53 protein-coding genes and 1 other RNA gene (2 of these 54 running past the window's edge) are annotated in these 57,351 nt (G+C 55.9%); 37 read left to right on the top strand and 17 right to left on the bottom strand.

Translation table 11 applies throughout. The features are described from left to right. On the bottom strand, window positions 1-1,008 hold the 5' portion of the coding sequence (gene metK, locus GVJ63_RS12775; RefSeq protein ID WP_159226969.1) for a methionine adenosyltransferase. 144 nt of this gene lie to the left of the window's left edge; 1,008 of the gene's 1,152 nt are visible here — the first part of the coding sequence; the start codon lies at window positions 1,006-1,008; the stop codon falls past the left edge of the window. An 843-nt stretch (window positions 1,009-1,851) separates the two neighbouring features. Between metK and speA the strand changes: the two genes are divergently transcribed. The 3 genes from speA to GVJ63_RS12760 all read left to right on the top strand — a co-directional run bounded on the left by speA (window position 1,852) and on the right by GVJ63_RS12760 (window position 5,526). Further along, window positions 1,852-3,828: a biosynthetic arginine decarboxylase gene (gene speA / locus GVJ63_RS12770; protein WP_159226968.1), complete on the top strand. Its 1,977-nt coding sequence runs from the start codon at window positions 1,852-1,854 to the stop codon at window positions 3,826-3,828. Window positions 3,829-3,997: 169 nt separating this feature from the next. Further along, window positions 3,998-4,918 carry an agmatinase gene (gene speB, locus GVJ63_RS12765; RefSeq protein ID WP_033769902.1) on the top strand — a complete coding sequence of 307 codons (921 nt, stop codon included), beginning with the start codon at window positions 3,998-4,000 and terminating at the stop codon, window positions 4,916-4,918. 197 nt (window positions 4,919-5,115) lie between these two features. Beyond that, complete coding sequence (locus GVJ63_RS12760; protein WP_010248845.1) at window positions 5,116-5,526, top strand: YidB family protein; 411 nt, start codon at window positions 5,116-5,118, stop codon at window positions 5,524-5,526. A 55-nt stretch (window positions 5,527-5,581) separates the two neighbouring features. Here GVJ63_RS12760 and GVJ63_RS12755 read toward each other — a convergent pair whose 3' ends face one another. Next, the gene (locus tag GVJ63_RS12755; protein ID WP_010671064.1) at window positions 5,582-6,337 is read right to left on the bottom strand and encodes a M48 family metallopeptidase; all 756 of its coding nucleotides are present in this window, start codon (window positions 6,335-6,337) and stop codon (window positions 5,582-5,584) included. Between the two features lie 271 nt (window positions 6,338-6,608). Here GVJ63_RS12755 and tkt point away from each other — a divergent pair, with 271 nt between their 5' ends. From tkt to GVJ63_RS12720, 7 genes are all read left to right on the top strand, one after another. After that, window positions 6,609-8,603 (top strand): transketolase, encoded by a 1,995-nt coding sequence (gene tkt / locus GVJ63_RS12750; RefSeq protein WP_031592557.1) that lies wholly within the window; start codon window positions 6,609-6,611, stop codon window positions 8,601-8,603. Between the two features lie 314 nt (window positions 8,604-8,917). Beyond that, window positions 8,918-9,937, top strand: a complete 1,020-nt coding sequence (gene epd, locus GVJ63_RS12745) for an erythrose-4-phosphate dehydrogenase (protein WP_033758731.1) — start codon at window positions 8,918-8,920, stop codon at window positions 9,935-9,937. Between the two features lie 51 nt (window positions 9,938-9,988). Beyond that, window positions 9,989-11,152, top strand: coding sequence for a phosphoglycerate kinase (gene pgk, locus GVJ63_RS12740; protein WP_010248837.1), 1,164 nt, complete (start codon window positions 9,989-9,991; stop codon window positions 11,150-11,152). A 105-nt stretch (window positions 11,153-11,257) separates the two neighbouring features. Continuing rightward, on the top strand, window positions 11,258-12,337 hold the full coding sequence (gene fbaA, locus GVJ63_RS12735; RefSeq protein ID WP_010248835.1) for a class II fructose-bisphosphate aldolase: 1,080 nt from the start codon (window positions 11,258-11,260) through the stop codon (window positions 12,335-12,337). A gap of 190 nt (window positions 12,338-12,527) precedes the next feature. After that, window positions 12,528-13,409, top strand: coding sequence for a small-conductance mechanosensitive channel MscS (gene mscS, locus GVJ63_RS12730; RefSeq protein WP_010248833.1), 882 nt, complete (start codon window positions 12,528-12,530; stop codon window positions 13,407-13,409). A 124-nt stretch (window positions 13,410-13,533) separates the two neighbouring features. After that, window positions 13,534-14,157 carry an arginine exporter ArgO gene (argO, locus tag GVJ63_RS12725; RefSeq protein ID WP_010671062.1) on the top strand — a complete coding sequence of 208 codons (624 nt, stop codon included), beginning with the start codon at window positions 13,534-13,536 and terminating at the stop codon, window positions 14,155-14,157. A gap of 143 nt (window positions 14,158-14,300) precedes the next feature. After that, a complete protein-coding gene (locus tag GVJ63_RS12720; protein WP_010248826.1) occupies window positions 14,301-15,023 on the top strand; it encodes an oxidative stress defense protein in 723 nt (240 codons plus the stop codon). A 256-nt stretch (window positions 15,024-15,279) separates the two neighbouring features. Here the strand turns inward: GVJ63_RS12720 and GVJ63_RS12715 are convergent, their stop codons facing one another. Further along, window positions 15,280-16,185 (bottom strand): LysR family transcriptional regulator ArgP, encoded by a 906-nt coding sequence (locus GVJ63_RS12715; RefSeq protein ID WP_010248822.1) that lies wholly within the window; start codon window positions 16,183-16,185, stop codon window positions 15,280-15,282. 182 nt (window positions 16,186-16,367) lie between these two features. On the opposite strand from GVJ63_RS12715, the gene rpiA reads away from it, so the two are divergent. Together rpiA and serA are read left to right on the top strand one after the other, a co-directional pair. Beyond that, entirely contained in the window at window positions 16,368-17,027 is a 660-nt protein-coding gene (gene rpiA / locus GVJ63_RS12710; RefSeq protein WP_010248819.1) for a ribose-5-phosphate isomerase RpiA, read from the top strand. A 279-nt stretch (window positions 17,028-17,306) separates the two neighbouring features. Further along, the gene (gene serA, locus GVJ63_RS12705; RefSeq protein WP_010248817.1) at window positions 17,307-18,545 is read left to right on the top strand and encodes a phosphoglycerate dehydrogenase; all 1,239 of its coding nucleotides are present in this window, start codon (window positions 17,307-17,309) and stop codon (window positions 18,543-18,545) included. Window positions 18,546-18,889: 344 nt separating this feature from the next. Here serA and GVJ63_RS12700 read toward each other — a convergent pair whose 3' ends face one another. The 3 genes from GVJ63_RS12700 to zapA all read right to left on the bottom strand — a co-directional run bounded on the left by GVJ63_RS12700 (window position 18,890) and on the right by zapA (window position 20,127). Then, window positions 18,890-19,483 (bottom strand): 5-formyltetrahydrofolate cyclo-ligase, encoded by a 594-nt coding sequence (locus tag GVJ63_RS12700; protein WP_010671060.1) that lies wholly within the window; start codon window positions 19,481-19,483, stop codon window positions 18,890-18,892. A gap of 92 nt (window positions 19,484-19,575) precedes the next feature. Then, window positions 19,576-19,758, bottom strand: a non-coding RNA gene (ssrS, locus tag GVJ63_RS12695) — 6S RNA. Between the two features lie 39 nt (window positions 19,759-19,797). After that, the gene (gene zapA, locus GVJ63_RS12690; RefSeq protein ID WP_008925677.1) at window positions 19,798-20,127 is read right to left on the bottom strand and encodes a cell division protein ZapA; all 330 of its coding nucleotides are present in this window, start codon (window positions 20,125-20,127) and stop codon (window positions 19,798-19,800) included. Window positions 20,128-20,297: 170 nt separating this feature from the next. Here zapA and GVJ63_RS12685 point away from each other — a divergent pair, with 170 nt between their 5' ends. The 8 genes from GVJ63_RS12685 to GVJ63_RS12650 all read left to right on the top strand — a co-directional run bounded on the left by GVJ63_RS12685 (window position 20,298) and on the right by GVJ63_RS12650 (window position 30,340). Next, window positions 20,298-20,876 carry a YecA family protein gene (locus GVJ63_RS12685; protein ID WP_022623836.1) on the top strand — a complete coding sequence of 193 codons (579 nt, stop codon included), beginning with the start codon at window positions 20,298-20,300 and terminating at the stop codon, window positions 20,874-20,876. A 46-nt stretch (window positions 20,877-20,922) separates the two neighbouring features. Further along, complete coding sequence (gene pepP / locus GVJ63_RS12680) at window positions 20,923-22,245, top strand: Xaa-Pro aminopeptidase (protein ID WP_159226967.1); 1,323 nt, start codon at window positions 20,923-20,925, stop codon at window positions 22,243-22,245. Further along, the gene (ubiH, locus tag GVJ63_RS12675) at window positions 22,242-23,420 is read left to right on the top strand and encodes a 2-octaprenyl-6-methoxyphenyl hydroxylase (RefSeq protein WP_061703080.1); all 1,179 of its coding nucleotides are present in this window, start codon (window positions 22,242-22,244) and stop codon (window positions 23,418-23,420) included. Before pepP ends, ubiH begins: the two co-directional genes overlap by 4 nt. A 13-nt stretch (window positions 23,421-23,433) precedes the next feature. Continuing rightward, window positions 23,434-24,636, top strand: coding sequence for an FAD-dependent 2-octaprenylphenol hydroxylase (gene ubiI / locus GVJ63_RS12670; protein WP_010671056.1), 1,203 nt, complete (start codon window positions 23,434-23,436; stop codon window positions 24,634-24,636). A 432-nt stretch (window positions 24,637-25,068) separates the two neighbouring features. Next, window positions 25,069-26,166 carry a glycine cleavage system aminomethyltransferase GcvT gene (gene gcvT / locus GVJ63_RS12665; RefSeq protein WP_010248804.1) on the top strand — a complete coding sequence of 366 codons (1,098 nt, stop codon included), beginning with the start codon at window positions 25,069-25,071 and terminating at the stop codon, window positions 26,164-26,166. 23 nt (window positions 26,167-26,189) lie between these two features. Beyond that, window positions 26,190-26,576: a glycine cleavage system protein GcvH gene (gene gcvH, locus GVJ63_RS12660; protein WP_010248802.1), complete on the top strand. Its 387-nt coding sequence runs from the start codon at window positions 26,190-26,192 to the stop codon at window positions 26,574-26,576. 80 nt (window positions 26,577-26,656) lie between these two features. Next, window positions 26,657-29,530, top strand: a complete 2,874-nt coding sequence (gcvP, locus tag GVJ63_RS12655; protein ID WP_159226966.1) for an aminomethyl-transferring glycine dehydrogenase — start codon at window positions 26,657-26,659, stop codon at window positions 29,528-29,530. 66 nt (window positions 29,531-29,596) lie between these two features. After that, the gene (locus GVJ63_RS12650; protein ID WP_010248798.1) at window positions 29,597-30,340 is read left to right on the top strand and encodes an SDR family oxidoreductase; all 744 of its coding nucleotides are present in this window, start codon (window positions 29,597-29,599) and stop codon (window positions 30,338-30,340) included. Between the two features lie 30 nt (window positions 30,341-30,370). Here GVJ63_RS12650 and GVJ63_RS12645 read toward each other — a convergent pair whose 3' ends face one another. Beyond that, complete coding sequence (locus GVJ63_RS12645; RefSeq protein ID WP_064690350.1) at window positions 30,371-31,810, bottom strand: 6-phospho-beta-glucosidase; 1,440 nt, start codon at window positions 31,808-31,810, stop codon at window positions 30,371-30,373. 115 nt (window positions 31,811-31,925) lie between these two features. Next, window positions 31,926-32,645 (bottom strand): MurR/RpiR family transcriptional regulator, encoded by a 720-nt coding sequence (locus tag GVJ63_RS12640; RefSeq protein WP_122889646.1) that lies wholly within the window; start codon window positions 32,643-32,645, stop codon window positions 31,926-31,928. A gap of 169 nt (window positions 32,646-32,814) precedes the next feature. Between GVJ63_RS12640 and GVJ63_RS12635 the strand changes: the two genes are divergently transcribed. Beyond that, window positions 32,815-33,480, top strand: a complete 666-nt coding sequence (locus GVJ63_RS12635; RefSeq protein WP_132499420.1) for a hemolysin III family protein — start codon at window positions 32,815-32,817, stop codon at window positions 33,478-33,480. A 58-nt stretch (window positions 33,481-33,538) separates the two neighbouring features. On the opposite strand, the gene ygfZ is transcribed toward GVJ63_RS12635, so the two are convergent. Further along, window positions 33,539-34,525 (bottom strand): tRNA-modifying protein YgfZ, encoded by a 987-nt coding sequence (gene ygfZ / locus GVJ63_RS12630; RefSeq protein ID WP_159226965.1) that lies wholly within the window; start codon window positions 34,523-34,525, stop codon window positions 33,539-33,541. Window positions 34,526-34,751: 226 nt separating this feature from the next. On the opposite strand from ygfZ, the gene sdhE reads away from it, so the two are divergent. Together sdhE and GVJ63_RS12620 are read left to right on the top strand one after the other, a co-directional pair. Then, on the top strand, window positions 34,752-35,018 hold the full coding sequence (sdhE, locus tag GVJ63_RS12625) for an FAD assembly factor SdhE (RefSeq protein ID WP_159226964.1): 267 nt from the start codon (window positions 34,752-34,754) through the stop codon (window positions 35,016-35,018). Then, the gene (locus GVJ63_RS12620) at window positions 34,993-35,403 is read left to right on the top strand and encodes a protein YgfX (protein WP_159226963.1); all 411 of its coding nucleotides are present in this window, start codon (window positions 34,993-34,995) and stop codon (window positions 35,401-35,403) included. The genes sdhE and GVJ63_RS12620 overlap by 26 nt, the downstream gene beginning before the upstream one ends. 128 nt (window positions 35,404-35,531) lie before the next feature. Here the strand turns inward: GVJ63_RS12620 and fldB are convergent, their stop codons facing one another. Further along, entirely contained in the window at window positions 35,532-36,050 is a 519-nt protein-coding gene (gene fldB / locus GVJ63_RS12615) for a flavodoxin FldB (protein ID WP_010248777.1), read from the bottom strand. A gap of 102 nt (window positions 36,051-36,152) precedes the next feature. On the opposite strand from fldB, the gene xerD reads away from it, so the two are divergent. The 5 genes from xerD to lysS all read left to right on the top strand — a co-directional run bounded on the left by xerD (window position 36,153) and on the right by lysS (window position 42,378). Then, window positions 36,153-37,046: a site-specific tyrosine recombinase XerD gene (xerD, locus tag GVJ63_RS12610; RefSeq protein ID WP_010248689.1), complete on the top strand. Its 894-nt coding sequence runs from the start codon at window positions 36,153-36,155 to the stop codon at window positions 37,044-37,046. A gap of 21 nt (window positions 37,047-37,067) precedes the next feature. Further along, window positions 37,068-37,781, top strand: a complete 714-nt coding sequence (gene dsbC, locus GVJ63_RS12605) for a bifunctional protein-disulfide isomerase/oxidoreductase DsbC (protein ID WP_010671049.1) — start codon at window positions 37,068-37,070, stop codon at window positions 37,779-37,781. A gap of 3 nt (window positions 37,782-37,784) precedes the next feature. Further along, window positions 37,785-39,518: a single-stranded-DNA-specific exonuclease RecJ gene (gene recJ, locus GVJ63_RS12600; RefSeq protein ID WP_033769918.1), complete on the top strand. Its 1,734-nt coding sequence runs from the start codon at window positions 37,785-37,787 to the stop codon at window positions 39,516-39,518. A 231-nt stretch (window positions 39,519-39,749) separates the two neighbouring features. Continuing rightward, window positions 39,750-40,848, top strand: a protein-coding gene (gene prfB / locus GVJ63_RS12595) for a peptide chain release factor 2 (protein ID WP_159226962.1) whose coding sequence is annotated in 2 segments (ribosomal slippage) — window positions 39,750-39,824 and window positions 39,826-40,848 — 1,098 coding nt in all. Because the reading frame shifts where the segments join, the coding sequence is not laid out codon by codon here. 9 nt (window positions 40,849-40,857) lie between these two features. After that, a complete protein-coding gene (lysS, locus tag GVJ63_RS12590; protein ID WP_010248682.1) occupies window positions 40,858-42,378 on the top strand; it encodes a lysine--tRNA ligase in 1,521 nt (506 codons plus the stop codon). A 300-nt stretch (window positions 42,379-42,678) separates the two neighbouring features. Here lysS and GVJ63_RS12585 read toward each other — a convergent pair whose 3' ends face one another. After that, window positions 42,679-43,305 (bottom strand): serine protease, encoded by a 627-nt coding sequence (locus GVJ63_RS12585; RefSeq protein ID WP_031592530.1) that lies wholly within the window; start codon window positions 43,303-43,305, stop codon window positions 42,679-42,681. Window positions 43,306-43,666: 361 nt separating this feature from the next. Between GVJ63_RS12585 and GVJ63_RS12580 the strand changes: the two genes are divergently transcribed. After that, on the top strand, window positions 43,667-44,830 hold the full coding sequence (locus GVJ63_RS12580; RefSeq protein WP_010248677.1) for an MFS transporter: 1,164 nt from the start codon (window positions 43,667-43,669) through the stop codon (window positions 44,828-44,830). Here the strand turns inward: GVJ63_RS12580 and GVJ63_RS12575 are convergent. Continuing rightward, window positions 44,827-45,747: a LysR family transcriptional regulator gene (locus GVJ63_RS12575; RefSeq protein WP_159226961.1), complete on the bottom strand. Its 921-nt coding sequence runs from the start codon at window positions 45,745-45,747 to the stop codon at window positions 44,827-44,829. The two genes, GVJ63_RS12580 and GVJ63_RS12575, sit on opposite strands and share 4 nt — an antisense overlap. A gap of 102 nt (window positions 45,748-45,849) precedes the next feature. Between GVJ63_RS12575 and lysA the strand changes: the two genes are divergently transcribed. Next, window positions 45,850-47,106 (top strand): diaminopimelate decarboxylase, encoded by a 1,257-nt coding sequence (gene lysA, locus GVJ63_RS12570; RefSeq protein WP_122457761.1) that lies wholly within the window; start codon window positions 45,850-45,852, stop codon window positions 47,104-47,106. 32 nt (window positions 47,107-47,138) lie between these two features. Here lysA and GVJ63_RS12565 read toward each other — a convergent pair whose 3' ends face one another. Beyond that, the gene (locus GVJ63_RS12565; RefSeq protein WP_010671044.1) at window positions 47,139-47,447 is read right to left on the bottom strand and encodes a PTS lactose/cellobiose transporter subunit IIA; all 309 of its coding nucleotides are present in this window, start codon (window positions 47,445-47,447) and stop codon (window positions 47,139-47,141) included. Window positions 47,448-47,625: 178 nt separating this feature from the next. Between GVJ63_RS12565 and GVJ63_RS12560 the strand changes: the two genes are divergently transcribed. From GVJ63_RS12560 to GVJ63_RS12540, 5 genes are all read left to right on the top strand, one after another. Further along, entirely contained in the window at window positions 47,626-48,984 is a 1,359-nt protein-coding gene (locus tag GVJ63_RS12560) for a PTS sugar transporter subunit IIC (protein WP_010248669.1), read from the top strand. Then, a complete protein-coding gene (locus tag GVJ63_RS12555) occupies window positions 48,981-50,408 on the top strand; it encodes a glycoside hydrolase family 1 protein (RefSeq protein ID WP_159226960.1) in 1,428 nt (475 codons plus the stop codon). The genes GVJ63_RS12560 and GVJ63_RS12555 overlap by 4 nt, the downstream gene beginning before the upstream one ends. Before the next feature lie 15 nt (window positions 50,409-50,423). Next, a complete protein-coding gene (locus tag GVJ63_RS12550; RefSeq protein WP_010248665.1) occupies window positions 50,424-50,741 on the top strand; it encodes a PTS sugar transporter subunit IIB in 318 nt (105 codons plus the stop codon). Between the two features lie 96 nt (window positions 50,742-50,837). Beyond that, window positions 50,838-51,611 (top strand): FCD domain-containing protein, encoded by a 774-nt coding sequence (locus tag GVJ63_RS12545; protein ID WP_159226959.1) that lies wholly within the window; start codon window positions 50,838-50,840, stop codon window positions 51,609-51,611. Then, the gene (locus GVJ63_RS12540) at window positions 51,608-52,060 is read left to right on the top strand and encodes a GNAT family N-acetyltransferase (protein WP_159226958.1); all 453 of its coding nucleotides are present in this window, start codon (window positions 51,608-51,610) and stop codon (window positions 52,058-52,060) included. The genes GVJ63_RS12545 and GVJ63_RS12540 overlap by 4 nt, the downstream gene beginning before the upstream one ends. A 40-nt stretch (window positions 52,061-52,100) precedes the next feature. Here GVJ63_RS12540 and GVJ63_RS12535 read toward each other — a convergent pair whose 3' ends face one another. From GVJ63_RS12535 to mutH, 4 genes are all read right to left on the bottom strand, one after another. Beyond that, a complete protein-coding gene (locus GVJ63_RS12535; protein WP_010248659.1) occupies window positions 52,101-53,141 on the bottom strand; it encodes an NADP(H)-dependent aldo-keto reductase in 1,041 nt (346 codons plus the stop codon). Window positions 53,142-53,281: 140 nt separating this feature from the next. Continuing rightward, the gene (locus GVJ63_RS12530) at window positions 53,282-53,500 is read right to left on the bottom strand and encodes a YgdI/YgdR family lipoprotein (RefSeq protein ID WP_003853956.1); all 219 of its coding nucleotides are present in this window, start codon (window positions 53,498-53,500) and stop codon (window positions 53,282-53,284) included. Window positions 53,501-53,618: 118 nt separating this feature from the next. Further along, window positions 53,619-54,329, bottom strand: a complete 711-nt coding sequence (locus tag GVJ63_RS12525; RefSeq protein ID WP_010248654.1) for a TerC family protein — start codon at window positions 54,327-54,329, stop codon at window positions 53,619-53,621. 99 nt (window positions 54,330-54,428) lie between these two features. Next, window positions 54,429-55,106: a DNA mismatch repair endonuclease MutH gene (mutH, locus tag GVJ63_RS12520; protein WP_159226957.1), complete on the bottom strand. Its 678-nt coding sequence runs from the start codon at window positions 55,104-55,106 to the stop codon at window positions 54,429-54,431. Between the two features lie 684 nt (window positions 55,107-55,790). On the opposite strand from mutH, the gene rppH reads away from it, so the two are divergent. Both rppH and ptsP read left to right on the top strand, forming a co-directional pair. Beyond that, window positions 55,791-56,318, top strand: a complete 528-nt coding sequence (gene rppH, locus GVJ63_RS12515; RefSeq protein WP_009087042.1) for an RNA pyrophosphohydrolase — start codon at window positions 55,791-55,793, stop codon at window positions 56,316-56,318. 12 nt (window positions 56,319-56,330) lie between these two features. Then, on the top strand, window positions 56,331-57,351 hold the start of the coding sequence (gene ptsP / locus GVJ63_RS12510) for a phosphoenolpyruvate--protein phosphotransferase (RefSeq protein WP_010248647.1). It continues 1,226 nt past the right edge of the window; 1,021 of the gene's 2,247 nt are visible here — the first part of the coding sequence; its start codon is at window positions 56,331-56,333; the stop codon falls past the right edge of the window.

The raw sequence follows: 57,351 nt of genomic DNA, 5'->3' as shown, positions 1-57,351 counted from the left end.
CAGGTCGAAGAACTCGCGCACCAGCAGCGTCAGCTGTTCGGTAGAGATTTTCTCGGTACCGAAGGTTTCCACCATGATGGAAGTGGGTTCAGCCACGCCGATAGCGTAGGAGACCTGGATTTCACAACGGTCAGCCAGGCCGGCCGCTACGATGTTTTTCGCCACGTAACGCGCCGCATAGGCTGCAGAGCGGTCAACTTTAGATGGATCTTTACCCGAGAACGCACCGCCACCGTGACGCGCCATGCCGCCGTAGGTATCTACGATGATTTTACGACCGGTCAGACCGCAATCGCCCATCGGGCCGCCGATCACAAAGCGACCGGTTGGGTTGATGTGATATTTGGTCGAGGCGCTCAGCCACTCTGCAGGCAGAACCGGCTTGATGATCTCTTCCATCACTGCTTCCTGCAGATCTTTCTGGCTGACGGATTCAGCGTGCTGGGTAGAGAGCACAACTGCATCGATGCCCACGATTTTGCCATCGTCATACTGGAAAGTGACCTGGCTCTTGGCATCCGGGCGCAGCCACGGCAGGGTGCCATTTTTACGCACTTCAGCCTGACGCTGTACCAGACGGTGCGCATAGGTCACCGGCGCAGGCATCAGCACGTCTGTTTCGTTAGTGGCATAGCCGAACATCAGGCCCTGGTCGCCCGCGCCCTGTTCCAGCGGATCGGTACGGTCAACGCCCTGATTGATATCCTGAGACTGTTTACCAATCGCGCTTAATACCGCGCAGGAGTTGGCGTCAAAGCCCATATCGGAATGGACATAGCCGATTTCACGTACGGTTTTACGGGTGATCTCTTCGATATCAACCCAGGCGCTGGTGGTGATTTCACCGCCAACCAGCACCATACCGGTTTTAACGTAGGTTTCGCAGGCCACGCGCGCTTTAGGATCCTGTTCAAGGATCGCATCCAGCACAGCATCGGAGATCTGGTCTGCGATTTTATCGGGATGTCCTTCTGATACAGACTCGGACGTAAAAAGGTGTTTAGCCATTCTGTTCTTTACCTTAAATATGGTTTGAGTACGACTGCATAGCGCCAGTGAGGTGGTCTGACCTGACGCCCCTTCAGGCAAAGCCGCGAGCAGTGAGGTTGTGTCAGCACAGCAGGCCAACACCGCCTGGATAGTAACCTGTTTAGATGGAAAACCATCTGGACGGCTATTTTAGGATAGAGGGTAAACCAATTACCAGCCCTTTTTCTGTTTCAGCATTTAACCTGTCTCTGTTATCGGCATAATTTGCTGACGCTACACGCAATTCCCCGATAATATTTTTGCATTTTACGGCTGTAAACTGTATAAAACGCCGCTGCTTTGATAGCAGCAGCAAGGATGACGCCACTGTTTGCGTCGCGCCTGTCAGACTCTGGTCTGGCTTTCACCCAGGTTGTTTTCCATGTGCCCCTGGCATATGCGGAGGTGATACAAGTAATGAACCACGCTTTTTCTTCTTCCGGTTCTCTGCGCTGCGGCGCTGCGCTGGCTCTCTCCTGCCTCCCATCTGTTTCTCTTTCCTGCCGACGCGATGTCCGATGCGGTAATTTTACCGACACAGGCGCAGGCTAATCTTTATCTCTGCTCGATCGGTTTTGTCTCTTCTCTGCGCACGCGCAGCGGAACGACGCAGGTTATCCATGGTCAATACAGATCAGTTAAATGTTCTCTGTTTAAACGGAGATGGCCCGGGTGTTTTACACTTAACTCTCATGCGTGAATCGCGCTGACGGCAACGTCAGGTGAACAGGACATTGCGTTTAATGTGGCAACAGGTTTTCAGATTAGCGGCCATAAAGCCGGTTAACAGTTTCATCTTTCAACGGAAAATTGAGGTTCGCGATGTCTGACGACATGAAGAATATCAAAGGTTCGTCAGCTGGCGAACAGGGTACACTCCGCTCCATGCAGGAGGTTGCAATGAACGATCAGGATGCGAGCAAAATGTTGCGTACGTACAACATCGCCTGGTGGGGCAACAACTATTACGACGTTAACGAACTGGGCCACATCAGTGTCTGTCCCGATCCGGATCGTCCTGACGTGCGCGTCGATTTAGCTCGTCTGGTCAAAGAGCGCGAAGCGCAGGGCCAGCGTCTGCCTGCTTTATTCTGCTTCCCGCAGATTCTGCAACACCGTCTGCGTTCCATTAACGCCGCCTTTAAACGTGCGCGTGAATCTTACGGTTACAAAGGCGACTACTTCCTGGTTTACCCGATTAAAGTTAACCAGCACAAACGCGTGATTGAGTCACTGATCCACTCCGGCGAACCGCTGGGACTGGAAGCGGGCTCAAAAGCCGAGCTGATGGCGGTGCTGGCGCACGCCGGTCAGACCCGTTCAGTGATCGTCTGTAACGGCTATAAAGATCGCGAATATATTCGTCTGGCGCTGATCGGCGAGAAGATGGGCCATAAGGTCTATCTGGTGCTGGAGAAGATGACCGAAGTGCGGCTGGTACTGGAAGAAGCAGAGCGTCTGAATGTGGTGCCGCGTCTTGGTATCCGTGCGCGTTTGGCTTCGCAGGGCTCCGGTAAATGGCAGTCGAGCGGCGGCGAAAAGTCGAAGTTTGGCCTGTCAGCCACCCAGGTGCTGAAACTGGTTGAGATCATGCGTGAAGCGGGTCGCATCGACAGCCTGCAGCTGCTGCATTTCCATCTGGGCTCGCAGATGTCCAACATCCGCGACATCGCTACCGGCGTGCGTGAGTCGGCGCGCTTCTATGTCGAACTGGCCAAGCTGGGCGTCAACATCAAGTGTTTCGACGTCGGCGGCGGTCTGGGCGTCGATTACGAAGGAACGCGCTCGCAGTCTGACTGCTCGGTCAACTACGGCCTGAATGAGTACGCCAACAACGTAATCTGGGCGATTGGTGCTGCCTGTGATGAGCACGGTCTGGAGCATCCGACGGTGATCACCGAGTCGGGTCGTGCGGTAACCGCGCACCACACGGTGCTGGTCTCCAACATCATTGGTGTGGAGCGCAACGAGTTCAGCGAACCTGAAACGCCGGATGCGGATGCGCCGCGCCCGATCCTCAGCATGTGGGAAACCTGGCAGGAGATGCACGAGCCAAGTACCCGCCGTTCGCTGCGTGAATGGCTGCATGACAGCCAGATGGATCTGTTTGATATCCATACCGGCTACTCGTCAGGCACCTACGATCTCAAGCAGCGTTCATGGGCTGAGCAGCTCTACCTGAGCATCTGCCACTATATTCAGCAGCATCTCGATCCGAGCAACCGTGCACACCGTCCAATCATCGACGAACTGCAGGAGCGGATGGCGGATAAGATCTACGTTAACTTCTCGCTGTTCCAGTCAATGCCGGATGCGTGGGGTATCGATCAGCTGTTCCCGGTACTGCCGCTGGAAGGCCTGAACAAGAAGCCGGAGCGCCGTGCCGTGCTGCTCGACATCACCTGTGACTCCGATGGCACCATCGATCACTACGTGGATGGCGACGGTATCGCGACGACCATGCCGGTGCCGGAATATGACCTTGATAACCCACCCATGCTGGGCTTCTTTATGGTGGGCGCTTATCAGGAAATTCTGGGCAACATGCATAACCTGTTTGGTGACACCGAAGCGGTGGATGTCTACGCACGCGAAAATGGCGATGTGGAAGTGCAGCTCTCCGATGAAGGCGACACCGTGGCGGACATGCTGCGTTACGTGCAGCTTGATCCCAACGAGCTGATGGCGCTGTTCCGCAATCAGGTTCAGGCATCCGATCTCGACGAAGAGCTGCGCGCGCAGTTCCTGGAAGAGTTCGAGAGCGGCCTCTACGGCTATACCTATTTAGAAGATGAATAATCGATCCTGGCGACCGGTAATCGCATATTGCAGTTGCCGTTAACTATGTCGATAATCTGACTCACTCAATCCCTTCCTCGTCGGGCCTAACGACGCGGAGGGGATTTTTTTCATCTCAACCTTAATGGTTTGCGGGCTGGCCCGACTTACGCACATAGAGAGAGCAATTATGCATAACACGCTTGGCAATCAGTACGACAACTCCCTGGTTTCTAACGCCTTTGGTTTCATGCGTTTTCCGCTGAATTTTCAGCCTTACGACAGCGACGCCGAGTGGGTTATCACCGGCGTGCCGTTTGATGCCGCGACCTCGGGTCGTCCGGGCAGCCGCCTGGGTCCGGGTGCGATTCGCCAGATCTCCACCAATCTGGCCTGGGAAGGCTGCCGCTGGCCGTGGGATTTCGACCTGCGTCAGCGTCTGAACGTCGTCGATTGCGGCGATCTGGTTTACGCCTTCGGTGATTCGCAGGATCTCTCCGACAAATTGCAGGCCCATGCTGAAAAACTGCTGGCCAATGGCAAGCGCATGATGACCTTTGGCGGCGACCACTACGTCACACTGCCACTGCTGCGCGCCCATGCAAAACACTTCGGCAAGATGGCGCTGGTGCACTTTGATGCGCATACCGACACCTACTCTAACGGCCCGACCTTCGACCACGGCACCATGTTCTTTACCGCGCCGAAAGAGGGTCTGATCGATCCGCAGCACTCAGTGCAGATTGGTATCCGTACCGAATTCGACAAGAGCCTGGGCTTCAACGTGCTGGATGCGGCGCAGGTCAATGACCGCAGCGTTGACGATATCCTCGCCGAAGTGAAACGCACCGTCGGCGATCTGCCGGTCTATCTGACCTTCGATATCGACTGTCTGGATCCGGCGCATGCGCCTGGCACCGGCACGCCGGTGATTGGCGGGCTGACCACCGATAAAGCGACCAAGCTGATCCGTGGCCTGCAGGGCATGAACATTGTCGGCATGGATCTGGTGGAAGTCGCACCGGGTTACGATCATGCTGATCTGACGGCACTGGCAGCGGCTACGCTGGCGCTGGATATGCTGCATGTTCAGGCTGTAAACAAAGGCTGATGCCTGCTGCCTGCCGGCTTCAGTCCGGCAGGCGCTGAACGCGGCGTCCTGTCCATCGGGCGGACGCCGCTGCTGTGATCTTCCTCTCTTTGCCATGATCCGATCGATTCCCTTCTGACCCCGACGGGTAACCGTCAGGCGCGAACCCCTATCTGCAACTAAACTTACAGCGTAAAAATGGCGTAGTGGAGATAATCATGGGCTTTCTTGATGAACTGGCTGGCGCACTGGATGGCAACCAGAGTGAAGGGCATCCGCCGGGACAGTTACAGGCTGTCTGGCATTGGGTGCAGGAGCAGGGCGGTATTGAAGTGCTGCTGCAAAAATTCCAGCAGGGCGGGCTGGGTGAGGTGTTTGGTTCCTGGATCGGCACCGGCGATAACCATCCGGTTGGCCACAGTGAGATTCAGTCTGCTTTTGGTCAGGATGAACTGCAGTCACTGGCCGACAAACTCGGCACCGATGTGAAAGGGGCATCGGGTACGCTGGCTGCGCTATTGCCGCAGCTGATTGATAAAATGTCGCCGCAGGGACACATGGATGAACAGGCGCTGCATGACAATAAGCTGGATCTGGGCTCGATGGTGGATCAGATATTTAAGCGCTAGCGGACTTCGCACGGCTAAGCGCGCACGCCGGATGCATGCGCGCTCAGCGGCGGAATTACTTGCCGTCGGCAGCAATTCGCTCACGAATATGCGCTGCGCGCGCTTCAGAGGCGGGATGCGAGTCAAACATCGAACTCTGACGTCCCTGTTCCATCTTCGCCAGCTTTTCAAAGCTGGTGGCCAGGCCCATTGGATCGATATTGCGCTTCTTCATCAGGTCGTAGGAGTAGTCATCCGCCTGTGATTCCTGCGTCTGGGAGAATTGCGCATTCACCAGTTTTTCACCCATTTCACCCAGCTGCGACTGCGACAGTGAACCAATCACGCCGCCAACCGAGGCGGCTGCGGTGCGGGCCGCGGTTGTGGCATATGCCAGCTGCATCGCCTTGCGCGTATGACCTAACGCGACGTGACCCATCTCATGACCCAGCACGCCTTCCACTTCATTGTCAGTCATCATATCCATCAGGCCGCTGTAAACACGAATACAGCCGTTTGCCATCGCCCAGGCGTTGACATCTTTGGTCTGATAAACCTTGTAGTTAGCCGGTACGCCGTTGATGTTATCGCCCAGCGCCGCCGCGATCTTGTTCAGACGCTGCTGATAATCACTGTTAGCAGGCGCAATCTGATTATCTTTGTCCATCTGCTCACAGGATTTATCGCTCAGCTGCTTTACCTGATCGTCGCTGAGGGTATAAGCCTGATACGCCTGCGCGCCCGACTGCATCAGCGCATTATTGTCTAAACCCTGACAGCCACTGAGTAGCGTCGTCAGTCCAAGCGCTAACACCATTTTTTTGATTTTCATGCTGTATCCCATTCATAACAAGGTAAGAAAAACAAACACCTGAAACTCAGACAGGTGAATAAACGATTTGGTTATAGCGTGCCAGTCTGCACTTTGCTAGCAGATATGGCTGGAAAAGCCATACGAAGCGGCTGCATTTAGCGTTTTACAGCATGTACTTTTGCCCCGTTTCTCATGTACATTGATGGGCAACTTTTTCCTTGTTTTGCCCGGTAACTCATTAATAACAATAAGTTAAGGTGCGAAGCATTAATCCGACCTGGAGTAGAAAATGCCCTCTCGTAAAGAGCTTGCCAACGCCATTCGTGCGTTAAGTATGGATGCAGTACAGAAAGCGAAATCGGGACATCCGGGTGCCCCAATGGGCATGGCGGACATCGCTGAAGTACTCTGGCGCGGCTACCTGAACCACAACCCAACCAACCCGCTGTGGGCTGACCGCGACCGTTTCGTGCTCTCTAACGGTCACGGCTCAATGCTGATCTATAGCCTGTTGCACCTGACCGGTTACGATCTGCCCCTGAGCGAACTGGAAAACTTCCGTCAGCTGCACTCAAAAACTCCAGGTCACCCGGAATATGGCTACACCGTGGGCGTTGAAACCACCACCGGTCCGCTGGGGCAGGGCATCGCTAACGCAGTCGGTTTTGCCATTGCTGAGCGCACGCTGGCAGCACAGTTCAACCGTCCGGGTCATGACATCGTAGACCACAACACCTATGTCTTCATGGGTGATGGCTGCATGATGGAAGGTATCTCGCACGAAGTCTGCTCACTGGCGGGTACGCTGAAGCTGGGCAAACTGGTAGCGTTTTATGATGACAACGGTATCTCTATCGATGGTCACATTGATGGCTGGTTCACCGACGACACCGCTAAGCGCTTTGAAGCTTACGGCTGGCACGTGGTGCGCGGCGTCGATGGTCACGATGCGGATGCGATTGCGAAAGCGATCGAAGAAGCGAAAAGCGTCAGCGACAAGCCTTCACTGCTGATGTGCAAAACCGTTATCGGTTTTGGTTCACCGAACAAAGCCGGTACCCATGATTCACACGGCGCACCGCTGGGTGATGATGAAGTGGCACTGACCCGCAAGCAGCTGGGCTGGACCCACGCGCCGTTCGTTATTCCTTCTGATATCTACGCTGAGTGGGACGCGAAAGAAGCGGGCCAGGCGAAAGAGTCTGCATGGAATGAGAAATTCGCCGCTTACGCACAGGCTCATCCTGAACTGGCTGCCGAGTTTAAACGCCGCGTCAGCAACGAACTGCCAGCTAACTGGCAGGAAGAGTCGCAGAAGTTCGTTGAGCAGCTGCAGGCGAACCCGGCGAAGATCGCCAGCCGTAAAGCCTCACAGAATGCTATTGAAGCTTTCGGTAAAATTCTGCCGGAATACCTGGGCGGCTCAGCCGATCTGGCACCCAGCAACCTGACAATCTGGTCTGGCTCTAAGCCGATCAACGAAGATGCTGCGGGTAACTACATCCACTACGGCGTGCGTGAGTTCGGTATGACCGCAATCGCCAATGGCCTGGCGCTGCACGGCGGCTTCCTGCCTTACACCGCGACCTTCCTGATGTTTGTTGAATATGCGCGTAACGCAGCGCGTATGGCGGCACTGATGAAGATCCGTCAGATCATGGTCTACACCCACGACTCTATCGGTCTGGGCGAAGATGGCCCGACGCACCAGCCGGTTGAACAGATGGCGAGCCTGCGCACCACGCCAAACATGAGCCTGTGGCGTCCATGTGACCAGGTTGAATCCGCGGTGGCGTGGAAATATGCTATTGAGCGTAAAGATGGCCCGACGGCGCTGATCTTCTCCCGTCAGAACCTGGCGCAGCAGGAGCGTGACACTGCTCAGCTGGCTAACGTAGCGCGCGGCGGTTACGTGCTGAAAGATTGCGATGGCACGCCTGAGCTGATCCTGATCGCCACCGGTTCCGAAGTTGAACTGGCTGTCGGTGCCTGGGACAAACTCACCAGCGAAGGCCGCAAAGTGCGCGTGGTCTCTATGCCATCAACGGATGCCTTCGACAAGCAGAGTGATGAGTACCGTGAATCCGTACTGCCAAAAGCGGTCAGCGCACGCGTCGCAATCGAAGCGGGCATCGCTGATTACTGGTTCAAATACACCGGCCTGAACGGCGCTATCGTGGGCATGACCAGCTTCGGCGAATCTGCACCTGCCGATCAGCTGTTCGAACTGTTTGGCTTTACCGTCGACAACGTCGTCGCGAAAGCGAAAGCGCTGCTGGCGTAAAACCGGTCAGGCGGGCCTGTTCCCGCCCGGCTGTAAAAAAAGAGGGACGAGATTTTCGTCCCTTTTATTTTTTTATTCCTGCAGTAATAACCGCCTTTTGCCTTAATTTGTGACGCAGATCCAAATTTAAGCAGTCAGATTGATCACAATCATTCCTGTTATTCCTTCCTTCTATTATTGTAGCTGAACCGTTTCAGTCGCCAGGCAAATCGCCCTGGTTTCGGACAATGCCGGGTAAGAATCTCCTGTACAAAATGCAGTGAAACGCTCAGGCTAACGGCACGTTTTTTTCAGTCTGACGTGGCAGGAGAGAAATGACGGTACGGATAGCGATAAATGGTTTTGGCCGGATTGGACGCAACGTCCTGCGCGCGCTGTATGAAACGGGCCGACGTGCAGAGATCACCGTGGTCGCGATTAACGAGCTGGCAGAAGCCACCGGTATGGCGCATCTGCTGAAATACGATACCAGCCATGGCCGTTTTGCTTTCGATGTCCGCCAGGAGCGCGATGTAATGTGGGTGGGTGGCGATACCCTGCGCATTTTGCACCGTGCAGCCATTGCCGATCTGCCGTGGCGTGAACTCGACGTGGATGTGGTGCTGGACTGCACCGGCGTCTATGGCTCACGCGCTGATGGCGAAGCGCATCTTCAGGCTGGCGCCAAAAAAGTGCTGTTCTCTCATCCCGGCGGAAACGATCTCGACGCCACAGTGGTGTATGGCGTTAACCAGCAGTTACTCACCGCCAGTGACCGCATCGTCTCCAACGCTTCCTGTACCACTAACTGCATTATCCCGGTGATTAAACTGCTGGATGATGCGTTTGGTATCGAATCCGGCACCGTCACCACGATCCACTCGGCGATGCACGATCAGCAGGTGATCGACGCCTATCACAGCGATCTGCGCCGTACGCGTGCAGCCAGTCAGTCGATCATCCCGGTGGACACTCGCCTGGCGGCAGGCATTACCCGTATTTTTCCGAAATTCAACGATCGCTTCGAGGCGATAGCCGTTCGCGTCCCGACGATTAACGTGACGGCCATTGATCTCAGCGTTTCTGTGCATCAGGCGGTGACGGCGTGTGAAGTTAACACCCTGCTGCGAAGCGCGGCAGAAGGGACATTTCGTGGTATAGTTGACTATACGGAATTACCGTTAGTCTCAGTAGATTTTAACCATGATCCGCACAGTGCCATTGTGGACGGAACACAAACGCGGGTCAGCGGTCAACACCTTATCAAGACCCTGGTCTGGTGTGACAACGAATGGGGCTTTGCTAACCGAATGCTCGACACGACGTTAGCGATGGCCGCAAGCGGTTTCAGGTAAGACGCGGTATGCGTCTGGCAAAACTTATGAGAATCAACGAGAGGATTCACCATGTCTGTAATTAAGATGACCGATCTGGATCTGGCTGGTAAACGCGTTCTGATCCGTGCCGATCTGAACGTACCGGTTAAAGAAGGTAAAGTGACGTCTGATGCACGTATCCGTGCTTCTCTGCCAACCATTGAAGCGGCGTTGAAACAGGGCGCGAAAGTAATGGTTACCTCTCACCTGGGTCGTCCGACCGAAGGTGAATACAATGAAGAGTTCTCGCTGCTGCCGGTAGTTAACTACCTGAAAGACAAGCTTAGCGGCACCACCGTGACCCTGGCAAAAGATTACCTCGATGGCGTTGAAGTCGGCGCTGGCGAACTGGTTGTGCTGGAAAACGTTCGCTTTAACAAAGGCGAAAAGAAAGATGACGAAGCGCTGTCTAAAAAATATGCTGCTCTGTGCGACGTCTTTGTGATGGACGCCTTTGGTACCGCGCACCGCGCACAGGCTTCTACCCACGGCGTCGGCAAATTTGCCCCTATCGCCTGTGCTGGCCCGCTGCTCTCTGCAGAACTGGAAGCGCTGGGTAAAGTCATGAGCAACCCGGAGCGTCCGCTGGTGGCTGTGGTAGGGGGTTCTAAAGTCTCTACCAAATTTGATGTGCTGCAATCTCTGGTCAAAATCGCGGACACCGTGATTGTGGGCGGCGGCATTGCCAACACCTTCGTCGCTATCGACAACAACGTCGGCAAATCTCTGTATGAGCCAGACTTCGTTGAAGCGGCTAAAGGCCTGCGCGATCAGCACGGTATTCCGGTTCCAACTGACTCACGTGTCGGCACAGAATTCTCTGAAACTGCGACCGCTACCGTGAAAAAGGTTTCGGAAGTTGCGGATAACGAAGAGATTATGGACTTTGGTGATGAAACCGCACAGGCGATGGCTGCCATCCTGAAGGATGCTAAAACCATCCTGTGGAACGGCCCGGTGGGCGTGTTTGAGTTCCCTAATTTCCGTAAAGGCACCGAGATCGTGGCTAACGCCATTGCAGACAGCGATGCCTTCTCTGTTGCAGGCGGCGGCGATACCTTAGCGGCTATCGACCTGTTCGGCATCGAAGACAAAATTTCCTACATCTCTACCGGCGGCGGCGCGTTCCTTGAGTTCGTGGAAGGCAAAAAACTGCCTGCAGTTGCCATGCTGGAAGAGCGTGCGAAGCAGTAATCCTTTGGGGGCGATGCCTGGCGGCATCGCCTGAAGTCTTGCCCGTCTGGGCGTTTAAATCGACGTTCCTCAAGGGGAACAACGGTCACGAAACAGGACACAATCATGTCTAAAATTTTTGATTTCGTAAAACCCGGCGTTGTCACTGGTGATGACGTACAGAAGATCTTCAAAGTTGCGAAAGAGAACAAATTCGCACTGCCAGCCGTAAACTGCGTCGGCACTGACTCCATCAATGCGGCACTGGAAGCAGCGGCGAAAGTTAAAGCGCCAATCATCATCCAGTTCTCTAACGGCGGTGCTGCATTTATCGCGGGTAAAGGCTTCAAAACTGACAAACCACAGGGCGCGGCAATTTTCGGCGCTATCGCGGGTGCGCACCATGTCCACCTGATGGCTGAGCAGTATGGCGTGCCGGTTATCCTGCACACTGACCACTGTGCCAAGAAACTGCTGCCATGGATCGATGGTCTGCTGGACGCAGGTGAAGAGTACTTCCAGAAAAACGGTAAGCCTCTTTTCTCTTCTCACATGATCGACCTGTCAGAAGAGTCACTGGAAGAGAACATCGAGATCAGCAGCAAATATCTGGCGCGCATGGCGAAACTCGACATGACTCTGGAAATCGAACTGGGCTGCACCGGTGGTGAAGAAGATGGCGTTGATAACAGCCATATGGACGCATCTGCACTCTACACCCAGCCAGAAGATGTGAACTACGCGTACGAAAAACTGAATGCTATCAGCCCGCGCTTCACCATTGCGGCATCATTCGGTAACGTTCACGGCGTTTACAAGCCAGGTAACGTGAAACTGACTCCGACCATTCTGCGCGATTCGCAGAAATATGTGTGTGAAAAACATGGCCTGCCGCACAACGCGCTGGACTTCGTTTTCCACGGCGGTTCAGGTTCTTCTGCTGCAGAAATCGAAGAGTCTATCAGCTACGGCGTGATCAAGATGAACATCGATACCGATACCCAATGGGCAACCTGGGACGGCATCCTGCAGTACTACAAAAAGAACGAAGGCTATCTGCAGTCGCAGCTGGGTAACCCGGAAGGCGCTGACAAGCCAAACAAAAAATACTACGACCCACGCGTCTGGCTGCGTTCAGCCCAGGCCTCTATGGTGGTGCGTCTGGAACAGGCTTTCAAAGAGCTTAACGCTGTCGACGTGCTGTAACTGATGAGTCGTTACCGTACAAAAAAGGCCCGAAAGGGCCTTTTTTTATGCACAATTTCTGGAAAAACAGGGTTAAACGCCGGTCGGTTTGGCGCTTAAGGAGATAATTGATTACCCTTGATGGCAGGGTGTCGGATGTCATCTGGCAGTTTTTTCATTCCCGGTGGGAATCTAACAACAGGGCTTATTAATGGAAGAGTTACACGTCGTCGACGGCTTAAACAACGCAGGTAACTGGCTGGTTCGCAATCAGGCGCTGATCATCAGCTATGCCGTAAATATCGTTGCAGCTATTGCCATCATTATTATCGGGATGATTATCGCCCGTATCATTTCTAATGCCGTAAATCGCCTGCTGCGCGCCCGTCACATAGACGCTACCGTGGCGGACTTCCTCTCCGCACTGGTGCGCTATGGGGTTATCGCCTTCACCGTTATCGCAGCGCTGGGACGCATCGGTGTGCAGACCGCCTCGGTGATTGCCGTGCTGGGTGCTGCGGGTCTGGCCGTGGGTCTGGCGCTGCAGGGGTCACTCTCTAACCTTGCTGCAGGCGTTCTGCTGGTCACTTTCCGTCCGTTTCGCACCGGCGAGTTCGTCGATCTGGGCGGCGTTATGGGAACCGTGCTGCATGTGCAGATTTTCTCCACCACGCTGAGAACGGCAGACGGCAAAATCGTGGTGGTGCCAAACGGCAAGATCATCAGCGGGAACATCGTCAACTTCTCGCGTGAACCGGTTCGCCGTAATGAATTTATCATTGGCGTGGCTTACGAGGCGGATGTGGATGAAGTGATCGCCTTACTGCAACAGGTTGTAGAAGCGGATAGCCGCGTGCTGAAAGATAAAGGTATTCAGATCGGTCTTAACGAACTGGCAGCCTCCTCTATGAACTTTGTGGTGCGTTGCTGGAGCAACAGCGGCGACCTGCAGGACGTTTACTGGGATCTGCTGAAGAACTTTAAGCGCGCGCTGGATGGAAAAGGGATTGGTATTCCTTATCCGCAGATGGATGTGCATCTGCATCAGAAGCCGGCGCCTGAAGCAGAAGCAACCCAGGTTCAGCCACAGTAATCTTTCAGTGGGCGGCGTCTGTCGCCCATTCATTTTGCTAATCGCAGATTAATTCTTTCAATTTCCGCTAATCATCCTCTCTCTTTATACTTCTCCTCCTCTAACGATGTGAGGAAATAATCCTGTGTTATCTCTCTATTTTCAGGGGCTTGCCCTGGGCGCCGCGCTGATTCTGCCGCTGGGACCGCAGAACGCTTTTGTCATGAATCAGGGCGTAAAGCGTCAGTATCATCTGATGACGGCGGCCCTCTGCTCGCTGAGTGATATTCTGCTGATCTGCGGTGGGATCTTTGGCGGCAGTGCCTTGCTGAGCCAGTCTCCACTGCTGCTGATGGTGATCACCTGGGCGGGCGTAGCCTTTCTGTTGTGGTATGGCTGGGGCGCACTGCGTAGCGCTTTTCGCGGCGACGCCGATCTGGCGGATGGTGAGCCATTAAAGCAGAGCAGGGGACGCATTATCGCGACGCTGCTGGCAGTGACCTGGCTCAATCCGCACGTCTATCTCGATACCTTTGTGGTGCTGGGCAGTCTTGGCGGTCAGTTGCCGACCACCACCGCGCGTCAGTGGTTTGCGCTGGGCACCATCAGTGCGTCGATCCTGTGGTTCTTTGGTCTGGCGCTGCTGGCCGCCTGGCTGTCACCACGCCTGCGCACCGCCAAAGCCCAGCGCATCATTAACCTGCTGGTAGGCGCGGTGATGTGGTTTATCGCCCTGCAACTGGCGCGCCAGGGCATTGCCGGATTTTGATCCCAACGTCGATCCGGTGCGGTTATTGCCGCGCGGAGGCCGAACTTTTGCCATAATGACCACTCAAAGCATGGCGCATACCGATGCGCTGTTGGGCTTCGCCGGTTGGAAGCCGTCATAGTACCTTTTCAAGGAGGACTTTCATGAAACTGAAAGCATTGGCTCTGGCCGCAATCATGAGCGCCGGGGCATTGCCTGGCGTACACGCTGATGAGTTACCGAACGGGCCACACGTGGTGACCTCAGGCAAGGCAACGGTCGATGCCCGTCCCGATATCGCCACACTCTCTATCGTGGTGAACGTGTCGTCAAAAGATGCCGCAGATGCGAAAAAGCAGGCGGATAGCCGGGTTGCACAATATTTCGATTTTCTGCAGAAAAACGGCATTGAGAAGAAAGATATTGATGCGGCAAACCTGAGCACCCAGCCTGAGTACGATTACACCAAAGAGGGTAAATCCGTCCTGAAAGGCTACCGTGCGGTGCGTCAGGTGCAGGTAACCCTGCGTCAGCTGGACAAGCTGAATGATCTGCTGGACGGGGCGCTGAAGTCCGGTCTGAATGAGGTGCGTAGCGTCGAGTTAGGCGTGGCAAATCCGGAGAGTTACAAAGAGCAGGCGCGTAAAGCAGCGATTAAAAATGCGACGCAGCAGGCATCACAGCTGGCTGAAGGCTTTAACGCGAAGCTGGGATCGATCTACAGCATTCGTTATCAGGTCGCTAACTATCAGCCGATGCCGATGAACCGTATGTATAAAGCGGCTGCAGCGGCAGATACCTCGGCGCAGGAGACCTACGATCAGCAGAGCATCAACTTTGACGATCAGGTTGATGTGGTGTTTGAGATCAAGCCCAATACGCCATAGTGCAAAACGGGGCTGATGCCCCGTTAAGACTGCCGATGAATCTCAGGATTTGACCGCAATGAATAAATTCAAAGCGAAGGGAACATGGTCAGAGGAGGAAAGCGTCCCGCGCCATGGACGGCGCGGGCCGAGCGGCCAGGGATTGGCTTAAGCGCCTTTCCGATCTGACCTTGTTCCCTGAGCCAATCCATTCTTACAGCCGTTCGGGGCATAATTTGTCAGCAGTAAAAACGGGGCTTTCGCCCCGTTTTTGTTTTCAGGCTGCGACGTCATCCTGACGCAGCACCCGATGTCCATGCGCAATCAGCGCATCGGTCACCCGACGCATTAACCGGCTTTCCGGCGCAAAACGATGCCAGTAGAGCATCCGGCGCTGACACAAGCCTGGCGTCAGATCTATTAACTCACCGCTCGCCAGCTCACGCTCAATCTGTAGATGCGGGATCATACAGCAGGTTGAACCCTGTCGCGCCATCTGCACAAAGGCTTCAGAGGAGTTCACGATGTGGCAGGGCACACTGCCCGGTGAGAGATCAAAGTTCTGTTGCAGGAAGGCCTGATGCATATCATCAAGATGGTCAAACGCCACCGCAGGCGCTTTCAGCAGGGCAGAGCGGGTGACGCCGTTGGGGAAGAAGCGATCGGCAAAGTCACGCGACGCCACAAACAGGTAGTCGAGCGCACCGAGCTGATCCACCAGGCAACTGGGCAGCGGCTGCGGCTGAATACTCACCGCACCCACCACTTCACCACGACGCAGACGCTCCTGGGTGCGGGTTTCATCTTCGACCTGCAGATTCAGGCGTACGGGTGAATCTGCCAGCACATCCTTCAGTGCAGGCAGCAGCCAGGTCGCCAGACTGTCGGCATTGACCGCCAGCGACAGCAGCAGTGGCGTGGTGCCACTGTTCTCATCGCCCAGCCACTCCTCTTCCAGCAGTTCCACCTGGTGCAGCAACGCCAGCAGTTTCTGACCCTGTTCGGTCGGACGTGGTGGCACCGTGCGCACCAGCAGCGGCTGACCAAACAGATTCTCCAGCTGCTTGATACGCTGTGAAACCGCTGACTGGGTGATACATAATTTTTGAGCGGCACGCTCAAATCCGCGTTCGCGGATCACTGAATCCAGCGCCTGAAGCGTTCGATAATCCGGGCGTTTCATTATTCTTCTCTCTCCTTCAGGATGGATGTCACTATGCCACAAAAGTATCACCTGTGATGGCTCTCTTGTTTTTTGTGGGCTGGCTTCCAAAGCGATAAATCCACGTCGGTCAGCCGAGCATTTTCAGCAAGCCTTGTTTTATACTACGCGCACTTCGTTGTCGCACAGGTTTTAAACATACCATGACCCAGGATGAACTGAAAAAAGCCGTTGGCTGGGCTGCACTTGAGTACGTGCAGCCGGGCACCGTTGTTGGTGTGGGCACCGGATCCACCGCTGCCCACTTTATCGATGCGCTTGCCACGGTCAGGCATCAGATTGAAGGTGCCGTCTCCAGCTCGGATGCCTCAACCCAGAAGCTGAAGAGCCTGGGTATTCAGGTGTTCGACCTGAACGAGATTGACCTGCTGTCGGTGTACGTAGATGGCGCGGATGAGATCAACCCACAGATGCAGATGATCAAAGGCGGCGGCGCGGCGCTGACGCGCGAAAAGATCGTGGCCGCCGTGGCTGAAACCTTTATCTGTATCGCTGACGCTTCAAAAGAGGTCGATGTGCTGGGCCGTTTCCCGCTGCCGGTCGAGGTGATCCCGATGGCGCGCAGTTATGTGGCGCGTCAGCTGGTGAAAATGGGCGGTTTGCCTGAGTATCGTCAGAACGTGGTCACCGATAACGGCAACATTATTCTCGATGTGCATAATCTGCGCATTCTCGATCCCATTGAGCTGGAAAAAACCATCAACGCCTTGCCTGGCGTCGTTACCGTGGGCCTTTTTGCCGCGCGTGGTGCCGATATTGCACTGATTGGCGGGCCTGATGGCGTGAAAACCATCAAAAAATGATCTGTCCGGCGTCGATGCGGCGTCGGTTATTTCTGCCTGCAAATCATCTTTTCTCGCTGCGGTGAAATTTGGTGACTTATGTCACATAACCGTCATCGGCAGCGGGTTCGTTCTCTCTTCCAGTCCGACCTCCTTATTTTGTCCGGCAATGTGCTGCCGTCAGCCGCTGCCGTGCTGGCGGCCGGGCAATCGTTTGTATTGCCCGACGCGATTTTTTTGATATTTTGACAGAAGGCTGGCTTATGGTAGTCCTCATTGAATGCTGAATAGGATCGGGAAATGGCAAAGGTATCACTGGAAAAAGATAAGATTAAGTTCCTGCTGGTGGAAGGTGTCCATCAGAGCGCGCTGGAGAACCTGCGGGCTGCAGGCTATACCAACATCGAATTCCATAAGGGCGCACTGGATTCCGACGCGTTAAAAGCATCGATCCGTGATGCACACTTTATTGGTATCCGTTCCCGCTCCCAGCTCACTGAAGAGATTTTTGCGGCGGCTGAAAAGCTGGTCGCCGTTGGCTGTTTCTGTATCGGTACCAACCAGGTTGATCTGCAGGCGGCTGCCAGCCGGGGTATTCCCGTGTTCAATGCGCCGTTCTCAAATACCCGCTCGGTTGCGGAGCTGGTGATTGGTGAGATGCTGCTGATGCTGCGTGGCATCCCGGAAGCGAATGCGAAAGCACACCGTGGCATCTGGAATAAGATTGCCAAAGGCTCATTTGAAGCGCGTGGCAAAAAACTGGGTATTATCGGTTACGGCCATATCGGAATGCAGCTGGGCGTGCTGGCAGAAAGCCTGGGTATGCATGTTTTCTTCTACGACATTGAAAACAAGCTGCCGCTGGGTAATGCCACGCAGGTACGCCATCTGGCCGATCTCCTCAACATGAGCGACGTTGTCAGCCTGCACGTGCCGGAAACCGTCTCTACACAGGATATGATTGGTGCAGAGCAGCTGGCGCAGATGAAGCCTGGCGCGCTGCTGATTAACGCCTCACGCGGCACGGTGGTGGATATCCCGGCGCTGTGCGATGCGCTGGCCAGCAAGCATGTGGGTGGCGCAGCCATCGACGTCTTCCCGAGCGAGCCAGCTACCAACAGCGAGCCGTTTATCTCTCCACTGAGTGAGTTCGACAACGTGATCCTGACGCCGCACATTGGCGGCTCGACGGAAGAAGCGCAGGAGAACATCGGCATTGAAGTGGCGGGCAAGCTGGCGAAATACTCCGATAACGGCTCGACTCTCTCGGCTGTTAACTTCCCCGAAGTGTCACTGCCGATTCACGGTATCAGCGCCAGTCGTCTGCTGCATATCCATGAGAACCGCCCTGGCGTGCTGACGGCCATCAACCAGATTTTTGCCGAGCAGGGCATCAACATCGCCGCCCAGTATCTGCAAACCTCGCCGTTTATGGGCTATGTGGTGATCGACATTGATGCAGAGCCGGAAGTGGCCGAGAACGCGCTGCAACTGATGAAGGCGATTCCGGGTACCATCCGCGCCCGTCTGCTTTACTAAGCGCTACCAACCTGAACAGGCGCTTAGTCGCGTCTCTTCAGGTAGTTAATACAGGCTGTCCCGATTTGCTGTAAGACCGAGACTGCGAAGAGAACACGGTCAGATCGGAAAGATGCAAAAGCCGCCATCCATGGCATGCCCGTCCCGCGCGATTACGCACCTCATCCCTGAGGTGCGCCCGTAACCGGGCCAACGCGTTGCGTTGTTCAAAAACGCTCCCGGCGTTTTTATCCGGGCGGCGGGACGCTTTCCTCTTCTGACCATGTTCCCTGCGCGTTAAGCTATTTCATTGCTGCCAGATGCGCCCAGGTATGGGTTTTCACTTGTCTGCAAAAGCGACTCTTCTACTCCCACTGCCAGAGTTTTGATGGCGTCATTACCGCCGGCAAAGGCACATCCCATTCTGCCACCGGCAGGCTATCGACCTGCTGACAATCGTGTGCCAGGCCCACCGGCAAAAAACCGTGCTGCCGCCAGTTCTGCAGGGTGCGATCGTAGAAGCCGCCGCCCATCCCCAGACGCTGTCCATGCTGATCAAACGCTACCAGCGGCACCATCATCAGATCCAGTTGATCAAGCGTGATCACCTGCCGGATATCCAGCGGCGGTTCAGGAATGCGCAGCTTATTTTTGAGCAATGGGGTATCGGGCGAGTAGCGCAGAAACAACAAATTACCGGGGGAGAAGGGGTGTAAAACCGGCAGACAGACTGTTTTCTTCAGATGCCAGAGGCGGGCAATCAGCGGACGGGTATTCAGTTCGCCATCCACCGACAGAAACAGGGCGATATTGCGCGCTTCAGTCACCGGGGCGTAGTTGAGCGCATGTTCAGCGAGCTGCTCAGCGGCCTGCGTTTGCTGCTCATCGGTAAGTGCCCGTCGCAGATGTCGCACATGCTGGCGAATCGCCTGACGCTGGGTCATTGAAGGTTCAGACATGGAAGGTTCAGACATGATTTCCCCGCCGGATAAGTCGCTGTTGAGCGACTATAACATGTCAGTCAGGGGAAAAAAGCAGGACTACAGGAAGAGAGATCTCCGAGATGCCGCCGTAGGCTGTAACCCTTGAACCCTTGGTTCAAGGTGAACATGCCGTCATAACCATCAGGCTTCTCGGACGAACCGAGCATGCACACAGGTTACGAGCGTCACATTCTGTTTTTTCGAAATATCGGCTCAGGGGACTGGCCCACATGCAAACATCTCAGAGAAAATTTACCTCACCGTTACTTAAGTATAGCAACCATGAAGTTTTATTCGAACTTCGCACCCTCACGCTCAGAGATGCGACCCTGCTCAACTAATGCCTGTTCAATCGTCTGCTGCAACATACGGATACGCTGTTCCATATTAGCAGCATAATCGCGCGTTTTCACTTTCTCTTGCGCCAGCTCGTGGCAGACGTTTAACGCGGCGATGAACACCAGTTGTTCTGTATTGGTGACTCTAGTGCGAACTTTTAGATCTTGCAACCGTTGATTGAGATCTTCAGCCGCGCTATTGAGCGCATCTTGCTGCTCTGGCGGACAATTTACTCTCAACGAACGACCAAAAATTTGTAAATCTACCGGTTGTGCAGACATGCCACCTTCCTGACTGATTACTTCGCTCGCAACTCCCTTAGCAGTCAATGGCTTGGGAGGCGGGCAACTATATAGACCCACGAAATAAGATACAACCCCTTTTCTGGAAACCTTGAGGCAGCTAGTGGTAGCATAACACGAACTTATTCTGCCAACGACGATGAAAACTTATGTCCTTACAGAACGCAACCCCCGATTACAACGCGCTCGCGGCAGTGCTCTCACAGCAGGGCGTAGGAATGACGCCCGCAGAAATGCACGGCCTGCTGAGCGGGATCCTCTGCGGTGGGAACCAGGACACCAGCTGGAAGACGCTGGTACACGATCTGGCTAACGAAGGCATGGCGTTTTCACACACTCTTGCCGTGCCGCTGGCGGAGCTACACGAGCATACGGCGACTACGCTGGAAGATGAAGGCTTCCTGTTTCAGCTGCTGCTGCCTGCTGACGACGACATCACCGTCTTTGACCGTGCCGACGCGCTGGCGGGCTGGGTTAACCATTTTCTGCTCGGCCTGGGCGTAACACAGCCTAAACTGGATAAAGTCACCGGCGAAACCGGCGAAGCAATCGATGATCTGCGCACTATCGCACAGCTCGGTTACGAAGAAGATGAAGACCAGGAGGAGCTGGAGCAGTCGCTGGAGGAGGTGATTGAGTACGTTCGTGTCGCCGCGCTGCTGTGCCACGATACGTTCACCCGCCCGCAGCCAACCGCGCCAGAAGTGCAAAAACCGACGCTACACTAATTTCAGGTCAACGAGTTTAACCGGTCAGTTTACAGGGAGTGCAGAGATGATTTCACTGGAACGATTCCTGCAGCGTCGTCAGGCGCTGCTGGCGAAGATGGTGCCTGGCAGCGCAGCGTTAATCTTTGCTGCGCCAGAAGTGATGCGCAGTAATGACACCGAATATCCGTTCCGCCAGAGCAGCGACTTCTGGTATTTCACCGGTTTTAACGAGCCGCAGGCGTTGCTGGTGCTGATCAAAAGCGATGAGAATCATAACCACAGCGTGTTGTTTAACCGCGTGCGCGATCCTGCGGCGGAAACCTGGTCTGGCCGTCGCCTGGGTCAGGAGGCCGCACCCGACAAACTGGGCGTCGATCGCGCTTTACCCTGGAATGATATTGGTGACCAGCTGCACCTGCTGCTGAATGGCCTGGATGTGGTTTACCATGCGCAGGGCGAATATGCCCACGCGGACACACTGGTGTTCAGCGCGCTGGATAAGCTACGTCGCGGCTTCCGCCAGCATCTCAGTGCGCCCGATACCCTCACTGACTGGCGTCCCTGGGTGCATGAGATGCGCCTGTTTAAAGATGCGGATGAGATTGAACTGTTACGTCGCGCCGGGAAAATCAGTGCACTGGCGCATACCCGCGCCATGCAAGTCTGTCGGCCAGGCCTGTTCGAGTATCAGCTCGAAGGGGAAATTCAGCACGAATTTAACCGTCACGGCGCGCGTTTTCCCTCCTATAACACCATTGTGGGTGCCGGAGTTAACGGCTGCATTCTGCACTACACCGAAAACGAAAGCGAAATGCGCGACGGCGATCTGGTGCTGATCGATGCAGGCTGTGAGTTCCATGGCTATGCAGGCGATATCACCCGCACCTTCCCGGTTAATGGCAAATTCAGCCCGGCGCAGCGCGCGATTTATGACATCGTGCTGGCTTGCCTCAACCGCTCGCTTGAACTGTTCCGGCCAGGCATCAGCATTCGTGAAGTGAATGATGAAGTGGTGCGCATCATGGTCACCGGGCTGGTGGAGCTGGGCATCCTGGAGGGCGACGTCGATACATTGATCGCCGAGGAAGTCCATCGTCAGTTCTATATGCATGGCCTGGGCCACTGGCTGGGGCTGGATGTGCATGATGTCGGCCACTACGGCACCCCGAGCCGCGACCGCGTACTGGAACCGGGCATGGTGTTAACCGTCGAGCCGGGTCTTTATATCGCACCGGATGCCGACGTGCCCGCGCAGTATCGCGGCATTGGTATCCGAATCGAAGATGACATTGTGATCACTGAAGATGGCATTGAAAATCTCACCGACAGCGTCGTGAAAGAGGCGGATGAGATTGAAGCACTGATAGCGGCGGCAAAACAGGCATGACGATTCTGATTGCCGGTGGCGGCATGACCGGGGCGACGCTGGCGCTGGCGATCTCCCATCTGACCCAGGGCACACTGCCGGTAACGCTGATTGAAAGCAGCGAGCCTGGCAGTCGGGCGCATCCCGGTTTCGATGGCCGCGCTATTGCGCTCTCTGCCGGTACCTGCCAGCAGCTTGCGGACATCAATCTGTGGCAGCACATCGCCCGTTGTGCCACGCCGATTACCGACATTCATGTCTCCGATCGCGGTCATGCCGGTTTTGTGTCGCTGGCGGCGGCTGACTACGCTATTCCGGCGCTGGGACAGGTTGTCGAGCTGTTTGACGTCGGTCAGCGTCTGTTTGCGGAACTGAAAAAAGCACCCGGCGTAACGCTGCGCTGTCCGGCTCGTGTCATCCAGGCTAACCGCCATGAGCAGCAGGTTGAGGTGACGCTGGACAGTGGCGAACCACTCAGCGGCAAACTGCTGGTGGCGGCGGATGGCACGCGCTCTGCACTGGCGGCTTCGTGCGGCATTCAGTGGCAAAGAGACGACTATGAACAGCTTGCCGTGATTGCCAATGTCTCCACCGCGCTGCCTCATCAGGGCCGGGCATTTGAACGTTTTACCGAACATGGCCCGCTGGCGCTGTTGCCGATGTCCGGCAATCGCCTGTCGCTGGTCTGGTGTCATCCGGTTTCACAGCGCGAACGCATTGAGCAGTGGAGCGAGGCCGAATTCCTCAGCCAGCTGCAGCGTGCCTTTGGCTGGCGGCTGGGGAAATTCACCCACACCGGCCAGCGTGAGTATTACCCGCTGGCACTGCACCGGGCGATGTCGCCAGTGACGCATCGCGTGGCGGTGGTGGGCAATGCGGCGCAGACGCTGCATCCGATTGCCGGGCAGGGCTTCAACCTGGGCCTGCGCGATGTGATGTCGCTGGCTGAAACGCTGGCAGCCGCCCATCGGCAGCAGCAGGACCCCGGCAGCTATGCGGTGCTGCATCATTACCAGCAGCGTCGTCAGCCCGACCGCGCCGCCACCATCGGTATCACCGACGGACTGGTTCGCGTCTTTGCAAATCACTATGGCCCGCTGGTGGCAGGACGGAACCTGGGCCTGCTGGCGATGGATCATCTGCCGTGGTTAAGAAATCAACTGGCTGAGCGCACGCTTGGCTGGGTTAAGCGTTAATAAAGAGGCTCAGATGCAAACTTTTGATGTGGTGATTGCCGGTGGCGGTATGGTGGGACTGGCGGTGGCCTGCGGCTTGCAGGGCAGCGGACTGCGCATCGCCGTACTGGAAAAATCACCGGAGCCACCGCTGGCGCTGAGTGCGTCACCGTCAGTTCGCGTGTCGGCAATCAATGCCGCCAGCGAACGGCTGCTGCAGAAGCTGGATGTCTGGTCGACCATTCTCTCGCTGCGCGCCAGCGCTTATCACGGCATGGAAGTGTGGGATAAGGACAGTTTCGGCTCCATCGCCTTTGATGATGAGCAGCAGGGCCTGTCGCATCTGGGACATATCATCGAAAACCCGGTGATCCACAATGCGCTCTGGCAACGTGCCAGCGCCTGCAGCGACGTGACGATTATGGCACCCTCGCAGTTACAGCAGGTCGCGTTTGGTGATAACGAAGCCTTCGTTACCCTGCAGGATGGCAGCATGTTAAGTGCGCGATTAATGATTGCCGCTGACGGCGCTAACTCCTGGCTGCGCAATAAAGCCGATATCCCGCTGACCTTCTGGGATTACGATCACCATGCGTTAGTGGCTAATGTCCGCACTGAGAAGCCGCACGACGCAGTAGCGCGCCAGGTGTTCCACGGCGACGGCATTCTGGCTTTCCTGCCGATGCAGGATCCGCATCTCAGTTCCATCGTCTGGTCGCTCTCGCCGCAGGAAGCGAGCCGTCTGGAAACCATGCCGGAAGCGCTGTTCAATCAGCAGCTCTCGGTGGCGTTTGATATGCGGCTCGGCCTGTGCCAGCTGGAAAGCGAGCGCAAATCGTTTCCGCTGGTGGCGCGCTATGCCCGCAATTTCGCGGCACACCGTCTGGCGCTGGTGGGCGATGCGGCTCACACCATTCATCCGCTGGCGGGTCAGGGCGTTAACCTTGGGTTTATGGATGCCGCCGAGCTGATCGGTGAGATTCGCCGTCTGCATCAGCAGGGCAAAGATATTGGTCAGCACCTCTATCTGCGACGCTATGAGCGCAGCCGTAAGCACAGCGCCGCAATGATGCTGGCGGGAATGCAGGGCTTCCGTGAGATGTTCGCAGGCAATAACCCGGCGAAAAAATTGCTGCGCGACGTGGGTCTGAAACTGGCTGACCGTCTGCCGGGTGTCAAACCCATGATGCTGAAGCAGGCGATGGGCCTGAATGATCTGCCCGCCTGGCTACGCTAAATTCGCCCTTCTGATAAGCCAGCTTCTGCTGGCTTTTTTTACGCCTGACACCGCTCTGCACCACAAAAAGGCAACGCTGCACCAGCAGAGGTCTTCGTTTGATTTATTCTAATTTTGCGGGCGAATTCGCATTACTTTTTCTCATTATTCTGTCCGCTGGGCGCGGGATTTTTTTAACATCCTGAATGCCATCCCGCATAAATTTGCTGCGTATATTTAAATTCCCTGCATTTATTGCGCGATTAATCACAAAATTGCAGTTTTATATCCTGTTGGCAGCCGTTCCTGGTTAGGCTGTGCCTCTGCTTTCGACCCCGGTTTGCTTATGGTTAATCGTCAGATTCGGTGGTAACGTCAGCCCTAAGAGAACGTTTGCGTCGGCACTGAATTCCGGCGCACTTTTGCACTCACTCGCTTCTGCACAGGATGGTTATGACTCAGCAAACACCTCTGTTTGAACAGCATCAGGCCTGCGGTGCCCGCATGGTGGATTTTCATGGCTGGATGATGCCGCTGCACTATGGCTCCCAGATGGATGAACATCATGTGGTGCGCACCGACGCCGGTATGTTTGATGTCTCTCACATGACCATCGTCGACCTGACAGGCCCGCGTACCCGTGAATTCCTGCGCTACCTGCTGGCAAATGATGTGGCAAAACTGACCCAGCCAGGCAAAGCGCTCTACACCGGGATGCTGAATGCCTCGGGTGGCGTCATTGACGATTTGATTGTTTACTTTATGAGCGAAGAGTTCTTCCGCCTGGTGGTGAACTCTGCCACCCGTGAAAACGATCTCGCCTGGATCACGCAACACGCGCAGGGCTATGGCATTACGCTGACGGAACGCGACGACCTGGCGCTGATTGCCGTGCAGGGTCCGCAGGCGCAGCAGAAGGCACAGACGCTGTTCAGCGAGGAGCAGCGTCAGGCTGTTGCCGGCATGAAGCCATTTTTCGGCGTGCAGTCAGGTGACCTGTTTATCGCCACCACCGGCTATACCGGCGAAGCGGGATATGAGATTGCTATGCCCGCAGAGGAGGCGGCCGATTTCTGGCAGCGTCTGCTGGCTGCTGGCGTTAAACCTGCCGGACTGGGTGCACGTGACACGCTGCGTCTGGAAGCGGGTATGAATCTGTATGGTCAGGAGATGGATGAAGGCGTTTCACCGCTGGCTGCCAACATGGGCTGGACGGTCTGCTGGGAACCTGCTGACCGCGATTTCATCGGCCGGGAAGCGCTGGAACTGCAGCGTGAACGCGGTACCGAAAAGCTGGTAGGACTCATCCTCACAGAAAAAGGGGTGCTGCGTAACGGCTTGCCGGTGCGTTTCACCGATGACCAGGGGCAGCCGCAGGAGGGGATCATCACCAGTGGCTCTTTCTCTCCGACGCTGGGTTGCAGCATCGCCCTCGCGCGCGTACCGGCCTCAGTCGGCAGCACCGCCATCGTTGAGATCCGTAACCGCCAGATGCCGGTCCAGGTTACCCGTCCCGTTTTTGTCCGCGCCGGTAAACCGGTCGCTCAGTAAATTTTATTCAGGAGAAATGGCCAATGAGCAATGTGCCGAATACGTTGAAGTACCGCGACAGCCACGAGTGGGTGCGCAAAGAAGAAGATGGCAGCTACACCGTGGGTATCACTGAACACGCGCAGGAGCTACTGGGCGACATGGTGTTTGTCGATCTGCCGGAAGTGGGCGCGACGTTTGCCGCCGGTGAAGAGTGCGCGGTCGCGGAATCCGTTAAAGCGGCTTCAGATATCTATGCGCCGATCAGCGGTGAGATTGTGGCGGTCAACGAAGCACTGACTGACTCACCGGAGCAGGTCAACAGCGAGCCTTATGAAGGCGGCTGGTTATTCAAAATCAAAGCCAGCGACGCGTCTGAAATCGACACGCTGCTGGATGCGGATGCTTACAAAGCCTCCATCGACGAGTAGTCGTCAGGCGGCCTCACACTGAGGCCGCAGATTTATGTTTGCTCTCCGGTTCCCCCAGCCCGATTCAGGATTTACTGCTAATGACTCAGACTCTCAGCCAGCTTGAACACAACGGTGCATTCATTGAGCGCCATATCGGTCCTTCACCTGAGCAGCAGGCGCAGATGCTTGACGCTATTGGTGCCCGTTCGCTGGAAGCGTTAATCAGCACGATTGTGCCGGCAGACATTCAGCTGCCAGGCCCGCCAGCGGTTGGCGAAGCCGCCACTGAACAGCAGGCTCTGGCCGAACTGAAAGCGATTGCCAGCCAGAATCTGCGTTACAAATCCTGGATCGGTATGGGATACAGCGCGGTGATCACCCCGCCGGTCATCCTGCGTAATATGCTGGAGAATCCGGGCTGGTACACCGCCTATACTCCGTATCAGCCCGAGGTCTCCCAGGGCCGTCTGGAAGCGCTGCTGAACTTCCAGCAGCTGACGCTGGATCTTACCGGCATGGATATCGCGTCCGCCTCACTGCTGGACGAAGCGACCGCTGCCGCCGAAGCGATGGCGATGGCAAAACGCGTCAGTAAGCTCAAAAATGCCAATAAATTCTTCATTGCCGATGATATCCATCCGCAGACGCTGGATGTGGTCCGCACCCGTGCGGAGACGTTCGGTTTCGAACTGATTATTGATAGCGCGGACAAAGCACCCGATCATGACGACCTGTTTGGTGTGCTGCTGCAACAGGTGGGCACCACCGGCGAAGCGCACGATTACAGCGCGCTGATTGCCGGACTGAAAGCCCGCAAAGTGGTGGTCAGCGTGGCGGCGGACTTTATGTCGCTGGTGTTACTGGAAGCGCCAGGCAAACAGGGTGCAGACATTGTCTTTGGTTCAGCTCAGCGCTTCGGCGTGCCAATGGGCTACGGCGGCCCTCACGCGGCATTCTTCGCCAGCCGCGACGAGCATAAACGCTCTATGCCAGGCCGTATCATTGGTGTTTCACGTGATGCGGCGGGCAACACGGCGCTGCGTATGGCGATGCAGACCCGTGAACAACATATCCGCCGTGAAAAGGCCAACTCCAACATCTGTACGTCGCAGGTGCTGCTGGCAAACATCGCCGGTCTCTATGCGGTGTTCCACGGCCCGGCGGGCCTGAAACGCATTGCCTCACGCATTCATCGCTTCACCAACATCCTGGCGGCTGGACTGCAACAGGGCGGCCTGAAGCTGCGCCATCAGCACTGGTTCGATACGCTGACGGTGGAGGTGGCGGATAAAGCTGCCGTGCTGAATCGTGCCCTGAGCTTTGGCGTTAACCTGCGTAGCGACATCCATAATGCCGTGGGTATCACGCTGGATGAAACCACCTGCCGCGAAGATATTCTGGCGTTGTTCGCCATTCTGCTGGGTGATGAACACGGCCAGGACCTGGAAAAGCTCGACAGCGAAGTGGCCAGCGAGAGCCACGCGATTCCTGCTGGCCTGCAACGCCACAGCGAGATCCTGACCCATCCGGTGTTCAACCGTCATCACAGCGAAACCGAGATGATGCGCTACATGCACAGCCTGGAGAAAAAGGATCTGGCGCTGAATCAGGCGATGATCCCGCTGGGCTCCTGCACCATGAAGCTCAATGCCGCGGCAGAGATGATCCCGATCACCTGGCCGGAATTTGCGGAGCTGCATCCATTCTGCCCGGCTGAACAGGCTACCGGCTATCTGCAGATGATCGGCCAGCTTTCACAGTGGCTGGTGCAGCTCACCGGCTATGATGCACTCTGTATGCAGCCAAACTCCGGCGCGCAGGGTGAATATGCCGGACTGCTGGCGATCCGCCGCTATCACGAAAGCCGTGGCGAGGGCGATCGTCATCTCTGCCTGATCCCGAGCTCGGCGCATGGGACTAACCCGGCCTCAGCCCAGATGGCGGGCATGGACGTGGTGGTAGTGGCCTGCGATAAACAGGGCAACATCGACCTTGGCGATCTGCGTAAGAAAGCGGCTCAGGCGGGCGACAGGCTCTCCTGCATCATGGTGACTTACCCGTCAACTCATGGCGTTTATGAAGAGACCATCCGCGAAGTGTGCCAGATCGTGCATCAGTATGGCGGTCAGGTCTATCTGGATGGCGCGAACATGAATGCGCAGGTCGGCATCACCACGCCTGGCTATATCGGCGCGGATGTCTCACACCTGAATCTGCATAAAACCTTCTGCATTCCGCACGGCGGCGGCGGCCCGGGTATGGGACCGATTGGCGTCAAAGCGCACCTGGCTCCGTTTGTGCCGGGACACAGCGTGGTGCAGATCGACGGTGTACTGACGCAGCAGGGCGCCGTATCCGCAGCGCCGTTTGGCAGTGCATCCATTCTGCCAATCAGCTGGATGTACATTCGCATGATGGGCGCAGAAGGGCTGAAACAGGCCAGTTCGGTCGCGATTCTGAATGCCAACTATATTGCCCGCCGGCTGCAGTCTGCCTATCCGGTGCTCTACACCGGCCGTGATGGTCGCGTGGCGCATGAATGTATTCTCGACATCCGTCCGCTGAAAGAGCAGACCGGCATCAGTGAGCTGGATATTGCTAAGCGCCTGATCGATTATGGATTCCACGCACCAACGATGTCTTTCCCGGTAGCGGGCACTCTGATGGTGGAGCCGACCGAATCGGAGAGCAAAATCGAACTGGATCGCTTTATCGACGCGATGCTGGCGATCCGCATGGAGATTGATCGGGTGACGTCAGGTGAATGGCCGCTGGATGACAACCCACTGGTTAATGCGCCGCATACTCAGCTGGAAATCGTCAGTGAGTGGTCACATCCTTACAGCCGTGAACTGGCAGTCTTCCCGGCGGGCAGCCACAACAAATACTGGCCGACGGTAAAACGTCTGGATGATGTGTTTGGCGACCGTAATCTCTTCTGCTCCTGCGTGCCGATGAGCGACTATCAGTAATTTCCCCGCAGGCAAACGTTAACCACAAAGGGTCGATTCGTCGGCCCTTTGTACTGGAGAATCAGCATGAAACTGGCACTGGTTACGGGGGGCAGCCGCGGTATCGGGCGGGCCACGGCGCTGTTACTGGCCGTCCGGGGTTATCGGGTTGCGGTGAACTACCGTCAGCGCGAAGCGGAAGCTCAACAGGTGGTGGCGCAGATCCGGCAGCAGGGCGGTGAAGCCTTTGCTGTTCAGGCAGATATCAGTGATGAAGCCCAGGTGATGGCGATGTTTGCGCAGCTCGACCAGCAGTCCGAACCGCTGGCGTTGCTGGTGAACAACGCCGGGATTTTGTTTCAGCAGTGTCGCACCGAGCAGCTGGATGCGGCACGCCTGCATAAGGTCTTTGCCACCAACGTGATTGGGTCTTTTCTCTGCTGTCGTGAGGCGGTTAAGCGGATGGGCACACATCACGGCGGTCAGGGCGGCTCCATCGTCAACGTCTCATCAGCAGCGTCGCGTACCGGTGCGCCTGGCGAATATGTCGATTACGCCGCTTCAAAAGGGGCGATGGACACGCTGACCAGAGGATTGTCGCTGGAAGTGGCGCAGCAGGGGATTCGGGTCAACGGCGTGCGTCCGGGATTCATCTATACAGAGATGCATGCCGATGGCGGAGAGCCAGGCAGAGTAGACAGGCTTGCCAGCGTGATCCCGATGGGACGCGGCGGTGAAGCAGAAGAGGTGGCGGAAGCGATCGTCTGGCTGGCCAGCGACGCGGCCTCTTATGTCACCGGCAGCATCATTGACGCTGCCGGTGGGCGTTAACTCACTTCGCCACTGATGCGGCGTGATGACTTACAGGTTTTCGCCGTTACTGGCGATAACCTGCTGATACCAGCTGAAACTCTTCTTCTTCCCACGAGAAAAATCGCCACTGCCATCATCGTTTTTATTCACATGAATAAAGCCGTAACGTTTGTCGTACTGGCCGGTGGTAAACGAGACGCAATCGAGGCAGCCCCACGGCGTATAGCCCATTAATTCAACACCATCGTACGCCACGGCTTTCTTCATCTCTTCGATATGCGCACGCAGATAGTCGATGCGGTAATCATCTTCAATCACGCCATTGGCGTTTGGCTTATCGATAGCACCAAAGCCGTTTTCAACAATAAACAGCGGCTTCTGGTAACGCTCATACAGCTCGTTCATGGCGTAGCGCAGACCAACCGGATCGATCTGCCAGCCCCAGTCTGACGCTTTCACATGCGGGTTTTTCACCACACCTTCAAAGCCGGTGATCGGATCGTCAACGCCGCTGGCATCGGTCTTCACTGCGTTGCTCATGTAGTAACTGAAACCGACATAGTCTGCACAGCCCTGGCGCAGCGTCTCGGCATCATCCGCTTCCATCTGAATGTCGTAACCCTTGCGCGCCCACTCTTTCAGGGTGTAGGCCGGATAGTAGCCGCGCATCTGCACGTCACTGAACACATAGCGCTGATGCATCGATTCCTGCGCCAGCACCACATCGTCCGGGTGGCAGGAGAAGGGATAGACCGGCACCATGGCGATCATGCAGCCAATCTGAAATTCAGGATTGATGTCGTGGCCGAGTTTCACCACTTTTGCACTGGCAACAAACTGGTGGTGCATCACCTGATACATCGCCTGTTCAGGTTTCTCATGTTCGGTAAAGATCACGCCTGAACAGCAGTAACCAAACAGCGGATACTGCCAGTTACGCTGGTTGTTGATCTCATTGAAGGTCATCCAGTATTTCACTTTGCTTTTATAACGGTTCAGCACCACTTCGCTGAAGCGCACAAAGAAGTCGACCACTTTGCGGTTGTGCCAGCCGCCATACTCTTTGACCAGGTGATAAGGCATTTCGAAGTGCGAAAGGGTGATGACCGGTTCAATGCCATACTTCAGCAGTTCATCAAACAGGTCGTCATAGAATTGCAGGCCTGATTCGTTGGGCTGTTGCTCGTCACCGTTAGGGAAGATACGGGTCCAGGCAATCGAGGTGCGGAAACATTTGAAGCCCATCTCGGCAAACAGCGCGACATCCTGTTTGTAGTGGGAGTAAAACTCCACACCCTTGTGGTTCGGGTAGAAATGACCCGGCTGCACGCCGTCGGTGATCACCCGGTCAACGCCGTGTGAACCGCCGGTCATCACGTCAGCAATGCTGACGCCTTTGCCGCCCTGATCCCAGCCGCCTTCAACCTGATGCGCTGCCACCGCTCCGCCCCAAAGAAAGCCTTTTGGTAACTGCAATTCTGCACTCATGCTTCACCCCATTACGGATATTGAAATTGAGCTGAGTGTAGCAAGGCAATAATGAAAGTCACGATATAACAGCGCGGCAATAATTGCGTTTGTTACATCCAAAAAACAGGCTGTTTTATTTCCCCAGCTGGCGGCCGATTGCTTCAATAATATAGGTCACTGGCACCTGAGTCGTAATGTCGGAATTGTCCGCCATACGGATGATGGGCACATGGTAGCAGAGGTTGAAATCACCGATCTTCGCCAGTGAGCAGCTCTCCGTGTTGGTTATCGCAATGATTTTACACTTATTCAGGCTGAACTGGCTGGCAATGCGCAGGATCTCTTCCGTTTCACCGGAGACCGATAAAATAATGGCAATGGCGTTTTCATAGAGATCGGGACTAACCGGATAATAGGGATCGTCAATCGCGTGGCTGAATTTACCGAGGTTAGAGAAAAAGCGTGCGCCATATTTTGCCAGGCTGCCGGAGGTGCCGACGCCAATAAAGAAGACCCGCTCAGCCTGATTAATCTTCTGCGCGGCCTCAGCGATGAGCTGTTCAAACTCCGGATTATTGATGCTCTTAAAAAAGCTCAGCATTTCACTGACGCCCGCCGTGTTGAGCATTGGCGCACTCTGCTGTTCGTTTAAACGCAGGCGGATGCGGAATTCCGACCAGCCTTCACAGCCCATCTTGCGACAGAAACGCAGCACGGTGGTGGTGGAGACACCAGCCTGCTCAGCCAGCTCGCGGATCGTCATGTAGCTGACGCCTTCGCGGTGCTTAATGATGAACTGATAGACCTGCATTTCCAGATCGTTAAGGTGGGCGAGATCGCTATGCGAAAACATGAATGACTCATTGAACAGTTGACTGGCGGCCAGTTTACCAGATTCATCACCCGGTTTAAGGGATAGTGAATTTCACCAGGATAATTTTAGCGTACAAGTGTACACTGAAAAAATTGTTGGCTACGCTGGATAACGATATCACTGCTATGGAGCTGATCAGGAATCTGTTATGACCCCCACACTCTCTCACAAACATCAACACGCTGCGGGCTATTCGTTTGTCGAGGAAATTGCCAACAGTATCAGTCACGGTCTTGGCTGCCTGTTCGGCATCGTCGGACTGATACTGATGCTCAATCAGGCAACGGAGAGGCAGGCCGACACCATCACTTTTATCAGTTACAGCCTCTATGGTGGCAGCATGATCCTGCTGTTTCTGGCCTCGACGCTCTATCACGCTATTCCGGCTGGCCCGGCCAGACCCTGGCTGAAAAAGTTCGATCATTGCGCCATCTATCTGCTGATTGCCGGCACCTATACGCCGTTTCTGCTGGTCGCGCTGAGGACGCCGCTGGCGTATGGATTAATGGCGGTGATCTGGGGGCTGGCGCTGGCCGGTATCCTGTTCAAGCTCACGATTGCGCATCGCTTTAAAGCGCTGTCGCTGGTGACCTATCTCTGTATGGGGTGGCTGTCGCTGATTGTGGTTTATCAGCTGGCGATGATCCTGCCGCCGGGCTGCATCTGGCTGCTTGCCGCAGGCGGGATTATCTATTCGCTGGGGGTGATTTTCTATGTGGCGCGCCGCATTCCGTTTAACCACGCCATCTGGCATTTGTTCGTGCTGGGCGGCAGTCTCTGTCACTTCTGCGCTATCTACTTTTATGTGCGCTGAATTGAGCCTCTGAATTGTGGCACTGGCCCTTCCCTTAGCGGAAGGGCCATACGCTCAATCAGCTTTCATCCAGCGAGTAGGGCAGTGGCTGAATGGTCAGATGTCCGCCTTCATCACCTTCCACCCGCAGCACGCTGTCCGGCTCCAGATCGTTATTCATCACGACCTGAATCCAGCTAATCCCGTCATCTAACTGCACCGCAGCCAGCACGCTGCCGGTTCGACGCCAGCGTTCACCCATCTGCAACTCCAGCGGGGCATTGGCTTCGGGCAGATGACTTGCCTGACCCGCCAGCCAGTAGAGCGCGCGTTTATTGGCGCCGCGATATTTCGCCCGTGCCACCATCTCCTGACCGGCATAACACCCTTTTTTAAAACTGATAGCATCCAGCGCCTGTAGATTGGTGGCCTGTGGAATAAACTGCACGCTGGTGGCGGGATCGATCACCGGAATGCCCGCTTCAATATCCAGCGCCAGCCACTGCTGACTGTCATTAAACTGTGCATCGTCATTGAGCTTCTGCTTCAGCGCTTCTGCCTGGGCCAGCGAAGTGACAATCAGAAAACGTTCGGCCGGATGGGCAAACCACAGCAGCGTGGTTTCTCCCTGCTGCACCACCTGTTTCTCGCTGTCGGGCAGGCTATCAAACAGATTTGCCAGCGCGGCGCGCGCCTGGAAACCGGCCACGCCCAGCAATACTGACTCATCATCAGCCACCATCGACACTTTCGAAAACACGGCGTATTTCTTTAACTCGGGCAGCTGGATGTCGCGCAGCTCACGGCGGATCAGCCAGGCATAGCCTTCACCGCGATGGAACAGGCGCATAGTGCTCCACATTTTGCCCTTAGCATCGCAGTGTGCGGTGAGCGAATGGTGGTCGGCATCCAGCGCGGCGACATCCAGCGTTAACTGCCCCTGAAGGTAAGAGGTGCTGTCGGCGCCGGTAATAGAAACCAGCGCCCAGCTATCCAGTGACATCAGGGTTAACGGCAGACGAGACGACGCGGCAGGCTGGCGCGGCGGTAAAGTAAATGTGGGCATGGAGATATCCTGTATAAGAAGGTTCATCCGGAATAATATCTTCAATGTTAAAAGAGCCGACTGGCAATGCAACCTGTTTACGGAAAACGGCGCACAAAAGGCGTGATAACCCTGAAAAGATCCAGCCTGAAATGTGGCAGGTTGCACAGCATGCGACGCTGCGCCTGCGAGCCGCATTAAACCAGGTTACACTAGGCGCCACGTTGTGAATTGTGGAAATTGATGCATGGATATTAATGATAAATCACGCATTCAGTGGGCCTGCCGTCGCGGCATGCTGGAACTGGATGTGGCTATTATGCCGTTCTTCAAATTTGAGTATGAGACGCTGAGCGACACCGATAAGCAGGTCTTTGTGGATTTGCTAAAGAGTGACGATCCCGATCTGTTTAACTGGCTGATGAATCACGGTGAGCCAAAGGATCCGGAGCTTAAGCGGATGGTGAACCTGATCCAGCAGCGTAACCATGCTCGCGGCCCAATGGCAATGTAAGCTGCGGCCCTCTCGTCTGGCATGCGGGTTAGTCTGCGCCTGGCTGATAGCAGCCGTGACTGGCGTGGTGCTGATGACGCTGCCTGCAGGCGGCTGGCTGGTTAAAGCGCCGATTATTCTGCTGTTGCTGGCTGAGGGCTGGCGCAGCGTTTGGCGATTGATTCAACGGCACGGTACGTTACAGCGGGAAAGCGTCCATTGCTGGATCTGGCAGGGAAAACGCTGGCGGCCAACTCAGCCACTACGCTGGTTACCCGTTGGCGTGCTGCTGGTGGCGAAGAGCGAACAGGGTGCCACACTGCGCTGGTGGCTGATGCAGGACAATATGCAGCCTGGCGAATGGCGGGCGTTACGCGCCTGCTGCTTCAGCCCGGCGCGGCATTAATGGCAGCAGTGCAGGCAAGAGCGTCTGAAGCCGTTCATCTGCCTGCACTGCGGTTCAATAATGACAGGCAAGAGCGATTAAAGCCGCTCACCTGTTCATGCCAGGGTTCGACACCGGCAGAAGGGCCGTCAGAGCAGTCCGGCGGTTTCGGTTAACACCTGCTCGCACCACTGCTCAACGCGCTCATCGGTGACCTCGAACTGATTCACATCATCAAGCGCCAGACCCACAAACTGCGAGCCATCGGCACTCAGCGGTTTCGGGCTGGTGAACTCATAGCCTTCAAGCGGCCAGTAGCCAACAAAACGTACCCCCATCGGCTGCAGCAAATCGTGCAGCATGCCGAGCGCATCTAAAAACCACTCGCCATAGCCAATCTGATCGCCCATGCCATACAGTGCGACAATCTTGTTTTGCAGATTCAGCGCGGGCAACTGCGGCCAGATCGCCTCCCAGTCCTCCTGCAACTCACCGAAATCCCAGGTCGGGATGCCCATGATCAGCAAGTCGTACTGCTCCATCAGGCGCGGGTCGTCATCTTTCACGTTATGCAGCGTCACTAACTCTTCGCCAATAAAATCGCGAATTTTCTCCGCTACGATTTCGGTGTAACAGGTACTGGAACCGTAAAAAAGACCGATTTTCATGCAGATAACACTCTGTAAATACTGACTTTGGCGCAATTGTACCAGAAGCGCTGCTGAATCAGGCATAATGAGCATGATTTTACACCAGACGGCGGAGATAACGTGCAGGACAGCGATCTGACAGAACAGTTTCTTGATGCGCTCTGGATTGAACGCAATCTGGCGCAGAACACTCTCTCCTCTTATCGCCAGGATCTCCAGACGCTGACCGGATGGCTGGCGCATCACCAGCTGACGCTGCTTAGCGTGGCGCCGCTGGATCTGCAGCAGTTTCTGGCTGAACGGCTGGAGGGAGGCTACAAGGCGACCAGCTCAGCGCGGCTGCTCAGCGCCATGCGTCGCCTGTTCCAGTATCTTTATCGCGAAAAGCTGCGCCCGGACGATCCCAGCGCGCTGTTGTCAGCCCCAAAACTGCCGCAGCGTTTACCGAAAGATCTCAGTGAGGCGCAGGTCGAGCGACTGTTACAGGCGCCGAATATCGATATCCCGCTGGAGCTGCGCGACAAAGCGATGCTGGAGCTGCTCTACGCCACGGGCCTGCGCGTCTCCGAACTGATTGGCCTGACGCTCAGCGACATCAGCCTGCGCCAGGGCGTTGTCCGGGTTATCGGTAAAGGGGATAAAGAGCGGCTGGTGCCTTTAGGTGAAGAAGCGGTTTACTGGCTGGAGCAATATATGGAACATGGTCGTCCGTGGCTGCTCAACGGTCAGACGCTGGACGTGATGTTTCCCAGTAATCGGGCGCAGCAGATGACGCGCCAGACCTTCTGGCATCGCATCAAGCATTACGCCACGCTGGCGGGGATCGACAGCGAAAAGTTATCACCGCATGTGATGCGCCATGCCTTTGCGACCCATCTGCTGAACCACGGTGCCGATCTGCGTGTCGTACAGATGCTGCTGGGACACAGCGATCTCTCCACCACCCAAATTTATACGCACGTCGCCACTGAGCGCCTGCGTCAGTTGCATCAACAACACCATCCGCGGGCCTGAACCGCGGCGATAAGGACAAAAATGAACAAGCATTTTGCCATGCTGGCTCTTTTAGCCAGCGCCTTTTCCGGTCTCGCACAGGCCGATGACAGCGCCATTCAGCAATCACTTAAAAAGCTCGGTCTGAACCAGACGGAGATCAGCCCGTCACCGCTGCCGGGTTTTAAAACCGTGCTGTCAGAAAGCGGCGTGCTCTACGTGACCGACGACGGCAAACACATGATCCAGGGTCCGCTCTATGACGTCAGCGGCAAACAGCCGGTCAACGTCACCAACCAGCTGCTGGACAAAAAAGTCGAAGCGCTGGTGCCGGAGATGATCGTCTACAAAGCGCCTAAAGAGCAGCACGTGATCACGGTCTTTACCGACATCACCTGTGGCTACTGTCACAAGCTGCACGAGCAGATGGCGGACTACAATGCGCTGGGCATCACCGTGCGTTACCTGGCGTTTCCGCGTGAAGGGCTGAATGGTCAGATTGAACCAGCGATGAAAGCGATCTGGTGCAGCGCCGACCGCAATAAAGCGTTTGATGAGGCGATGAAAGGCAATGCGCCGAAGATGGCCGCACCAGACAGCTGCAAAATCGATATTGCCCAGCACTATAAACTTGGCGTGCTGTTCGGCATTCAGGGCACGCCCGCGATGCTGACTGACAGCGGCATGATGATCCCAGGTTATCAGTCGCCGCAGGAGCTGAAGCAGGTGCTGGACAATCAGAAGCGTGGTGGTTAATCGGTGGTAAAACAGGATGTGGAACTCCGTCGCCGTGAGGTGACGGTTGACGATGCGCTTCCGGCGACGCTGCCGCCGCTGCTGAAACGACTCTATCTGCAACGCGGCGTGCGCGACGCGGCAGAGCTGGAGCGCGGGGCGAAAAACCTGCTGCCGTACCAGTCCTTAAGCGGGATTGAGAGCGCAGTGGAACTGCTGCATCAGGCGCTGCTGGATGGGCGTCGCATTATGGTGGTGGGCGACTTTGATGCCGATGGCGCGACCAGTACCGCGCTGACGGTCATGGCGCTGCGCAGCATGGGCGGCGGCAACGTGCAGTATCTGGTGCCTAACCGCTTTGAAGATGGTTATGGCCTCAGCCCTGAAGTGGTTGAGCAGGCGCGGGCGCGCGGCGCGGCGATGATCCTGACCGTCGACAACGGCATCTCCTCCCACGCCGGCGTTGAATGTGCCCATCAGCACGGGATTCCGGTGCTGATTACCGACCACCACCTGCCGGGCGAGACCTTACCGGCCGCTGAGGCGATCGTTAACCCCAATCTGCCGGACTGCAACTTTCCCTCACGTGCACTGGCGGGCGTGGGCGTTGCGTTCTATCTGATGCTGGCGCTGCGCGCCCATCTGCGCACCCAGGGCTGGTTTGGTGCCACCCGCACTGAACCCAATCTGGCGGAGATGCTGGATCTGGTGGCGCTCGGCACGGTTGCCGACGTGGTGCCGCTCGACGTCAACAACCGCATTCTGGTGTGGCAGGGACTCAGCCGCATCCGGGCAGGAAAATGCCGGCCAGGCATCCGGGCGCTGCTGGAGATTGCTAATCGCGATGCGCGTCAGATGGCGGCCAGCGATCTCGGCTTTGCGCTGGGGCCACGGCTCAATGCCGCAGGCCGGCTCGACGATATGTCGGTGGGCGTGGCGCTGTTAATGACTGAGGATCTCAGTCAGGCACGGATGTTAGCCAGTGAGCTGGACGCGCTGAACCAGACGCGCAAAGAGATAGAGCAGGGCATGCAGAGCGAAGCGCTGGCGCTGTGTCAGGCGCTGGAGCGTGAGCAGCGCGATCTGCCGCTGGGGCTGGCCTTTTATCATCCCGAATGGCATCAGGGGGTGGTGGGGATCCTCGCCTCCCGTCTGAAAGAGCGTTTCCATCGTCCGGTGATTGCCTTTGCTCCGGCGGGCGACGGTACGCTGAAAGGCTCTGGCCGCTCAATTGCCGGTCTGCATCTGCGCGACGCGCTGGAGCGTCTGGATACGCTGAATCCCGGCCTGATGCTGAAGTTCGGCGGTCATGCCATGGCGGCAGGCTTATCACTGGAAACCGCACGCTACGAGGAGTTTCGTCAGCGCTTTGCCGATCTGGTCGGTGAGTGGCTGGATGGCGAATCTCTGCAGGGCATCATCTGGTCAGATGGTGCGTTGCAGCCGCAGGAGTTTTCGCTGCAGACCGCTGAGATGCTGCGCGAAGCGGGGCCCTGGGGCCAGGCGTTCCCGGAACCCGCCTTTGACGGCAAATTTAAGCTGCTGCAACAGCGGCTGGTGGGCGAGCGACATCTGAAAGTGATGGTCGAACCGCTGGACGGCGGTCCGCTGATCGACGGTATCGCCTTTAATGTCGATACCACCCTGTGGCCCGACAGCAGCATTCGTCAGGTCGAGCTGGCCTATAAGCTGGATATCAATGAGTATCGCGGTAACCGCTCGGTACAGCTGATCATTGACCATATCTGGCCGCTTTGATTTTTCTAAGGCGCGCGCGTCTCCGGTCACGGCAGAGGCGCGTCAGCCTGTTTTTCCCCTGCGTTAACCTGCTGTGCGAGCGGTTGTCGTCGCAGCCCGATAAGCAAATGCAACGCGTCACGCCGCTCCGGCATCAGCCCGCTGTCTCAGCGCTACAAACTGCCGCCAGTTTCGGGTAAACTTGTGCGTTAAATTTCCTGTCCCATCGAACATAAGAAAGACGCTAAAGCCATGTTTGAAATCAACCCGGTCAAAAACCGTATTCAGGACCTCAGTGAGCGCAGCGACGTTCTTCGGGGGTATCTTTGACTACGATGCCAAGAAAGAACGCCTCGAAGAAGTAAACGCCGAGCTGGAACAGCCCGATGTCTGGAACGAACCTGAGCGTGCTCAGGCGCTGGGCAAAGAGCGCTCCTCGCTGGAAGCGATCGTGCAGACGCTGGATCAGATGTCGCAGGGCCTGGAAGATGTGCAGGGTCTGCTTGAACTGGCGGTAGAAGCGGAAGACGAAGAGACTTTCGACGAAGCGGTTGCCGAGCTGGATGTCCTTGAGGGCAAGCTGGGCGAGCTGGAATTCCGCCGCATGTTCTCTGGCCAGTATGACAGCGCCGACTGCTACATCGATTTGCAGGCGGGTTCCGGCGGCACCGAAGCGCAGGACTGGGCCAGCATGCTGATGCGTATGTATCTGCGTTGGGCTGAAGCCAAAGGCTTCAAAACCGAAATTATCGAAGAGTCTGAAGGTGAAGTTGCAGGCATTAAATCTGTGACCATTCGCGTGTCAGGCGACTACGCCTTTGGCTGGTTGCGCACCGAAACGGGCGTGCATCGCCTGGTGCGTAAGAGCCCGTTTGACTCCGGCGGCCGTCGTCACACCTCATTCAGCTCCGCCTTTATCTATCCGGAAGTGGATGACGATATTGATATCGACATCAACCCAGCCGATCTGCGCATTGACGTCTATCGTGCGTCAGGGGCGGGCGGCCAGCACGTTAACCGGACGGAATCTGCGGTACGTATTACCCATATTCCAACCGGTACCGTCACCCAGTGTCAGAATGACCGTTCTCAGCACAAGAACAAAGATCAGGCGATGAAGCAGATGAAAGCGAAGCTGTACGAGCTTGAGATGCAGAAGAAAAACGCTGAGAAACAGGCGCTGGAGGACAACAAGTCCGACATCGGCTGGGGAAGTCAGATCCGTTCTTACGTTCTCGATGATGCACGCATCAAAGATCTGCGCACCGGCGTAGAGACGCGTAACACCCAGGCGGTGCTGGACGGCGACCTGGATCGATTCATTGAAGCTAGTTTAAAAGCAGGGTTATAAGGAACCGACATGTCTGAACAACAACCGCAGAGCGCTGATGCCGCCGTTGAGTTAAATAACGAACTGAAAGCGCGTCGCGAAAAGCTGAGCGTGCTGCGTGCAAATGGCGTGGCGTTTCCTAACGATTTTCGTCGTGACAGCCTCTCAAACCAGCTGCATGAGAGCTATGGCGAGAAGAGCAACGAAGAGCTTGAAGATCTCGGCATCGAAGTCAGCGTCGCCGGACGTATGATGACCCGTCGTATCATGGGTAAAGCCTCTTTCGTGACCCTGCAGGATGTGGGTGGCCGGATTCAGCTTTACGTCTCGCGTGACGATCTGGCTGAAGGCATCTACAACGAGCAGTTCAAAAAGTGGGATCTCGGCGATATCCTGGGCGCGCGCGGCAAGCTGTTCAAAACCAAAACCGGCGAACTGTCGATTCACTGTTCTGAACTGCGCCTGCTGACCAAAGCACTGCGTCCGCTGCCGGACAAGTTCCACGGCCTGGCCGATCAGGAAACGCGCTACCGTCAGCGTTACCTTGATCTCATCGCCAACGAGGAGTCGCGTAACACCTTCAGAATTCGTTCGCAGATCATGGCCGGTATTCGCCAGTTCATGGTGGGCCGCGACTTTATGGAAGTGGAAACCCCGATGATGCAGGTGATCCCTGGCGGCGCGTCTGCGCGTCCGTTCATCACCCATCACAATGCGCTGGATATCGACATGTATCTGCGTATCGCTCCAGAGCTTTATCTGAAGCGTCTGGTGGTGGGCGGATTCGATCGCGTGTTCGAGATCAACCGTAACTTCCGCAACGAAGGTATTTCGCCACGTCATAACCCAGAGTTCACCATGATGGAACTCTATATGGCTTATGCGGATTACAAAGATCTGATCGAGCTGACCGAAAGCCTGTTCCGTACGCTGGCGCAGGATGTGCTGGGCAGCACCGTGGTGCCTTACGGCGAGCAGGAGTTTGATTTCGGTAAGCCGTTTGAAAAACTGACCATGCGTGAAGCGATCAAGAAATACCGTCCGGAAACGGATCTGGCCGATCTGGAAGACTTTGATAAAGCGGTGGCGATTGCTCAATCACTGCACATCAAGGTTGAGAAAAGCTGGGGTCTGGGCCGTGTCGTAACCGAAATCTTTGAAGAGACCGCTGAAGCGCATCTGATTCAGCCGACCTTCATCACCGAATATCCGGCTGAAGTCTCTCCGCTGGCCCGTCGTAACGACGAGAACCCGGAAATCACCGATCGCTTTGAGTTCTTCATTGGCGGTCGTGAAATCGGTAACGGCTTCTCCGAGCTGAACGATGCGGAAGATCAGGCTGAGCGTTTCCTGCAGCAGGTGAATGCCAAAGATGCTGGCGACGACGAAGCGATGTTCTACGACGAAGACTATGTCACCGCACTGGAGCACGGTCTGCCGCCAACCGCTGGTCTGGGTATCGGTATTGACCGTATGGTGATGCTGTTTACCAACAGCCACACTATCCGCGATGTGATTCTGTTCCCGGCACTGCGTCCAGGCAGCAAGTAATCGTTATGAGTCGCTGTCAGGCCTGATCTTCAGGCCTGACAGCGTGATGACAAAGCCGAATCAGAGTGAATTTGGCAGCAACTGATAAACTCACGGCACAGGGAACACGGTCAGAAGAGGAAAGCGTCCCGCGCCATGGATGGCGTGGGCCGAGCGGTCATGGATGACAGTTTTTGCGTCTTTCCGATCTGACCGTGTTACCTGTGCAGGCTCGGTCTTACAGCGAACCAGGCCCGACTTTGTCACCAAGCTTAAGGCCGGAAATTCCGGCCTTTTTTACATCTGTTCCTTCAGCAGATATCAGGATTTAATCGCCTGATCCAGCCAGGTCTGAAACCGTGCATAGGGCACATAGAGCGCAACGTTCTTATAGAGTGTCTTACCGCTGACATTGTCGTTGATGTTATTGCTGTAGCCAATAATCACGCCCGCCAGCGTATCATCAGAGGCGTTATAGACTGCGCCGCCTGACATCCCTTTAACCACCCCCGCATTCGCCGCCACCACGACGCAGTCTGATTTGTTCCAGCTGTTCGCCAGCGTGGTATTGATCAGGTTCTGCCCGCTGGAACTGACCGGCATGGCCGAAATAAAACTGTAGCCGTAGAGATTGACCTGATCGCCGATGTGGCTGTTACGAAAGTTGGGTGGCAGGTTCATTTCGCTGTTTTTGTGGTAGACCACGGCCAGATCGCATTGCGGATGCCAGGCTTTGACCCGGTAAAGCGAAAACTTTGCCACATGTGCGGCGGTCAGGCTGTACTCCGGCGTCAGTGGGATGGTGGTACCGAGCGTGCCTAAACCCAGCACGGTGGGAATACCGGTCACGGTCATATCCACCCGTTTTTCAGCTTCTTTACTGTACTCATAATGACCCACCGAGCAACCGGTTAAGCCAAACACCATTAAGGCTATGAGTCGTTGCATTCTCTCTCCCTGCGTCAGAAGTTGATCACATCACCTGGCAATTGATTAGGGATATATCGGCAACGTTAAGGATTTATTAATTAAATACGCACTAAAAAGCGTAACGGGTTCGCGGGAAATGACAACCTGACCCTGGGTCATGTGCGCTTTAACGGGCTTAGCCAGCAGGCTGACAAAGCCATTTGTTCCGGCAAAGCGGCAGGATTATTGCGGCCCCGGCAATAATCCTTTGCTGCGCGCAGGCTATGTCGCGCATCAGCACTGTGCTGTAATGCTCACCGTGACGCAGATCAAATTTTAATAAGCGTCGAGGGGCTGCGCGTCTGTGCAGTTCACCTGCAAATGATATTGGGAGAGTGTTATGCCTGTAGCATTAATGGCGCTGGCGTTGAGTGCGTTCGCCATCGGAACCACTGAGTTTGTCATTATGGGATTGCTGCCGGAGGTGGCGCGTGACCTTCAGGTGTCGATTCCGTCGGCGGGCTGGCTGATCAGCGGCTACGCGCTGGGCGTGGCGATTGGTGCGCCGATTATGGCGCTGCTTACCGCCAGGCTGCCGCGTAAAAAAACGCTGATTCTGCTGATGGTGATATTTATTGTCGGCAACCTGCTGTGCGCGCTGGCTTACAACTATAACCTGCTGATGCTGGCACGCATCGTCACCGCGCTTTGTCACGGTGCCTTCTTCGGTATTGGCGCGGTGGTCGCTGCCAGTCTGGTACCAGCCGGTCGTCAGGCTTCCGCTGTCGCACTGATGTTCACCGGACTGACCTTAGCCAACGTGCTGGGCGTTCCGCTGGGAACCAGTTTCGGACAGATGTTTGGCTGGCGAGCCACCTTCTGGGGCGTGGCAGTGATTGGCGTGCTGGCGTTTATCGCCCTGATCGTGAGTCTGCCCAACAATAAACAGGAAAAGCCGGTTCACCTGGCGAGTGAAATTGGTGCACTGGCCAACGGGAAACTGTGGCTGTCGCTGCTGATGACGGTGTTCTTTGCCGCGGCGATGTTTGCGCTGTTCAGCTACATTGCGCCGCTGCTGCTAGAGGTGACGGGCATCAGCGATCGCGGCGTCAGCTGGACGCTGTTCCTGATTGGCGCAGGCCTGACGGTCGGTAATATTCTTGGCGGCAAACTGGCCGACTGGAAAGTCTCCTTTAGCCTGATCCTCAGCTTCTCACTGATCGCCATCTTCTCGCTGCTGTTCAGCTGGACCAGCCATGCGCTGTGGCTGGCGGAGATCACCCTGTTCCTGTGGGCGATGGCGACCTTTGCGACGGTGCCGGGTCTGCAGATCAACGTGGTACGGCACGGCAAAGAGGCGCCTAACCTGGTCTCAACCCTGAACATTTCGGCGTTTAACGTGGGCAATGCGCTGGGTGCCTGGGTCGGCGGTGCGGTGATTGGCCGTGGATATGGCCTGACGGCGGTGCCGGTTGCTGCCGCTGCGCTGGCGGCAATCGGCCTGCTGATCTGTCTGATCACCTTCCGCAAATCGGGCCGCGCAGCCGCCAGGGTTCGCGCTTAAGCCAGGCGGGCGGAGATGCGTGCCGGAAAGTCAGCCACCTGCCGTTGCAGATGGCTGACAAAGGCATCGACCAGCGCCGATGCAGGGCGGTGCTGCGGCCTCACCAGGCTGACGGTAAACGGAACCGCCACGCTGAACTTACGCATCACCACACCGCTGTCGGCGTAATCCAGCGCCGTCAGCGGATTCACAATTGAAATGCCCACGCCCGCTCTGACCATGGCGCACACCGAAGCGGCACTGTGCGTCTCCATCACCAGCCGCCGCTCGACGCCCTGCTCATGAAACAGCGCATCCAGCAGTTGACGATAGCTGTCACTGCGCGACAGGCTCACATACTGTTCGCCCGCAAAATCGTGCGGCGTCAGCTCTGAACGCTGACTCAGAGGGTGATGCTGAGGCAATACACACACTTCATCGCAGGTCAGCAGGGCGAGACGGTCAGTGCCGGCCGGAGCGTGCTGGGTTTCGGTTAAGCCGATATCGTAGCGCTGTGCTGACAGCCACTCCTCCAGCAGCGGCGACTCCTGCGGAATCACATTCAGGCTCACATCCGGGTAGCGCTGTAAAAAGGGCTGACACAGTGGTGGCAGCAGCGACTGCGAAAAAACGGGCAGGCAGGCGATCGACAGCTCACCCTGACGGAACTGGCGCAGCCCTTCAGCCGCTTCCATGATGCGATCCAGTCCGTACCAGGATCGCTGCACCTCTTCGAAAAGACGCAATCCCTGCACCGTCGGTTGCAGGCGACCACGAACCCGTCCGAACAACTCTAATCCCAGCTGCTGCTCCAGGCGTGCCAGCTCCCGGCTCACCGTCGGCTGTGAGGTGTGCAGCAGTGTCGCGGCCTGAGTCAGATTGCCGCTGGTCATCACCGCATGAAAAATCTCGATATGCCGCCAGTTAATGTTCGCCACGCACCCTTCCTATATCCATTCTGCATAGATGCTATTAAAACAGATATTTTTCGCTATGACACGATTCTGGCTTAATGCAGCTATTGCCACAGGAGAATTGCCATGCCACGTTCCTTACAGAGTACCGAAACCGCACTCAGCGCCGCTAACCTGCTGCCGCTGGCACGCCGCTACGCCGGGCCATTCTGGGCTTATGATGCGCAGATTATTCAGGCGCGTATTGCCCAGCTGCAGGCATTTGATGTGGTGCGCTTTGCGCAGAAGGCCTGCTCGAATACGCATATCCTGCGCCTGATGCGCGCAGCAGGCGTGAAAGTGGACTCGGTATCGCTGGGTGAGATCGAACGTGCGCTGGCCGCGGGTTACCAGCCCGGCGGTGATGAGATCGTCTTTACCGCGGATCTGTTCGATCAGCCGACGCTGGAGCGGGTGACCGCGTTAAAGGTGCCGGTTAATGCCGGATCGATCGATATGCTGCATCAGCTCGGCGCGGTCTCACCGGGACATGCGGTGTGGCTGCGGGTCAATCCTGGTTTTGGTCACGGCCACAGTCAGAAAACCAATACCGGTGGCGAAAACAGCAAGCACGGGATCTGGCATGCCGATTTAGCCGAGGCGCTGGCGGCGATTAAGCAGCACGGCTTGCAGCTGGTGGGCATTCATATGCATATCGGCTCAGGCGTCGATTATGCGCATCTGCAGCAGGTCTGTGATGCGATGGTTGAACTGGTGATGGCGTCGGGTCAGGATCTGACCGCGATCTCTGCGGGCGGCGGCCTCTCTGTGCCTTATCGCTATGGCGAAGAGGCGATCGATACCGATCACTATTTCGGCCTGTGGGATGCAGCGCGGCAGCGTATCGCTCAGCATCTGGGTCACGCGATAAAGCTGGAGATCGAACCGGGCCGTTTCCTGGTGGCCGAGGCCGGTGTGCTGGTCTCTCAGGTTCGGGCGGTTAAGTCGATGGGCAGCCGTCACTTCGTGCTGGTCGATGCCGGTTTCAGTGACCTCATGCGTCCCTCCATGTATGGCAGCTATCACCATATCTCGCTGATGGCGGGCGATGAGCGGGCAATTGATGAGCAGCAGACTATCGACACCGTGGTCGCTGGCCCGCTGTGCGAATCGGGTGATGTCTTTACCCAGCTGGAGGGCGGCATGGTCGAACCACGCGCGATTCCGGCGGCAAAGGTTGGCGATTACCTGGTGTTTCACGACACCGGAGCTTACGGTGCATCCATGTCTTCTAACTACAACAGCCGTCCGCTGATCCCGGAAGTGCTGTTTGAGCAGGGCCAGCCGCGCGAAATCCGCCGCGCGCAGACTATTGAGTCGCTACTGGCACTGGAAAACAGCTAATCACCTCACCCGGGCGGCCAGCGCGCCGCCTGTCAGCCATAGATCTCTTTGCGCAGCATGACCAGCTCCTCTGCCAGCTCGCGGCACAGCATTGCATTCATCAGATGATCCTGCGCATGCACCAGAATCAGCGTGACCGGCAATTTTCCGCTTCCCTCGTCTGCACCAATCAACGCGGTCTGAATTTTATGTGCCGCTTTTGCCGCGGTATCTGAAGCTGCCAGCGCCGCGTCAGCCCCGGTCCAGTCGCGTTTGCGCGCACACTGAATCGCCATCATCGCCGACGAACGGGCTTCCCCTGCATTGATCAGCAATTCCATCATGGTCTGTTCGTAATCCATAACGCCTCCACTATTGGTATGCCAAATTGGCCATTTTAATCATACTGGAATGCCAATAAACGTTTCCGGGAGATTCGTCACAGAAAAAACCGAGGGGATTCGTCATTTTGGTATGCCACTGACAGGGAAGACCACGACGATTACAGGAATACCGATCTTACATCTCTGAGGGTTGATCATGTCTCTACAGGACCGCCTTATCGATTCCCTGGGCAGCTTTGCCACCCGCTTTAACAGTTATCGCTACATCATGGCGATTAAAGCCTCATTCATTACCCTGATGCCGGTGATCATTGTTGGCGCTTTCTCGGTATTGATCTCTAACATGGTGCTGGACAGCAAAAATGGCCTTGCCAGCTTTGCCGCCCTGGCTTTTTTAGCTGACCTCAAGCCCATCACCAGCAGTATCAATTACGCCACGCTCAGCTTTCTCAACATTGGTGCGGTGTTCCTGATTGGTATTGAGCTTGGGCGCATCAACGGTATAAAAACGCTGTTTCCCGGCCTGCTGGCGATCATCTGCTTTGTATCCGTGACGCCGACCACCTTACAGATGATGGTCGATGGGCAGATGCACCTGGTCACCGACGTGCTGGCCAAACAATTCTCCGATACCAAAAGCCTGTTTCTCGGCATGTTTATCGCCATTCTGTCGGTAGAGATCTACTGCCGCCTCGAACAGGTTGAGCGGCTGAAAATCAAAATGCCCGACACCGTGCCGCCCAATGTGGCCGCCTCTTTCTCCGCGCTCATCCCCTCAATCATCACCGTGACGCTGATAGCGACCTTTGGCTTTATCTTCCATCGCGTCACCGGCATGTACCTTTACGACGCGGTATACCAGGTGGTGCAGCAGCCGCTGGAGTCGGTGGTGCAGAGCCTGTGGGGCATTCTGATTCTGATGTTCGTCGCCCAGCTGTTCTGGGTGATTGGTATTCACGGCAACCAGATGGTGAAGCCGATCCGTGAGCCGCTGTTGCTTGGCGCGATTATGGTCAACATGACCGCTTTTGAGCAGGGAAAAGAGGCACCGAACATCATCACCATGCCGTTCTGGGATGTTTATATGAGCATCGGCGGCTCCGGCCTGACCATCGGGCTGCTCACCGCCGTGATGCTGGCAACACGACGCAAAGAGATGCGTGAAATCGCCAAACTGTCGTTCGGGCCAGGCATTTTCAATATCAACGAGCCGGTTATATTTGGTATGCCGATTATGCTTAACCCGATCCTGGCTATCCCTTTCATCATCACACCGCTAGTGACAGGTTCTATCGGCTACTTCGCTACGGTGATGGGATTTGCCGGGAAAGCCGTGGTGATGGTGCCATGGACCACGCCTCCGATTATCAATGCCTGGCTGTCAACGGCCGGATCGATGGGTGCGGTGGTGACGCAGATCGTCTGCATTCTGGTGTCAGTACTTATCTATCTGCCATTTGTGAAAGTCGCAGCCCGCCGCGCGGATGCAGCAGAAGCAGCGGAAGCAAAGAGCCTGCAACCTGAGCTGAACCCCAACCGAACGGAGGTTTTATGAGTCGTCAGACTGTTCACATACCTGAGAATTTCATTCTGGGAGCTGCTGCCTCCGCCTGGCAGACGGAAGGCTGGAGCGGAAAAAAAGCGGGGCAGGACTCCTGGCCTGACGCCTGGTATCAGCAGGATCGTCACGTCTGGCACAACGGCTACGGCCCGGCGGTTGCCACCGACTTTATCAGCCGCTTTAGTGAGGATGTGGCGCTAATGAAGGCCAGCGGGCTGACCCACTACCGCACTTCGATCAACTGGTCGCGTTTCCTGATCGATTACGAAACCGCTACGGTCGATGAGGAATACGCGGCTTACTATGACCGGCTGATTGATGAAATGCAGCGCCAGGGCATTGAACTGATGCTCTGTCTGGAGCATTACGAGCTGCCCGCCACGCTGCTGGACCAGTATGGCGGCTGGCAGTCAAAGCATGTGGTTGAACTGTTTATCCGTTATGTCGAACAGGTGTTTAAACGCTATGCCGGTCGGGTCACGCGCTGGTTTGTGTTTAACGAGCCGATTGTGGTGCAAACCCGCGTCTATCTCGACGCGCTGCGCTGGCCTTATGAGCAGAACACCCATAAATGGATGCAGTGGAACCACCACAAGAATCTGGCGACCGCCCGGGTAGTGCAGCTGTTCCGCGCGGCAGGCTATGCTGGTCGCATTGGTACCATACTCAATCCGGAAGTCACCTATCCGCGATCATCAGCCCCGCACGACCAGAAGGCAGCGCATATTTATGACCTGTTCTACAACCGGGTGTTTCTCGATCCCGCCATTAAAGGCGAGTATCCGGCGGAGCTGCTGGCGCTGCTTGATAAGCATCAGATTGAGTGGGAAACCACTCCGGAAGAGCTGGCGATTATTGCCGCCAATACCGTCGATGAGGTCGGGCTTAATCTCTACTATCCGCATCGCGTGAAGGCACCGTCCCGCGCCTGGCATTCCGAGACACCCTTTCATCCCGCCTGGTATTACGAACACTTTGAACTGCCGGGGCGACGGATGAACCCTTCGCGCGGCTGGGAAATTCAGCCTGAAATTATCTGGGATATGGCGCAGCGGATGCGCGATGAGTACGGCAATATCCCGTGGTTTGTGGCGGAAAGCGGTATGGGAATTGAGAACGAAGCGCAGTTCAAAAATGCCGACGGGGAGATTCAGGACGATTACCGCATCGCATTTATCAGCGAGCACCTGCATCAGGCGATACGCGCCAGTCAGGCGGGTATTAACTGTCAGGGCTACATGCTGTGGGCGTTTACCGACAATGTCTCGCCAATGAATGCCTTTAAAAATCGCTATGGTCTTATCGAAATCGACTTAGATAAGCAGCGTCAGCGCCGTATGAAGAAATCTGCCCACTGGTTCCGTACGCTGCGCGACACGCAGCAATTTACCCTGTGGCTTGATGATGAGCCGAAATAACGCGAGGAAACGAGCATGAAACGAATTGTTCTGGCCTGTGCTGCGGGCATGTCGACCTCAATGGTGGTGACGCGGATGGAAAAGGAGGCTGCCGCTCGCGGACTGGCATTTCAGATCTACGCCATTCCGGAGCAAAACCTGCGTGAAGAGCTGCAAAACTACGGCAACGAGGTGGTGGTCGTGCTGCTCGGGCCACAGGTGCGCTTCAAACTGGAGGAGAACAGAAAACTCACCGACAGCTATCAGTTGCCCATCGCGGTGATCGATACGGTTGCTTACGGCACGCTGAATGGTGCAAAGGTACTCGATCAGGCGCTGGCTTTGATACACTGAGCCCCAGTTTGCGAGCCAGCCTCTCCGGTTCGCGGGCATTGTCGCGCAGGGAACCGCGGCAATGCCGTTAGCGCATTGATTGCAAAGGGTGACAGTGTGGACAAAGCCGAAGCGCCGCAAGAAAAAAAGCAGTATCAGGAAATTGGTCAGCACCTGCGTCAGCAGATCTGTGACGGGCACTATCCGGTGGGATCGCGCCTGCCGCCTGAACGTCAGCTGGCTGAAACCTGGGGCGTCAGCCGGACCATCGTGCGCGAGGCATTATTGATGCTGGAGCTGGAAGGTACGGTGGATATCCGCCAGAGCTCCGGCGTCTATGTGATGCGTATTCCTTCCGCCAGTGATGATGAAGAAGAGGCCTTCTTCCGCAGCGACGTTGGCCCGTTTGAAATGCTACAGGCACGTCAGTTGCTGGAGAGCAATATTGCAGCCTTTGCCGCAAAAATGGCGACCAAAGCGGACATTGAAAATCTGCGCCGAACGCTGGAACAGGAGCAGCGTGCTATCGCCGCCAACGACAGCAATCAGGACAACGACAAGTTGTTTCATCTGCTGCTGGCGGGTGCCAGTCAGAATCAGATGCTGCTCGATACCGTCACCAGCATCTGGCGACATCATGACAGTAGCCCGCTCTGGCAGCAGCTGCGCCCGCAGTTTGAAACCCGCGCCTATCGCCTGAAGTGGCTCGGCGATCACCAGACTATCCTGGCTGCTCTGCGTCGGCGTGATGTGATGGGGGCCTGGCAATCTACCTGGCAGCACCTTGAGAACGTCAAGAATACGCTGCTGGAGCTTTCCGACGCCGATGCGCCTGACTTTGATGGCTACCTGTTTGATTCAGTCCCGATCTTTCAGGGGAAACTGATGTGATTGAGATTGTATCGCTCAGCGATGCCCCCCAATTTGCCGATCAGATCATCGACTGGCAGTGGCGCGCATTTGGTGAAGCCACCAGCCGGGCGTTCTTTGCCAGTGTGGTGAACAGCAGCCTTATCGGTGCTGATTTTCCGGTAACTTTTGTCGCCGTGGAGGCGGGCAGGGCAGTCGGCACGGTGGGATTCTGGCGCTGCGACCTGATCAGCCGTCAGGATCTTTTCCCCTGGCTGGCGGCGCTCTATGTTGATGAGTCGGTGCGCGGCAAAGGTGTCAGTGAGGCGCTGCAGCAGCATGTCATCGCCTATGCGCAGGCACAAGGCTATCCACGGTTATGGTTATGGTCAACGTTTGGGGGCTACTACGAACGTTATGGCTGGCTGCCACAGGGCCAGGCGCTGGAGTATCCCGCTAAGCCGGTAAAACTCTATTATCGCGACCTGTAAGAGATGCCAGCCGCCATCGCGGCAGCTGGCAACAGAGCGCTCAGGGAGCCGGATAGGTATAACGTCGGTGGATCGCCTCAATGCCTTCCAGGATCTCTGCATTTAAGGTCAGATTGAAGCTGTCGATATTGATCTGCAACTGTTCAGGCGTAGTGGCGCCCAGCAGCGTGCTGGCCACAAACGGCTGCTGACGCACATAGGCCAGGGCCATCTGCGACGGGTCAATCTGATGCTGCTGAGCCAGTGCCACATATTCGGCAATCGCCTTTTGTGACTGCTCGCCGCTGTAGCGGGTAAAGCGGCTGAACAACGTGTTGCGTGCGCCCGCAGGCTGCGCGCCATTCAGGTATTTGCCGCTCAGCGTTCCAAACGCCAGGCTGGAATACGCCAGCAGCTCTACGCCTTCATGCTGGCTGATTTCGGCCAGACCCACTTCAAAGCTGCGGTTCAGCAGGCTGTAGGGATTCTGAATGCTGATAATGCGCGGCAGCTCATGCTTCTCCGCCAGCTGCAGATAGCGCATCACGCCCCACGCGGTTTCGTTCGACACCCCGATATAGCGGATCTTACCGGCGCGCACCTGTTCGGTCAGCGCTTCCAGCGTCTCCAGCAGCGTCACCTGAGCGGTGGTTTCGCTGTACTGATAGCCGAGCTTGCCAAAATAGTTGGTCTGACGCTGTGGCCAGTGCAGCTGGTAGAGGTCAAGGTAGTCAGTATTCAGGCGTTTCAGGCTGGCATCGAGTGCTGCGCGGATATTTTTACGGTCCAGCGCCATATCCGGGCGAATCGACGCATCATTGCCACGTGAAGGCCCGGCCACTTTACTGGCCAGAATGATTTTGTCGCGGCTGCCGCGCTGTTTAAGCCAGCTGCCAATATATTGTTCGGTCAGACCCTGGGTTTCCGGACGCGGGGGCACCGGATACATCTCGGCAGTATCAATAAAGTTGATGCCGGAACGGATAGCTAAATCCAGTTGAGCATGGGCGTCGGCTTCGCTGTTCTGCTCGCCAAACGTCATGGTGCCCAACCCCAGCTGACTCACTTCCAGCGTGCTGTGGGGAATACGATGATAGTGCATTGCCAGCTTCCTTTTCTTTATGGAATGGAATGTTGTGTCCTCAGGGACTATAGCGCGAGCAATGGCGGGGAAGGAAGGGGGAAAAGTCGGGGAAATCACCTGCCAGCCGGGAATCGGTGGCAGGTGATTAAATCGGGCACTTAACGTTCAATGATCGTAGAAACCTCATCGCTGTTAATCTGCACCATATGACCCGTCTGGTCAGTGTACTCCACCAGGCCGGTCTCTTTATCAATGCTCGGCTTGCCTTCGGTCATGATCATCCGGCCATCTTTGGTCGCCATGACATAATCAGAACTGCATCCACTTAAGAATGCGGCGGTTACCATCACCAGTGCTACTCCTGCCAACCCTTTCATCACGCCTAATCCTCACAAATGGTCAAGTGCAAACAGTGTAGTAATAAATGGTTTTGCCGGCAGGGTTAATCGTATGAATCTGAAAATAACCGGGCGAGCAGGCTCGCCCTTGACTTTATCAGGCGTGCTTTTTCTTACTGCGCATCAGGTTAAGACACTCAACCGCCATTGAGAAGAACATAGCGAAATAAATGTAACCTTTTGGTACGTGGACCGCAAAACTCTCCAGGATCAGGGTGAAACCGACCAGAATCAGGAAAGAGAGAGCCAGCATTTTCACTGACGGATGGCGGTCAACAAACTCACCGATAGCGCGCGCAGCGAACATCATCATCAGCACGGCAATAACCACCGCCGCCATCATAATGAACAGATGATCGGAGAGGCCGATGGCCGTGATCACCGAGTCGAGGCTGAAAATAATGTCGAGCATCATGATCTGCACAATCGCACCCAGGAAGGAATGGACGCGGGTGTTGTGTTCGCCTTCGCTGCCTTCGATCGTTTCATGGATCTCCATGCTCGATTTCCACAGCAGGAACAGTCCGCCAAACAGCAGAATCAGATCGCGCGCCGAGAACGCATGATCCATCAGCGTAAAGAGCGGGTTAGTCAGACGGGCTACCCACGCGATAGAAGCCAGCAGGCCAAGACGCATCAGCATCGCGCCCATCAGACCAATGCGACGTGCGCTGGCTTGCTGGTGTTTTGGCAGTTTAGCGACCACCAGCGACAGGAAAATGATGTTATCAATACCCAGCACCACCTCAAGGATGGTCAGTGTGCCCAGCGCCAGCCAGGCGTTGGGATCGGAAATCCACTCAAACATACCGACATTTAATCCTAAACGAAAAGTAAACGGCGATTATACGCATTCATTTCGCCGATCTCCCACAAAATTGCGACACATCAACGCGGGTGGCGATATTCAGAGGAGAAAATGACGCGCCAGCAGGGGCCCGGTGAAGCTTTTCTTCAGGTAGAAACCTCGCGGCAGCGTCATGATTGGCTGGCCCTGATCGCCGATTCCTTCTGTCAGCGCTTTGCTATTGGCGGCTTTGGGCCGGATTTGCAGCCAGGCACCATGTCGCGCGGTAATCTGCTCTACGCGACCCAGCACAATCATATCCATCAGCTCTTCCCAGTCCTGTCGCAGCATCTCATCTTCTTCCGCATCGGGGCTCCATAACAGCGGCGCGCCGACACGGCGTTCCCGCAGCGGAATCTCACGCCCGCCTTCAACCGGGATCCACAATACCCGCGCCAGCTTGTGGCGCACATGGCTGGTGAGCCAGGTCACGCCGCTGTTGCCGGTCAGAGGTGCCACACAGACAAAGGTGGTTTCCAGCGGTTTACCCTGCGCATCAATCGGGATAGTTTTCAGTTCGATACCCAGATGGGCAAAGTCCTGCTCCGCTTTGCTGCCTGCGCTGGCACCAAGATGCCACTCCAGCAGCATGCCGACCCAGCCCTTGTCGCGTTTGAGATCCGCAGGCATGAGCAGACCGGCGCGCGCGGCCAGGGTTTCCAGGGTTAAACCGGCTAAATCCTGCGCGCGTGCCAGCAGGCTGGCTTCATCTTCAGGTGGTCCTGGCTGGTAACTCATGGTGAACACTCGCAATGATTAAAATTTGTACAACAGCAGGTGAGTCACGTTTCTCACATAAATAATCCGCGTCAGGGATCGATAATAACATGATAGATCGTGCTTTTTTTAGCGGATTGCACGCTCGCCGCCCCAGGTGCTTCAGGGTTATCCCAGCTTACCCGCAACAATGAACAGGATCTCCAGCCCGGTTATCCACAGAAAAATGGGATAACCACCGTCTGAGTGCGGTACTGGTTCCATTTACAGCCTTGACTTTTCACGATCTGGCCATAATTTCGCCGCTCTGGCCTAACCCTGAGCGATTATCTGTGGATAAAAAGCAGTGTGCTTATATTTTAAGCAATTGTCAGTTACCATGAAAATATTCACTGTTTATAAAAGATTTACTGGTAAGGTTTTTGATTTAATATCATTAAAAATCAAACGGATGTGTTGCTGGTTCTTTTTGGCTCTTCAGCGTGCACGGAAAAGGTTATTCAGATAACTCCCGCGTTCTGCACAAAGCTATCCACAGAAAAGGTGAATAAGATCGATCTTTTTATAGGTCATTGTTTATAACTTTGCCATTTTCTGTGAGTTATCCCGACGATGATGGCTTAACCCCCCATGAATCCAGTGGTTTACCGCCTGTAAGGAGTGTGAAACAATCAGCTCATTCAAATTTTGCTTTGAGGTAGTCCGGTGATCGATGATGATGGCTACCGCCCGAATGTTGGTATCGTAATCTGTAACCGGCAGGGACAAGTGTTATGGGCCAGGCGCTTTGGACAGCACTCCTGGCAATTTCCTCAGGGAGGCATCAATCCCGGTGAAACCGCAGAACAGGCGATGTATCGCGAACTGTTCGAAGAGGTCGGATTACACCGGAAAGATGTTCGAATACTTGCTTCTACCCGTAACTGGTTACGTTACAAGTTGCCAAAACGTTTGGTGCGTTGGGACACAAAGCCGGTATGTATCGGCCAGAAACAAAAGTGGTTTCTTCTGCAGTTAATGTGTAATGACGCGGATATCAATGTGCAGCACAGCAGCACGCCCGAGTTCGATGGCTGGCGCTGGGTCAGTTTCTGGTATCCGGTGCGTCAGGTTGTCTCCTTTAAGCGCGACGTTTATCGTCGGGTGATGAAGGAATTCGCTGGCGTGGTGATGTCTATGCAGGAGAGTGCGGGGCAGCGAAATAATCCTGCCCATCGACGTAAGAGAGGATAGGCCACGCCCTTTATGCTCACTCAGTTGCGCGAAATTGTAGAAAAAGTGGCGAGTGCGCCGCGTCTCAATGAAGCACTCGACATCCTGGTTAATGAGATCTGTCTGGCGATGGATACGGAAGTCTGTTCCGTTTACCTCGCCGACCACGATCGTCACTGCTACTACCTGATGGCGACGCGCGGACTTAAAAAACCGCGTGGCCGCACCGTGACCCTGGCGTTTGACGAGGGGATCGTCGGTTTAGTAGGCCGTCTGGCCGAACCGATTAACCTTGCTGACGCCCAGAGTCATCCCAGCTTCAAATATATCCCCGCAGTGAAAGAGGAGCGCTACCGCTCCTTCCTCGGCGTGCCGATTATCAGCCGTCGCCAGTTACTGGGCGTGCTGGTGGTACAGCAGCGCGAGCACCGTCAGTTTGATGAAAGCGAAGAGTCGTTTCTGGTCACCCTTGCCACCCAGATGGCGGCATTGCTGTCGCAGTCGCAGATGGCTCAGCTGTTTGGTCAGTTCCGGCAGACGCGGGTGCGCGCAATTGCAGCTGCGCCTGGCGTGGCGGTGGCACCGGGCTGGGTGGATGAGACGCAGCCACTGCTCGATCAGGTTTCGGCTGCCTCAACGCTGGATGTTCATCGCGAACGTGAGCGTCTGTCGCTCGCCATGAGCGAAGCCACCAGTGAATTTCGTCGCTTCAGTAAACGCTTCAGCGCCAGCGCTCAGAAAGAGAGTGCGGCCATTTTCGACCTTTACTCTCACCTGTTAACCGATGCCCGACTGAAAAAAGATCTGTTCGATGAGATCGAACGCGGATCGGTCGCCGAATGGGCAGTGAAACAGGTCATCGAGAAGTTTGCTGAACAGTTTGCCAGCCTGACGGACACCTACCTGCGTGAACGCGCAGGCGATCTGCGGGTGCTGGGTCAGCGCCTGCTGTTTCACCTTGACGATACGCTGGTCGGCACCAATGCCTGGCCGGAACGCTTTGTGCTGGTGGCCGATGAACTGACCGCCACCACCTTAGCTGAGCTGCCGCATG

Source organism: Pantoea sp. 18059, assembly GCF_902706165.1.
GTDB lineage: Bacteria > Pseudomonadota > Gammaproteobacteria > Enterobacterales > Enterobacteriaceae > Pantoea > Pantoea agglomerans.
The sequence above is the reverse complement of the archived record's forward strand: the minus strand, read 5'-3'. Positions and strand labels throughout refer to the sequence as shown.

Bases quoted from the DNA above. Each gene is read 5' to 3' on its own strand.
- speA (WP_159226968.1), top strand. From the start codon at position 1,852: ATGTCTGACGACATGAAGAATATCAAAGGTTCGTCAGCTGGCGAACAG.
- speB (WP_033769902.1), top strand. From the start codon at position 3,998: ATGCATAACACGCTTGGCAATCAGTACGACAACTCCCTGGTTTCTAAC.
- GVJ63_RS12760 (WP_010248845.1), top strand. From the start codon at position 5,116: ATGGGCTTTCTTGATGAACTGGCTGGCGCACTGGATGGCAACCAGAGT.
- GVJ63_RS12755 (WP_010671064.1), bottom strand. From the start codon at position 6,337: ATGAAAATCAAAAAAATGGTGTTAGCGCTTGGACTGACGACGCTACTC.
- tkt (WP_031592557.1), top strand. From the start codon at position 6,609: ATGCCCTCTCGTAAAGAGCTTGCCAACGCCATTCGTGCGTTAAGTATG.
- epd (WP_033758731.1), top strand. From the start codon at position 8,918: ATGACGGTACGGATAGCGATAAATGGTTTTGGCCGGATTGGACGCAAC.
- pgk (WP_010248837.1), top strand. From the start codon at position 9,989: ATGTCTGTAATTAAGATGACCGATCTGGATCTGGCTGGTAAACGCGTT.
- fbaA (WP_010248835.1), top strand. From the start codon at position 11,258: ATGTCTAAAATTTTTGATTTCGTAAAACCCGGCGTTGTCACTGGTGAT.
- mscS (WP_010248833.1), top strand. From the start codon at position 12,528: ATGGAAGAGTTACACGTCGTCGACGGCTTAAACAACGCAGGTAACTGG.
- GVJ63_RS12720 (WP_010248826.1), top strand. From the start codon at position 14,301: ATGAAACTGAAAGCATTGGCTCTGGCCGCAATCATGAGCGCCGGGGCA.
- GVJ63_RS12715 (WP_010248822.1), bottom strand. From the start codon at position 16,185: ATGAAACGCCCGGATTATCGAACGCTTCAGGCGCTGGATTCAGTGATC.
- rpiA (WP_010248819.1), top strand. From the start codon at position 16,368: ATGACCCAGGATGAACTGAAAAAAGCCGTTGGCTGGGCTGCACTTGAG.
- serA (WP_010248817.1), top strand. From the start codon at position 17,307: ATGGCAAAGGTATCACTGGAAAAAGATAAGATTAAGTTCCTGCTGGTG.
- GVJ63_RS12700 (WP_010671060.1), bottom strand. From the start codon at position 19,483: ATGTCTGAACCTTCAATGACCCAGCGTCAGGCGATTCGCCAGCATGTG.
- zapA (WP_008925677.1), bottom strand. From the start codon at position 20,127: ATGTCTGCACAACCGGTAGATTTACAAATTTTTGGTCGTTCGTTGAGA.
- GVJ63_RS12685 (WP_022623836.1), top strand. From the start codon at position 20,298: ATGTCCTTACAGAACGCAACCCCCGATTACAACGCGCTCGCGGCAGTG.
- pepP (WP_159226967.1), top strand. From the start codon at position 20,923: ATGATTTCACTGGAACGATTCCTGCAGCGTCGTCAGGCGCTGCTGGCG.
- ubiH (WP_061703080.1), top strand. From the start codon at position 22,242: ATGACGATTCTGATTGCCGGTGGCGGCATGACCGGGGCGACGCTGGCG.
- ubiI (WP_010671056.1), top strand. From the start codon at position 23,434: ATGCAAACTTTTGATGTGGTGATTGCCGGTGGCGGTATGGTGGGACTG.
- gcvT (WP_010248804.1), top strand. From the start codon at position 25,069: ATGACTCAGCAAACACCTCTGTTTGAACAGCATCAGGCCTGCGGTGCC.
- gcvH (WP_010248802.1), top strand. From the start codon at position 26,190: ATGAGCAATGTGCCGAATACGTTGAAGTACCGCGACAGCCACGAGTGG.
- gcvP (WP_159226966.1), top strand. From the start codon at position 26,657: ATGACTCAGACTCTCAGCCAGCTTGAACACAACGGTGCATTCATTGAG.
- GVJ63_RS12650 (WP_010248798.1), top strand. From the start codon at position 29,597: ATGAAACTGGCACTGGTTACGGGGGGCAGCCGCGGTATCGGGCGGGCC.
- GVJ63_RS12645 (WP_064690350.1), bottom strand. From the start codon at position 31,810: ATGAGTGCAGAATTGCAGTTACCAAAAGGCTTTCTTTGGGGCGGAGCG.
- GVJ63_RS12640 (WP_122889646.1), bottom strand. From the start codon at position 32,645: ATGTTTTCGCATAGCGATCTCGCCCACCTTAACGATCTGGAAATGCAG.
- GVJ63_RS12635 (WP_132499420.1), top strand. From the start codon at position 32,815: ATGACCCCCACACTCTCTCACAAACATCAACACGCTGCGGGCTATTCG.
- ygfZ (WP_159226965.1), bottom strand. From the start codon at position 34,525: ATGCCCACATTTACTTTACCGCCGCGCCAGCCTGCCGCGTCGTCTCGT.
- sdhE (WP_159226964.1), top strand. From the start codon at position 34,752: ATGGATATTAATGATAAATCACGCATTCAGTGGGCCTGCCGTCGCGGC.
- GVJ63_RS12620 (WP_159226963.1), top strand. From the start codon at position 34,993: ATGCTCGCGGCCCAATGGCAATGTAAGCTGCGGCCCTCTCGTCTGGCA.
- fldB (WP_010248777.1), bottom strand. From the start codon at position 36,050: ATGAAAATCGGTCTTTTTTACGGTTCCAGTACCTGTTACACCGAAATC.
- dsbC (WP_010671049.1), top strand. From the start codon at position 37,068: ATGAACAAGCATTTTGCCATGCTGGCTCTTTTAGCCAGCGCCTTTTCC.
- lysS (WP_010248682.1), top strand. From the start codon at position 40,858: ATGTCTGAACAACAACCGCAGAGCGCTGATGCCGCCGTTGAGTTAAAT.
- GVJ63_RS12585 (WP_031592530.1), bottom strand. From the start codon at position 43,305: ATGCAACGACTCATAGCCTTAATGGTGTTTGGCTTAACCGGTTGCTCG.
- GVJ63_RS12580 (WP_010248677.1), top strand. From the start codon at position 43,667: ATGCCTGTAGCATTAATGGCGCTGGCGTTGAGTGCGTTCGCCATCGGA.
- lysA (WP_122457761.1), top strand. From the start codon at position 45,850: ATGCCACGTTCCTTACAGAGTACCGAAACCGCACTCAGCGCCGCTAAC.
- GVJ63_RS12565 (WP_010671044.1), bottom strand. From the start codon at position 47,447: ATGGATTACGAACAGACCATGATGGAATTGCTGATCAATGCAGGGGAA.
- GVJ63_RS12560 (WP_010248669.1), top strand. From the start codon at position 47,626: ATGTCTCTACAGGACCGCCTTATCGATTCCCTGGGCAGCTTTGCCACC.
- GVJ63_RS12555 (WP_159226960.1), top strand. From the start codon at position 48,981: ATGAGTCGTCAGACTGTTCACATACCTGAGAATTTCATTCTGGGAGCT.
- GVJ63_RS12550 (WP_010248665.1), top strand. From the start codon at position 50,424: ATGAAACGAATTGTTCTGGCCTGTGCTGCGGGCATGTCGACCTCAATG.
- GVJ63_RS12535 (WP_010248659.1), bottom strand. From the start codon at position 53,141: ATGCACTATCATCGTATTCCCCACAGCACGCTGGAAGTGAGTCAGCTG.
- GVJ63_RS12530 (WP_003853956.1), bottom strand. From the start codon at position 53,500: ATGAAAGGGTTGGCAGGAGTAGCACTGGTGATGGTAACCGCCGCATTC.
- GVJ63_RS12525 (WP_010248654.1), bottom strand. From the start codon at position 54,329: ATGTTTGAGTGGATTTCCGATCCCAACGCCTGGCTGGCGCTGGGCACA.
- mutH (WP_159226957.1), bottom strand. From the start codon at position 55,106: ATGAGTTACCAGCCAGGACCACCTGAAGATGAAGCCAGCCTGCTGGCA.